The organism is Amycolatopsis sp. NPDC004625, from assembly GCF_040609695.1.
GTDB lineage: Bacteria > Actinomycetota > Actinomycetes > Mycobacteriales > Pseudonocardiaceae > Amycolatopsis.
In genome coordinates this window covers 24455-81248 of the sequence record NZ_JBEXKX010000044.1, presented here as the reverse complement: position 1 = coordinate 81248, position 56794 = coordinate 24455, and the positions used below count along the sequence as shown (strand labels likewise).

The following is a 56794-nucleotide window of genomic DNA, read 5'->3' as shown; positions in this document are numbered from 1 at the left end:
TGGTAAGGCGGGTTAGAACCCGCCTTACCACTCACGACCGGCGCACGAACGAATGGCCGTCACCCAGCGTGGGTGGCGGCCTTCTTCGCGCGTTGACATGTGACCTTTTGGTCACCTATTCTCGCTGACGTGCCCGACGACGACCTGGTGTTCAAGGCGCTGGCGGATCCGACCCGCCGGTTCCTGCTCGACCTGCTCTTCGAGCGTGACGGCCGCACGCTCACCGAGCTGGAGACCCAGGTGGAGATGACCCGCTTCGGCGTCATGAAGCACCTGAAGCTCCTGGAGGAGGCCGGCCTCGTCGTCGCGCGGAAGGAAGGCCGGGAGAAGCGGCACTTCCTCAACCCCGTCCCGATCCGCCAGATCCACGACCGGTGGATCGACAAGTACACCGAGCGCCACGTCACCGCGCTCCTCGATCTCAAGAACGAGCTGGAAGGCGAAGAACCATGAGCGACACCGTGCAGGTCTACCGCGTCTACATCAAGGCGTCCCCGGAGCGCATCTGGGACGCCATAACGAAGCCCGAGTGGACGGCGAAGTACGGCTACACCGGCCTCGTCGACTTCGACCTGCGGCCCGGCGGCAAGCACCGCACCCGGCCGACGCAGGCGTTCATCGACGCCGGGATGACCGGGGACCTCGTCGACGGCGAGGTGCTGGAGGTGGACCCGCCGCGCAAGCTCGTCATCACCTGGAAGCTGCTGATGGCGCCGGAGGACACCGCCGACGAGCCCTACACGACGCTCACCTACGAGATCGAGGAGTCCAAGACCGCCGGCACCCGGCTGACCGTCACCCACGACGTCACCGGCGCCCCCTCGATGGCCGGCATGGTCAGCGGGGCCTTCGAGCGGCTGGACGCGCCGCCGAACGAGAACGCCGGTGGCGGCTGGGCCTGGATCCTCTCCGACCTCAAGACGCTGCTGGAGACCGGCGACACCATCGTCCCGGCGCCGTAAGGGGGTCTGGCGGGGCCGGCCTCGCGCCGCTTCGAGACCGGTCCCGCCAGGGTCTTCAGACGCGCTGGGTCGCCGCCTTGAGCGCCGCCTTGGCGGCCTCCGGCGCGCCCAGCGTGTCGAGTCCGGACAGCGCCGCACCCACCACGGGGTTCACGTCGACGACGCGGACCACCGCGCGCGGCGCGACCTTGAGGCACCGGCGTTCGATCTCCGCGATCACCGGCGCGCCGATGCCGGTCAGGACGCCGCCGCCGAGCACGATCTCCGGGGCGTCCTCGGTCAGGTCCAGGTTGCGCAGGATCACCGCCGCGAACACGCTGACCTCTTCGGCGAACCGCGTCACGACGTCCTGCGCGACCTCGTCGCCGGCCGCCGCCACCTCGAACAGCAGCGGGCACAGGCCGTGGATCGACGCCGGGTCGATCTCCTCGAAGTGCAGGCCCTGCACGACGTCCAGCAGCGTCGGCTTCCCGAAGTACGCCGCCACCGCCGGCATCAGCGCGGTCCGCGGGCCGCGGCCGTCTTCGGCGCGCACGGCCCACCACAGGGCCTCCTCGCCGAGCCGGTAGCCGCCGCCCCAGTCGCCGGAGATCTTGCCCAGCGCGGGAAAGCGGTGCACACGGCCGTCCGGGCCGACGCCGGCGCCGTTGATCCCGGCGCCGCACACGACCGCGACGCCCACCCCCGCGCTGCCCGCCCGGAGCAGCGCGAGGGTGTCGTTGCCGACGGTCAGCGTGTCGCTCCACCCGCGGGCGGACAGGGCCGCGTGCAGCGTCTCTTCCTCGCGGGGGAAGTCGAGCCCGGCGAGGTACGCGGAGGTGTGCACCGCGGCCGGCCGGGTGCCGAACGCGGGATACGCCTCCAGCACCAGGTTTTCCAGCGCCGCGACGCAGGCCGCGACGCCGATGTTCTGCGGCGACGCGCCGGGGCCACGCGACTTCCCCAGCACGACACCGTCTTCCGAGATCACCAGGACCTCGGTCTTGCTGTTGCCGCCGTCGATCGCGATGATGGCAGGCTTCATCCGCGGGCCCAGGGCAGGTACTCGCGGTTGATCTGGACCAGCGAGTCGGCGAGGGTGTCGGCCTTCGTGTACTGGCCGACCAGCGGGTGCGCCAGCAGCGCGTCGGCCACGCGGTCGCGGCCGCCCTTCAGCGCCGCCTCCAGCGCCAGGAACTCGTACGCCGTCGTCGCCGCGATCAGGCCCGAGAAGTTCGGCTCCACCGGAGGCTGCGGGATCGGCGTCGCCCCCTTGGCGTCCACAATGGACCGCGCTTCGATGACGGCGTCGTCCGGCAGGAACGGGAACGTCCCGTCGTTGCGGACGTTCACCACGTGTTCCTCGGCCGGGCCGCCCGCGGTCAGCGCGTGCACCAGCTGCACCGCGGCCTCGGAGTAGTACGCCCCGCCGCGCTTTTCGAGCGACTCCGGCTTCGTGTTCTGCTCCGGGTCGAGGTAGATCTTCAGCAGTTCTTCCTCGACGTCGGAGACGACGTCCGCGCGCGGCCGTTCGGTGCGCTGCTTGGTGACCTGCTCGTCGTGCGCGTAGAAGTACTTCAGGTAGTACGACGGCACGACGTTCATCCGCCGCAGCCACTTTTCCGGCACGCTGACCTCGTTGGACAGGTAGTCCAGGTGCTCCTCCAGCAGCTCCGGCAGCCGGTCGACGCCGTCGACGAGCGCGCCGCGCTCCCAGCTCAGGTGGTTCAGTCCGGTGTGGACGAGCTTGACGTCGTCCGCGCCGACCCCCAGCAGCTTCCCGAACTGCCGCTGCAGGTTGATCGCCACGTTGCAGAGCCCGACCGCGCGGTGGCCCTCGTTGAGCAGCGCGCGCGTGACGATGCCGACCGGGTTGGTGAAGTTGACGATCCACGTGTCGTCGCCGGCGATCTTGCGGACGCGGTCGGCGATGTCCAGCACGACCGGGACCGTCCGCAGGGCCTTCGCCAGGCCGCCCGCACCGGTGGTTTCCTGGCCGACGCAGCCGCAGGCGTGCGGGAACGTCTCGTCCGAGCGCCGCGCCCGCTGTCCTCCGACGCGCAGCTGGATCAGCACCGCCGAAGCGCCGTCGACGCCCTCCTCCAGCGACTGCGTGGTCCTGACCCGCGCGGGGTGTCCGGCGTGGTCGAGGAGGCGCTGGCTGAACCCGCCGACGGCCTCGACGCGGTAGGCGTCCGGGTCGACCAGCACGATCTCGTCGACGTCCAAAGTGGACCGGCGACCGGCGATCCCGTCGATCAGCTCCGGCGTGTAGGTGGACCCGCCACCGACGACTGCCAGCTTCATCCCTTGACTCCCGTGAATGTGATGCCCTTGACGAACGACTTCTGGGCGAAGATGAACAGCACGATCACCGGCGCCATGATCAGCGCGGTCGCCGCCATCGTCATGTTCCACTCGACGTGGTGCATGCCGCGGAAGGACGCGATGGCCAGCGAAAGCGGCCAGTGGTCCTGGTCTTCGCCGGTGTAGAGCAGCGGCCCGAAGTAGTCGTTCCAGGTGAACAGGAAGCAGAACATGGCGGTGGCCGCGATCCCCGGCTTCGCCATCGGGATCAGCACGCGGTACATCGCCTGGAATTCGTTGCAGCCGTCGATCTTCGCCGCTTCGAGGTAGTCCTTCGGAATGGTGAGGAAGAACTGCCGGAGCAGGAAGATCGAGAACGCGTCGAAGAAGAAGTACGGCACGATCAGCGGCACCAGGGTGCCGGTGAGGCCCAGCCGGACCCACAGGTCGTACAGCGGCACGACGGTGACCTGCGGCGGCAGCAGCATCGCCGCCACGGTCAGCATGAAGAACAGGTTCTGCCCGCGCCACTTGAGCTTCGACAGCGCGTACGCCGCCGGGATCGCCGAAAGCAGCGCGCCCACCGTCGCCAGCGCCGAATACAGCAGGCTGTTGCCGAAGTATTCGAGCAGCGGCGCCTTCTGGAACACCTTGACGAAGTTCTCGAAGTGCCATTCGGCCGGCCACAGGCTCGCCGTCATCGCCTGGTCGCTCGCCATCACCGCGGTGAGGAAGACGAACAGGATCGGCAGCATGAAGATCACGCCCATGGCGATGCCGACCGAATGCAGCGCGACGAACGACAGCCGCCTGTCCCAGTTCCGCTTGAACTTCACCTTCGGCGGCACGCCGGCCGCTTTTTGGGGCGCTTCGGCCAGTGCGGTCATGCCCCCTCCTCCTGGTGCTGGGACTTCCTGAGCTGGCGCACGAGAATCCAGGTGAACCCGGAGCTCACGACGAACAGCAGGACGGCCATCGCGGCCGCGTAACCCATGTTGAAGTAGCGGAAACCCTGGACGTACAGCCAGATCGGGTACGTCAGCGTCGAGTTCTGCGGCGCCCCGATGAGTTTCGAGTTGCCGGCGACGTCCGCGGTCCCCGCCGAAGCCGACGACGCCACGATCGCCTGCGTGAAGAACTGCAGCGCGTAGATGATCGAGTTGACCACGCCGAACAGCAGCACCGGCGAGATCGACGGCAGCGTGACGTGCCAGAACCGGCGGATCGGGCCGGCGCCGTCGAGCTCGGCGGCCTCGTACTGCTCGGTCGGGACGTCCAGCAGCGCGGCCAGGATGATGATCATCAGCTCGCCGGAACCCCAGAGCGCCAGCAGCGTCAGCGCCGGCTTCGACATCGACGGGCTGTTGAACCAGAGGCCGCCGTCGATGCCGACGAGCCGCAGGAACCGGTTGACCGGGCCGAACTCCGGGTTGAACACGAAGACGAACGCCAGCGTGGCCGCCGCGGGCGGGGCGAGCGTCGGCAGGTAGCAGAGCGTCCGGACCAGCCCGACGCCCGACTTCAGCCGGGAAATCACCGACGCGACGCCGAGGGAGAACACCACGCGGCAGACCGTCAGGACGACCACCAGCCACAGCGTGTTGTACGCGGCCGTGCCGACCAGCGGCTCGCTGGTGAACATCCGGACGTAGTTGTCGAAACCGATGAACTGCGGCGCGTTGATCAGGTCGTAGCGGGTGAAGGAGTAGTAGACCGTGGCGATCAGCGGGTAGCCGAAGAAGACGAGGAACCCGATGAACGCCGGGGCCATGAAGAACAGGACGGTCCGGCGGCGCTTGGCCCGGCGGGCCCCCGCCCGCGCCTTGCTCGGCGCGGACGGGGAGCCGTCGGTTTTGAGCGGGACAGCGGTGGACGTCATCCGCCCGCGCCCTTCTGCTTGAGTTCGTCGTCGATCTGCGCGTCGACCTTCTTGAGGCCTTCGGTCAGGTCGGGGATCGAGCCGGCCTGCCACTTCTCGGCGAAGTCGTTGACCGCCTTGAGGTGCGCGTCGCCGATCGGGGTGGTCTGGTTGGCGACCAGCTTGCCGCTGTCGTAGATGTCGAGGAACGTCTTGAACTGCGGCTGCAGGTCCAGCCGCGGCGAGGTCAGCGACGCCTTGGTGCTGGGCACGTTCTTGAGGCCGTTGGCCATGTCCACCAGGGTGTCGGTGTCCAGGGTGACCTGCTTGATCAGCTCCCACGCGGCGCCGGGGTTCTTGGCGCCCTTGGGGATCGCGATGATCGTGCCGGTGGTGAAGCCGCCGCCGTAGTGGTCGGCCATGCTGTCGAGCACCGGGGCCGGCGCGGTGCCGTAGTTGACGTCCGGCGCCTGGTCCTTGAGGAACGCGGTGCGGAACTCGCCGTCGTAGATCATCGCCAGCTTCTTCTTGTGGAAGCCGTGGTCGGCGGAGTACTCGTCACCGAGGCCGGCCTTGAACTGCTCGACCTTGGCGTGGCCGCCGTAGAAGTCGATCAGCTGCTTCTGGAACTCGAACATCGCCTTCCAGCCGGGGTTGCTGGCGAGGTCCGACTTGCCGTCCGGGCCGAGGAAGGGCGCGCCGAAGTTCGGCGCCCAGTACTGGGCCTGGTTGGCGTAGAACGGCATCGAGGGCAGGAAGCCGGCGACCTTGATCGAGCCGTCCGGGTTGAACTCGGTCAGCTTCTTGGCCGCCTCGAACAGCTCCGACGTCGTCTTCGGCGGCGAGGTGATGCCCTTGGCCGCGAACATGTCCTTGTTGTAGTAGAGCCCGTAGACGTCGGCGAGCATCGGCATCGCGCACCGCTTGCCCTGGTACTCGGTGTAGTTGCGGACCGCCTCGGGGATCTGGTTGAGGTCGATCTTGTCGCGCTCGATGTAGGGCTTGAGGTCCTGGAAGCTGCCGGTGGAGCACCAGGCGCCCAGGTTGTCGGTGTAGAAGGAGATCGCGACGTCCGGTGGGTTGCCGCCGCGGATCGACTGCGTGAGCTTGTCGTCGTCCTGGTTGCCCTCGTGCTTGATCTCGATGTTCGGGAACTTCGCCTTGAGCTTGTTGAGGCCCGCGGTGACCACGCCGTACTCGCGGTCGGTGAACTTGGAGTACACGGTGATCGTGAGCTTGTCGTCCTTGCCGGGCGCGGCCGCCGCGTCACCGCCGCCGCTCGGGGCGGCGGCGCCGGAGCAGGCGCTGGTCAGCAGGACGGACGCCGCGGCGGCGGCCACAAGCAGGGCGCCGCGACGGGTCCGGGTGGTAGGGGGCATGGCCCTCCTCCTCATCGGTTGGAGCTACTCGGTCGGGGACGGGTGCTGCCGCCCTCGGGGCGACCCGAGGAGCGTGGGGGTGACGACGCCGAAGACGTCCTCACGGGTGGTGGCGAGCGCGGACTGCAGGGCGCCCGCGCGAACGGCGTTGCCCTGCACGGAAGCGCACCCGACGGGGGTGCGCGGCAGGACCAGTTCGTGCAGCTTTTCCTGGACGAGCGCGGCGAACTCCACGCCACCGGCGCGGCTGGTGTCGCCACAGAGGAGCACGAGCTGCGGGTCGGCGACGGCGACGAGGTTCGCGACGCCCCCGGCGACCCGCCGGGCGAGATCGTGCCGGAACGGGTGGTCCGGGCCGGTCTTCGCCACGGCGTCCCAGGCGGTTTCGGCCTGGACTCCGTGCGCGGCGGCGAGCCGGCAGACGGCGGGCGAGTCGACGAGGTTGCCGAACCGGGCGCCGGCTTCGGGCCAGACGTCCCCGGTGTCCTTGGTGGCGGGATCGGGCACCCGCATCCAGTCGATCTCGCCGCCGCCGCCGGTGGCACCGCGCAGCAGCCGCCGCCCGATGACGACCGCGCCGCCGACGCCTTCGGACAGCCACACCATGACGAAGTCGTCGACGTCCTGCGCCTGCCCGACGGTCATCTCCTCGACCGCGACCAGGTTGACGTCGTTCTCGATCAGGACGTCGACGCCGAGTTCGTCGGACAGCTTCTGCGGGACGTCGAAGCCGAGCCAGCCGGGGATGTGCGGTGCGGAGGACAGCAGCCCGGTCCGCGGATCGAACGCCCCCTGCGCGCCGATCACGACGTGGGCCAGGTCTTCTCTCCTGATCCCGGCTTCCCCGGCGACTTTCTGGAGGGCCTCACCGAAGGTCCCGACGACGTCGGCGCCCGCATGGACGGGCAGCGGCGTCCGGTGTTCGGCGAGCACGACCCCGGCGACGTCCGCGACGACGAAGTCGGCCAGGTGCGGCGTGAGATCGACGGCGGCGACGAAGGCGAGGCTGCCGTTGGCCGCCCAGAGCTGGGCCCGGGGTCCCCGGCCACCACCCCGGACGCCGGCCTTGGTGACGAGGTTGTCCTGCTCGAGCCGGGTGAGCAGCTGCGCGGTGGCGGGCTTGGACAGCCCGATGGCGAGTTCGAGCTCGGCCCGCGTGAGCGGCCCCTCCCGCAGGAGGACCTCGATGGCGGCGCGATCGTTGATCTCGCGCAGCATCCGCGGGCTACCGGCTCGCACTCGTTCCTCCGGACTTAATTAGGATACTTTACAGACGGTTTCCGGGGACTGTAGTGAGCCGGAGCACAGCCGTCAACGGGGCCGGTGAAACGGCCAGGTAACGCTTGGCGGTGTTGGGCCAGGTGGCGGGCGCACCGGTGAACGAGTTGCGCCGGTCCGGCGCGGCCGGTCAGGAGTTCCCGGTGGCCGGTGCGCCCGGCGCAACGAAAACGGCCCCGGCGGGGAGCCGGGGCCGTTGGTCATCGCAGTCCGTGTCGGGTGGTCACTCCTCCGCGTCCGCCCAGGCCTTGAGCATCACGCGGGCAATGGACGAGTTCCCCGGCAGGATGATCTCCGCCGCCCCATCCGCGATCGGGGTCGGCTTCGAACCTTCGGCGCGGGAGCTGTTCTCGAACGCCGCCCGCACCTCCGCGCGCGACACCCACAGGGCCTCTTCGATCTCGCCGTCCGCCGGCACCAGCGGCAACGACCGGTCCGCCCGGGCGGTGAACCCGAGCATGATCGACCGCGGGAACGGCCACGGCTGGCTCCCGAGGTACCGCACGTCCGAGACGGCCGCGCCCACCTCTTCGCGGATCTCCCGGACCACGCACGCTTCCAGGGACTCCCCCGCCTCGACGAACCCCGCCAGCACCGAATACCGCCCCGCCGGCCAGATCGGCTGACGGGCCAGCACCACGTGCGATCCGTTGACGCCTTCGAGGGAGTGGACCAGGCAGATCACCGCCGGGTCCGTGCGGGGGTACTCCTCGCGGCCGCAGCCCGTGCACTTGCTCGCCCAGCCGAACTGGACCAGCTCCGTCTCGCTCCCACACCGGGTGCAGAACTTCGCCTGACGCCGCCAGAACCTCAGCGCCTGCGCCGTCGTGAAGAGCCCCGCCGACGTGTCGTCCAGGAGGTCGCCGTAGCCGCGCAGCTCGACCCAGACCTCGCCGTCCGCGCGGGGGACCTCCTCCACGAAACCCCAGCTGCCGGCCATCTTCACCGTGTCGGCCGAGCCGGACGGGCCGCCGGGCAGCGACCAGTAGTCGACGTCCTGCCACTCGCCCAGGAACACCGCGTCGGGCGGGGGTGCCGAACCGAAGTCGACCGCCTTGCGGAACGCCAGCGTCGACGCCCCCTCGACCACCGGGGTGCGCCCGGTGTCGTCCAGGAGGACGACCCGGGCGTCCGGCCAGCGGGCCGCCAGCCGCGCCGGGTTGGTGCGCAAGCCTTCCTGACGGTCCACTGTGGACCGGGACAGGGTCGGCAGGTCCCCCAGGGTGAACGGGCCGGACATCAGGCCGGCTCGCCCACGACGACGTCGCCGAGCGCGCGCAGCTTGCGTTCCAGCACCGCCGCGTCCCCGACCACCACGCCCGTGAACCGCTTGGGCGCGAAGTACTTCAACGCCGCTTCGGCCACGTCTTCGGCCGTCACCGCCGCCACCCGCGCCGGGTGCTCGTTCAGCCACTCCAGGCCCAGCCCGGTCGAGGCCAGCGCGAGCACCTGCCCGGCCAGCCCGGCCTGCGACGACGTCGACGTCAGCAGCGAACCGATCGCGTACTGCCGCACCGATTCCAGCTCGTCGCCCGACGGCGGCACCTGGCCGAGGCGGCCCAGCTCGTAGCGCGTCTCCAGCAGCGCCGGGGCTGTCGCGTCGGTCGCGGTGTCCGCGTCGACGTTGACCACCGCCGTGCCGTCGGTGAACTCGAACCCGGAGTGCGCGGAGTACGTGTACCCCTTGTTCTCGCGGATGTTCTCCACCAGCCGCGACGAGAAGTACCCGCCGAAGGCCAGGTTCGCCAGCTGCAGCGCCGCGTAGCCCGGGTCCGTGCGCGGCACGGTCTGCGCCGAGAGCCGGATCTGCGACTGCACCGCACCCGCGCGCGGCACCAGCAGCACGTCCGGGCCGGTCAGGTCGGGCAGCGACGGCAGCCGGACGGCGGAGCGGTCCGACGCCCAGCCGCCAAGCACCTTCTCCAGCTCGCCGACGACACCGGCCGGGTCGAGGTCGCCCACGAGCACCATGACCGAACCGCGCGGCAGCACGGACGCCTGGTGCAGCGCCCGGACCTGCTCGGGCGTCACGACGGCGACGTCTTCGGCGCGCGGGACCTCGCGCGTGGCCGGGTGGTCGCCGTAGCGGTGCTTCTGCAGGGCCTCCCGCGCGATCGTGCGCGGCTGCGTCCGGGAGACGGCGATCCGCTCGACCAGCCGCTCCTTCTCGCGCGCGATTTCCTCGTCCGCGTACGTCGCCGCCGTGAGGACGTCGCCGAGGACGTCGAGGAACGTCGGCAGCTTGTCGGCCAGCGCGGAACCGGTCAGCACCAGGCGTTCCGGGTCGACGCCGGCGCCGATGTCGCCGCCGATCAGGGCCAGCTCGGCGTCGATCTCGATGCGGTTGCGCCGCGCCGTGCCGGTCAGGATCGTCTCGGCGAGCACCTCAGCCGTCGCCGGGTGCAGCGCGTCGTCGCCCGCGAACGGGATCCACAGCCGCGCCTCGACCATCGGCACGGTCGCCTTGCGCACGGCCAGCACGCGCAGGCCGTTGCTCAGCTCGGTGTCCACATGGGACAGATCCGCGGCGGCCCGCTGCGGACCGAGCGGCGGCAGCGGCCGCGGCCCCCGCGCGGTGCGGCCGATCTCGTCGGCGCTGCGGTGCGTTGCTGAAGTCACTGCTCGTTGTTCCCTTCCGAAGCGGGCTTGACCACCAGCACGGCGCGCGCGTCCGGGCGCAGCGCCTTCGCCGCCGCCGAGACGGCCTCCGCGGTGACGGCGGACATCCGGTCCGCGAGCCGGTACACCAGCGACGCGTCGCCGTAGAGCAGTTCGAACGAGCCGAGGGCCAGCGTCCGCGACACCAGCCTGTCGTGCTCGGAGTGCAGGCTCGCCGTCCAGCGGGCGGTGACCTTGCGCAGCTCCTCCTCGCTCGGCGGCGTCTCGGCGAGCTTCTCCAGCTCGTCGTCCAGCGCGGCCAGCACGCGCTCGCGGGACACCTCGTGCGGGTGGATCAGGGTGATGGTGAACGTGTCGGGGTCGCGGGCCTCGAACGGGCCGAACAGCCCGGCGCCCGCGCCGATGTCGACGACCAGGGGCTCGCGGTGCACCAGCCGCTGCTGCAGGCGGGAGCCGTCGCCGTCGGTGAGCACGCCGGCCAGCACGAGGTAGGCCAGGTAGCTGTCGACGTCGTTGATCGGGTCCGGCATGCGGTAGCCGATGCCGAGCGCGGGCAGCGGGGCGTGCGCGTCCTCGATCTCGCCGTGGAGCTCCGTGGTCGGCAGCGGCTCGGCGAAGGACGGCCGCTGCGGCGCCGGGCGGTGCGGAACGTCGCCGAAGTGCTCCTCGATCAGCTTCTTCGCGTTGTCCACTTCGAAGTCACCCGCCACCGTGAGCACGGCGTTCGCCGGCGCGTAGTAGGTGTCGAAGAACGCCGCGCAGTCGTCGACCGTGGCGCTTTCGAGGTCCTCGAAGCCGCCGTAACCGTTGTGCGCGTTGGGGAACGTCGAGTACAGCACCGGCGGCAGGGTGATCCACGGGAACCCGCCGTAGGGCCGGTTCAGCACGTTGAGCCGGATCTCCTCCTTGACGACGTCGATCTGGTTCGCCAGGTTCTCCGCCGTCAGCTTGGGCGCGCGCATCCGGTCGGCTTCGAGGAACAGCGCGCGCTCGAGCGCGGCGCTCGGCAGCACCTCGAAGTAGTCGGTGTAGTCCGGGTGGGTGGACCCGTTGAAGGTCCCGCCGCTGGACTGCACGTGCCGGAAGTGCGCGAGTTTCTCGAGGCTCTCCGAGCCCTGGAACATCAGGTGCTCGAAGAGGTGCGCGAAACCGGTGCGCCCCTCCGGCTCGGAACGGAAACCCACGTCGTAGTGCACGCTGACGCCGACCACCGGCGCGGTCGCGTCGGGGGCGAGAACCACGCGCAGACCGTTGTCGAGGGTGTATCGGACGAGCTCGGGATCGGCCATGGCCCCACCCTACGACGCCCCCGCCGTTCCCGGCGCCCCGGCTCGTGAGTGGTAAGGCGGGTTCTAACGCGCCTTACCACTCACGAGCTCGAGAAGGTGACCGCGGTGGGCGGCGGCGAAGGTGCCCGCGAGCGCGGTCGCGAAGGATCCGGCCTGGTCAGGGGTGACGTCGCCGGCGTGCCAGTAGACCGGCGGCGGGGTCTTGAGCCCGTCGAAGGCGGCCACCCAGGACGCCAGTTCGCCCAGAGCGAGCGCGTACGGCAGGCCGCGGGAGAAGACCTGCTCGCGTTGCGGCTTGCCGAAGTCCTTCGCCCTGACCGACACGAGCGTCTCGCCGAGGCCGCGCAGGCGCCGCGCCACGTCGGCGCCCGCCCGCCGCCGGACGGGCAGCGCGGCCCAGGCGGCGACGATGGCGGTCCCGGCGAGCACGACCATGACGCCGAGCTGGGCGTAGCCGACGGTGAGGGCGAGCAGGACGGTGAGGAAGACGCCGTAGAAAACGATCCGGACCCCGGCCCGGCGCAGCCGCCCCGTCACGAGCCAGCCGCGTCGGACGACGTCGGCGGTCAGCTCGGCGCGCGGGACTTCGACGCGCCGCTGCCGCAGCTCGGCGAGGGTCACCGGCTCGTCCGGCACGACGGCGTCGTACACCGCACGTTCGAAGGCGGTCAGGTGCTCGTCGGGCGGGTTGCGGCGGGCCAGCGTGGGACCGTCGCTGACCCAGAGGTAGTTGCGGACGGCGAGGTCGAGCACGGTCGCGGCCAGGTCGAGCGGGCCGGCCCGGCCGCGCAGGAGGAGACCGGCGTGGCCCGGCAGCACCCCGGCCGGGGACGCGAACTCGCCGCCCGCGGTGACCAGCTCGGCCTTCGGCGCCTCCCCCGGCTCGGCGTGCCGGCGGCGGGCGAGGAGCACCCAACCGGCTGCGGCCAGCAGAAGCGCGGCGAAGGCCGCCCAGGCCCAGCCGACCGGGGCGGTGAGCACGAACGCGCCGCCCAAGGTCTTCGCCGGGACGAGCACCTCGTTCGCCGGGACGGTCCCGGCCGGCAGCTCGACGGTCGCCGTCATCCGCCGGCCGGCGGCGAGGTTCTGCTGGCTGAACCGGGTCAGCCCGGCGTGGTCGATCTGCGCGGCCGCGCACGGGAGGTCGCCGGCGAGGCAGTCGACGGCGACCGGGATCTTCGGCGCGGCGAAGGAGGCGCGAAGGAACTTCAGCTCGGTGCTCCAGCCGCCGGCCAGGTCCCAGGTGACCCGGTCGCCGGCCACCGCACCGTCCACTGTGTACCGGACGGTCGACGTGCCGGGTGTCAGGTGGACGGTGAAGGTGTCCTTGTCCACGCTCGCCGTCCCGCCGCCTTCCAGGACGACGTCGCGGACGCCGTAGACGCGGTCGCGGTGGTGCGGCGCCGGGACGCGCAGCGCGACCCGGCGGTCCATCGTCGTGCCTTCGGGGACGGAGATCGCTTCGGCGACCGACAACGAGCCGTCGCGCTGGACCTTGAGCTGGATCTCGGCGCTCTGCGGCAGCGCCGGCGGGGGCGGCTGGTCCGCGGGGGCCGCGGTCAGGAAGAGCGCCAGGAGCGCCCCGGCGAGCACGGTCAGCGGGCCGCGGCGGCGGTGAGCACGCCGTCGAGCGCGGTCAGGAACGACGGGAAGTGCGCGCCGAACCGGCGCAGGTCGGACTCGGCCTCCATGCCGCCGTACCAGTACAGCCCGGCCGAGCCGTCCGCCGACGGGTTCAGCGCGGCGAAGGTGCCGAGCCAGCGTTCGGTGTCGCCCAGGACCACCGCGTACGGCAGGGAACGGGAGAAGACGAGCTCGCGGTCGGCCGGCGGGATGTCCTCGGCCCGCGCGGTGTGCAGGTAGTCGAGCAGCCCCCGGACCTGGCCGGCCAGCGCCCGGCCGCGGGCGGTGCGCGACGGCAGCAGCGCGGCCGCCGCGGCGACGGCGAGCCCGGCGAGCGCGACGGCCACCCCGAGCAGCGCGTACCCGACCGTGAAGGTGAGCACCGCCGTGGCGACCAGGCCGAGGGTGAAGAGGCCGGCGCCGAGCCAGGTCAGCCGGCCGCGGGCGGTGTCCGGGCGGCGGGAGAACCAGCGCTTGGTGACGACGTCGGCGTACATCGCGTCGCTGATCCGGCGCAGGTCGAGCCCGCCGCGGGCGCGCAGCTGCGACACCAGCACGGTGTCGGTGCCCGGCGGCAGCAGGGTTTCGCAGACGGCACGCTCGAAGTCGTGCAGGTGCTCGTCCGGCGGGTTGCGGCGGGTGAGCTGCCAGTCGGGCCCCGGGACCTCCGCGAGCCACAGGTAGTTGCGGACGGCGAGGTCGACGACGGTGGCGCTGATGTCGACGACGTCGACGGTCTCGTCGACGACCGTGCCGACCTGGCCGGGCAGGACGCCGTCGGGGCTGGCGAAGAAGACGCGGCCGCCGTCGCGCAGGAGGACCTCGACCGGCCCGGTGGCGGCGTGCAGCGCGCCGGCGTCCTGCTTGCGGCGGCGCCACACGAAGACGGCGGCCGCGACGAGGAAGGCGAGCAGGACGGCGAAGGCGATGCCGGTCAGCGGCGTCAGCGCGAAGGCGTTGGCGAGCAGGCCGATGGCGGCGAACTTCGCGGTGGCGGGGACGGTGCCCGCGGGCAGGCCGACGAGGAGGTCGACGCGGTCGCCGGGCCGGACGTCGTTCTGTTCGAGGCGCACGACCCCGGTGTGGTCGAGCTCGGCGAGGGTGCAGCGCCGGCTCGAGCCGACCGGGCCGGCGAAACAGTCCACAGGGGACAATTGCGGCGTCGGGGCGAGGAAGGACGCGGTGAGCTTGGTGAGCGGGGTGTCGAAGCCGCTCGCGACCTGCCAGCGGGCCTGCTGACGGCCGGCCAGGTCGGCGACGGCGCCGTCGACGGTGAACGTGGCGGTGCCGGTGCCGGCGGGGAAGGTGAGGACGAGCTGGTCGCCGGTGAGTTCGCTGGTGGCGCCTTCGGTCTTGACGTCGCGGACGGCGAAGACGCGGTCCTGGTCGTCGCCCGCCGGGACCTTCAGCGGCACGCGGGAGACGAGCTGCTGTCCGCCCGGGACGGTGACGCGTTCGGTGACGGAGAGGGTGCCGTCGCGCAGGACCTTGAGGGCGACGTCGGCGGTCGGCCCGGCGGGCGGCTGGACGTCCTGCCCGGTGAGCAGCTGGGGTTTCTTGACCTGGTCTTCGGGCAGGTTCGGCAGTACGGGCCCGGCGGAGGGCCCCTGCGCGGCGGCGGGTCCGGCGGCCAGCACGACGGCCGCGACGGCGATCGCGGCGGCGGCCCCCCATTTCATCGACACAGCACCACACCCTAGAGCACCCGATCTATGCTGACGCCCGGAACGGCGCGATCACCGCAGGTACGCCGCTTCCGACGGGGAAATCGCACGGGGGGTTCCACTCGATGACGCACGGCCCGCAGGGTCCTGGTCCACACGGTCCTGGTCCACACGGTCCTGGTCCGCATGACCCGAGGCGTCGGCCGCCTCCGGGCCGGCCACCGCTGCCGCCCCCGGCGGCGCGGCCGTTGCCGCCGCCGGGGATCAGGCCGTTGCCGGGACAAGGCGGCACGCCCGGCGCGCCCGGCCAGGGCGGCGCGCCGGGGCCGGGCATGCCGCCGAATCCCTTCGGCGCGCCCGGCCGACAGCAGCCGCCGGGTTCCGGTGCCGCGCCGCGTCCGGGTGGGCCGGTTCCGGGCCATCCGCCGCAGGGCCCGGCCGGGCAGCCGCCACGCGCCCCGTTCGGCTACCCCGCGCCGCCGCCCGCCCGGGCGCCCCTGCCGCCACCCAGCGCGGCACCTCCCCCGACCTTCGCCCCGCACCACGCCCCGCCGCCGTACTTCGGGCCGCGGTTCGCTCCCGGCTACCGGCCCTACGTCGCCAAGAAGTCGAACACCGGCGTGATCGTCGCCGTCGCCGTCTTCGCGATCGTGGCCGTGGCCGGGGGGCTCGTGGCCGCCGTCGCGCTCTCCGGGCACCGCACGCAGCACGTCGCAGATGCCGGGTACTCCAGCACCTACCCCACCACCTCCGACGAGACCACGACCACCACCGAGGCAACGACCTCGACCACGTCGTCGACCGAAGAAACGTCCCGCACCACCGAACGCCGGACCCCGACCTCGCAGCCCCCGGCCGGGCCGCGGCCGGTCGCCGCCACCGGGGACAACCCCCTCTTCGCCCGGGCCGACTACGGGCTGCAGAACATCCCGTGCTCGCTGAGCCGCTGGGCCACCGACCAGAACAGCGCCACGAAGTTCTTCCAGTCCGGCATCGCCTGCCTCGACGCGATGTGGTCACGCATGCTCGGCGGCGCGGACCTGCCGTTCCGGACACCGAACCTGGCCGTCCCGCGGTCGCTGTCGGAGTCGTCGACCCCGTGCGGCAGCGGCGGGACCACCACCGGCGTCACCCCGTTCTACTGTCCCGGCAACAACACGATCTACATGCCGATGGACCGGATCGAGATCGAGTCGTGGGGTAACCACCCCGGCCCGTACCTGTCGATCCTGGCCCACGAATACGGCCACCACGTGCAGAACCTGGCCGGCATCTCCGAGGCGTACGGCAACCAGCGCTACGACGCGGGCGCCGACTCGGCGACCGGCCTGGAACTGTCACGGCGCATGGAACTCGAAGCGCAGTGCTTCTCCGGCATGTTCCTCGGCTCGGCGTCGGTCTCGGGCGGCTCGGTCGACAAGAACATCTACAACGAAGCCTGGAACGCCCAGGACCGCGGCGACGACTACGCCCGCAACGGCAAACGCGACCACGGCAGCGCCAGGCACAACACCTCCTGGTGGCAGCACGGCGCCACCAAAAACCGCAACCAGCAGTGCAACACGTGGCTCTCGCCCTCGGGCGACGTGTCCTAACTCGGTGGTGTGAAGGGGTTTTCGACGGGCACCGCGGTCCCGGACGGCGGCGTCGGCGGTTCCGCCACCGGCCCGGCGAAGCCCGGCGCCACGGGATAACCGCGCGCCGCGGGATACCCCGGCACCGCGGGATACCCCGGCGCTGTGGGATACCCCGGCACCGGGGGATGCTCCGGCACCGCGTAGCCGCGGAACGCCCGGGCGTGGTCGCGGTTGCGCCGCTCGGCCAGCACCGCGGCCAGGAACGCCCACGGTGGCACGTCCGGCGGCACCGGCGTCCCGAGCGCGTTGCCGACCTGCTGCGCCAGCCCCCACCCGAGCGCGTGCGACGCCTCGGGCCGCAGCTCGCCGAACCGCGCGAGGAACTGGCGGCTCGCCAGGGCCAGGTCGTCCGGCAGGCGGGTCAGGTCGAGCTGCGCCGCCCAGCCCTCCAGGCCGGGCGGCATGACGATCGCCGCGTGGCCCGCACTGGCCGGGACGCGCTCGCGGACCACCAGCGTTCCCGCCAGGAAGTCGCCGACGCGGCGGCCGTTCGACGAACACAGCGACACGACCACCGCGACCGCGCCGAACAACCCCAGCGCCCAGAAGTCCACGACGAACCCGGCCAGGCCGCGCACCAGCGCGTGGCGGAAGCGGATCGGGCCGCCGTCGACGCGGACCACGCGCAGGCCCACCGCCATCTTGCCCAGCGACCGGCCGCGCGAGAGCGTCTCGAACACCACCGGGTAGCCGACCATGACCAGCACCATGCACACCAGCAGCAGGGCCACGAACAGCCCTTCGTCGGTTTCGGGCAGCGCGAACGCCAGCACCATGCCCAGCCCGATCAGCGCCGCGAACTGCAGGAGCACGTCCAGCCCCATCGCCAGCGCGCGGCTGGCGAGCTTGGCCACCCGCAGGCCGAGGACGACCGCTTCGCCGGTGACCAGCTCCGATTCCTCGTGCACGAACCCCAGCGTAACGACGGATAGGGTGGGGCCGTGGATGTGGACGTCTTCGTCGCGGCGCACGCGGCGGAGTGGAACCGGCTCGGCGAGCTGACGGGCCGCGGCGGCAAGCTGACCGGGCCCGAAGCCGACGAGCTGGTGACGCTCTACCAGCGGGCGGCGACGCACCTGTCGATCGTCCGGTCGGTCGCGCCGGACCCGGCGCTGGTCGGCCGGCTGTCCGGGCTGGTCGCCCGGGGCCGGTCGGCGGTCGCCGGCTCGCACACCCCGGCCTGGCGCGAGGTCGCCCGGTTCTTCACGCGCCGGTTCCCGGCCGCGGTCTACCTGTCCCGGCGGTGGTGGATCCCGGCCGCGCTGGTGTCGATCGCGGTGATGGCGGTGATCGCCGTCTGGGTCGCGCGCGACCCGGTGGTGCGGGCGTCGATCGCGTCGCCGGACGAGCTGAACGCGCTCACCAAGCCCGGCGGCGAGGCCGAGAGCTACTACTCGACCGGCCCGGCGGCGTCCTTCGCGGCGCACGTCTGGACGAACAACGCGTGGGTGGCGGCGACCTGCCTGTTCCTCGGCATCGCGCTGGGCCTGCCGGTGATCGGCGCGCTCTGGCTGAATTCGCTCAACGCCGGGGTGATCATCGGCGCGATGAGCGCGGCCGGCCGCGGCGACGTGATGATCGGCCTCCTGCTCCCCCACGGCCTCCTGGAGCTGACGGCGGTGTTCGTCGCGGCGGGCACCGGCCTGAAGCTGGGCTGGACGGTGGTCGACCCGGGCCGCCGCTCCCGCACGGCGGCGCTGGCCGAGCAGGGCCGCTCGGTGGTCGTGATGGCGCTCGGGCTGACGTGCGTGCTGTTCGTGTCGGGGATCATCGAGGCGTTCGTGACGCCGTCGGGCTGGCCGACGTGGCTGCGCGTGGGCATCGGCGCGCTGGTCGAGGTCCTGTTCCTGGTCTACGTGTTCACGCTGGGCCGCCGCGCGGCGAAGGACGGAGAGGTCGGCGACCTCGACGCGCGCGACGCCGGAGACGCGCTACCCGAGGCGGCCTAGAGCCGTCCCGCGGCCTTCAGGGCCAGGTAACGGTCCGCCAGCGCCGGCGGCAGCTCCTCCGGGACCGCGTCGACGACGCTCACGCCGTGCCGGGCCAGGCGTTCGGTCATCCGCAGCCGCTCGGCCGTCGTCCGGGACGCCGATGCCGCGTCGTACACCGCTTCCGCGTCGCCGCGGCCGGCGAGCATCTCGGCCACCCTCGGGTCCGCCACCGACGCCACCACCAGCTCGTGGCGGGCGGTCAGCGAGCTCAGCACCGGGAACAGCCCCTCCTCCAGCGGCGCCGCGTCCAGGCCGGTCAGCAGCACGACCAGCGCGCGGCGGCGGGTCCGCTTGAGCACCTCCGCGACCATCCCGCGCGCGTCCGTCTCGACCAGCGTCGGTTCGAGCGGGGCCATCGCGTTCACCAGGGCCGTCAGCAACGCCGCCCCCGACGAACCCTGCACCGCCGCCCGCAGCCGGCGGTCGTAGGCCAGCAGGTCGACGCGGTCGCCGGCCCGGGTGGCCAGTGCCGCCAGCAGCAGCGCCGCGTCCATCGCCGCGTCGAGGCGGGGCGCGTCGCCCACCCGGCCCGCCGAAACCCGGCCCGTGTCGAGCACCAGCACCACCTGCCGGTCGCGCTCGGGCCGCCACGTCCGGACCATCACGTCCGCCGCCCGCGCGGTCGCCCGCCAGTCGATGGACCGCACGTCGTCGCCGATCACGTACTCGCGCAGGGAGTCGAACTCCGTGCCCTGGCCGCGGATCAGCACCGCGTTGCGGCCGTCCAGCTGCTGCAGCCGCGCCAGCCGTGACGGCAGGTGCTTGCGGCTGTGGAACGGCGGCAGCACGCGGACCGTCCACGGCACCTCGTGCGATCCCTGCCGCGCGGCCAACCCCAGCGGGCCCACCGACCGGACCGTCACGCGCGCCGCCGTCCGGTCGCCGCGCCGCGTTGGCCGCAGCGGCGTCACCAGTGCCCGGCGTTCCCCCGCCGGAACCCGCAACGCATGCCGGTCGTCAGCGCCCGCCGAAGGCGGCCACGCGTCCCGCAGCACGCCCCGCACGGCCCGCCCGCCGGCGTTGGCGACGACCAGCGTCACCTCGCACGGCTCACCCAGCCGCACCGACGTGTCGCCCGCGCGCCGGAACGTCAGCGTCCGCACGTTCCCGGCCAGCGCCAGGTCGGCGCCGGCGAGCACCAGCAGCACCCCGCCGACCGCGAGGATCCCGGTCGTCGACGGCAGGAGCAGCCCGACCACCAGCGCACCGAACAGCGCCAGCAGCCCGAGCCTTCCGGTGACGGCCATGTCAGCGCGGCACGGGCACGGACGCCAGCACGCGGTCCAGCACGCCGTCCGCGGTGACGCCCTCGAGCTCGGCTTCCGGCCGCACGTCCAGCCGGTGCCGCAGCGCGGGCCGGGCGAGCGCCTTGACGTCGTCGGGGGTCGCGTAGTCGCGCCCGGCGAGCCACGCCCAGGCCCGGGTCACCGCGAGCAACGCCGTGGCCCCGCGGGGCGAGACGCCGATCCGCACCGACGGCAGCGACCGCGTCGCCCGGCACAGGTCGACGACGTACCCGATCACCTCGGGACCGATCGTCACCCGGGCCACGGCTTCGCGCGCGGCCGCCAGCTCCGTGGCCCCGGCGACCGCCTTGAGGCCCGCCGCGGCGAGGTTGCGCGGGTCGAAACCCTGCGCGTGCCGCCAGAGGATGCCGATCTCGTCCTCGCGCGAGGGCGCCGGCATGGTCAGCTTGAGCAGGAACCGGTCCAGCTGCGCCTCCGGCAGCGGGTAGGTGCCCTCGTACTCCACCGGGTTCTGGGTGGCGATCACGATGAACGGGTCGGGCAGCGGCCGGGTCTTGCCGTCGAGCGAAACCTGCCGCTCCTCCATGGCCTCCAGCAGCGACGACTGCGTCTTCGGCGGCGTCCGGTTGATCTCGTCGGCGAGCAGCAGGTTCGTGAACACCGGCCCCTCGCGGAAGGAGAACTCGCCGCTGTGGGCGTCGTAGACGATCGAGCCGGTGACGTCGCCGGGCATCAGGTCCGGCGTGAACTGCACGCGCGTGGTTTCCAGGTCCAGCGCGGCCGCCAGCGCCCGCACCAGCAGCGTCTTCGCCACGCCCGGGACGCCTTCGAGCAGCACGTGCCCCCGGCACAGCAGGGCCAGGATCAGCCCGGTGACTGCGGCGTCGTTGCCGACGACGGCCTTGCCGACCTCGGCGCGCAGCGCGATCAGCGCGTCCCGGGCCCCCGTCGCGTTCTCGCTGGTCAAGTTCGCCCCGCCTCTCGTTCCACCCTGTCCAGTTCGCCCGCCAGCCGGACCAGCGCCGGGTCGTCCGGCACCGGCGGGCCGTAGAGCACCGGCCCGATGTCGTTCGCCGGCCGGCCGGTCCGCGTGCTCACCGCCGTCACCAACGCCTGCGCGTCGGCGTCGCGCGGCAGGCCCAGCGTCGTCCGCAGCCGGGTCCGCGCCGCTTCCCGCAGCGTCTCACCCGCGTGGCCGGCGGCTTTCGCCCGCCGGTACAACCGCGCGCGGCCCTCCGCCGTTTCGGCCGCCCGGACGACGATCGGCAGCGGCTCGGTGACCACCGGGCCGAGCCGGCGGGCCCGCCACCACGCCAGCAGCGCCACGGCGACGCCCACCTGCGCCGCGCCGTAGTACCAGCCGTCCGGGATCAGGTCGAAGAACGACCTGCGGGAGTCGTCCAGCGCCGGGTCCGAAGCGGACGGCAGGTACCAGACGAGCTTCGGGTGCGCTCCCAGCAGATGCAGCGACAGCGCCGCGTTGCCCTCTTCGGCCAGCCGCGCGTTGGTCAGCGGCGCGGGCGAGCCGAGCAGCGTCGTCGTGCCGCCGGAGTCGGCGAGCTGCAGCAGCGTGCCGCCGCCGTCCTCGCCGGGGTAGCACGAGCGCGCGCCGGGCGCCGCGTAGCCGGTGCCGCCGAGCGTGACGTCCCCCGCCGCGACCGCCGCGGCGACCGTGCACTGCGGACGCAGCGTCCCGACGCCGCTCTGGCCGGCCGCGTGCACCAGCGGCAGCGAGTCATGCAGCGTCCGCGGGCCCGGCGTCACCAGGACGACGTCGGCGGCGCCCGTTCGCAGCGCGTCGAACCGCTTCGCCGGCACCAGTTCGGGCTGGGTGACGAGCAGCGTTGCGTCCTTGCCGATCGCAGCGCTCGCTTCGGCGAGCGTCCGGGCCGTCCGGACGTCGACGCCCTGGTCTTCGAGCAGCTTCGCGAGGGCGTGCGCGCCGCCGGGTTCGTACGAGCCGGGTTCGAGGGCGCCGTGGGTCTGCTCGCCGCGGGCCAGCAGGAGCAGGGCACCGGCGACGAAGATCAGCGCGAGCAGCGCGAGGGGGACGCGGGCGCCGCGCCAGATCCGGCGCAGGTCCGGTGAGACAGAGGTGGTCACGAGCCCGCCATGGCGACCGGTCGCTCACGGCGGCAGCGTTCGTCGAGCTCGGTCAAAGCCTGGTAAGCCGTTTCGGTACCTTCGCGGCCGCCGTAGTGGACGTCGTCGAAGGACCGCGCCCCCTGCCTCAGCTGATCCGCGAGGTTCGGCAGCAGCACGCCCGCCTCGGCGGCGGCCTCGTCCGCGGTCCGGCCGGACCGGGTGTCGAGCAGCCCGCGTTCCTCCAGGGCCCGCACGACGGCGCGGAAGCGATCGCGGACGGCGTCGTCGAACCGGCCCCCGGCCGCGGCTTCCGCCGCCGACCGCCGGTAGTCGGCGGAGCTCTTGCGCGTGCTCCCGAAGACGACGCGCTCGGCCCGGGCGGCGCGCGCGACCTTGCCGGTCCGCAGCCGGATCACCACGACGAGCACGATCAGCAGCGCCAGGATCAGCACCACCCCGAAGATCCCGCCGGGGACGCCCGAGGACAGGCTGTTCAGCAGCTTCTCCAGCTGCTCGCCCAGCCACTGCGCGGCCTGCTGCAGGAAGTTCGGCTTCGCGTCCCGGTACTTCGGGTCGCTCAGCTCCTCCGCGGCCGCGCGCCGGGCCGTGTCCCGGTCGATGCCGACCGGGACGTCGGTGAGCCGGAACGTCACCATGCCTGCGGCGGCTGGACCCCGGCCGCGCGGGCCAGCTCGATGTCCATGCCTTCGCGGCGCATCCGCTGGTCGAAGTAGACGATCACGGTGACCAGCGTGACGAACGGGATCGCGATGGTGCCGGCGATGATCTGCCCGGCCGAGGCCAGCAGCAGGTCGCCGGTGCTCGGCACGGTCACCTTCGCCGGGTTCAGGATCTGGGTGAACACGCCGCTGCCGAGGGTGAACGGCAGCTGGATGATGCTTTCGAAGAACGACTCGATGATCTGCGCCAGCAGCAGGACGCCGAACACCCGCCAGAACGCCCCGCCGACCAGCTTGACCGACCGCGAGAACGCCTGCCGGAACGTCCCGCGCTCGAGCACGAGCGCCGGGGCGGCCAGCGCCCAGAACGCCCAGGCCACCACGCCCGGGAGGATGCACAGCATCAGGCCGATGGTGGTCAGGAGCGCGTAGGCGAACGCGACGCCGACCAGGGGCAGCAGCCGGGGCTGCACATCGCGCCAGACGACGGCGAAGGTGACTTCGCGGCCCAGCGCGGCGCGGCCCATCACCGCGGCCATCAGGCCGGTGGTGACGGTGAGCAGCAGCGTCGAGACCAGCGTGGTCGAGACGAGCGCGAGCGCGGCGTCGCCGAACGTGCCGAACACGGCGTCGCGCAGCTCGGTGTCGGTCGCGGCGGGGCCGAGCTCGACCGTCGAGGCGAAGCTCTCCAGGTCGCCGAGCACGTACTTCTGGACGACGAACGTGATGGCCGCGCTGATCACCGCCATCACCGCGCCGATGCCGAGTACGAGCAGCGGGTGCCGGCGGATCGCGGTGATCGCGCCGTCGAGGATGTCGCCGATGTTCAGCGGCCGCAGCGCGATCACGCCGGGCTTGCCGAGCCCGTGCGGGTTCCACCGCGGCTGCTGCCCGTACTGCGGCCCGTACTGCGGAGTGCCGTAGGACGGGAGCGGCGGCGGCGCGGCGGGGGTGCCGGGTGCCTCCCAGCCGGGCGGCGGCGTGGCCGGCGCGTCCGGTGCCTGCCAGCCTCGCGGCGGCGTCGCCGGTGACGGCGCGTGATCTTCGGCCGGCTTGGGCTCACCCGATCCGGGGGCCGAAGCCTGGGGGAAACCCTGGCTGGGTGTCGGCGTGTCCGCGCCCTCGCCACCGGTGTCTGTCATCGAAGCCCCTCGCCTGCCAGTACCTGCTTGCGCACACTCTCTCAGAGCCCTCCGCACCCGGCCAGACCTGGGGTGACGTCCGGTCGCCGTGACACCGTGCGCACGGACGGGTGCGAGAGGGCCCGTTCCCCCGATATGCTGAATGGCGGGATCGGGTACCCCCGGTCCGTACCGAGACCCTTCGGGACTGCCTAGTGACGCAACCGCCCCACGGCCAGGAACCGCCTCGCGGAACCGTCCAGCCGCCGCCGGTGCCGGGTGCGCAACCGGATCTCCCGTGGCTCGGCCGCCCCCACACCGTGTCCGCTCCGAAGCGCCGGTCCCCGGCCGCCGTGATCGGCGTGTGCCTCGGCGCGGTGGCCGTGCTGGTGCTCGGGCTGGTCGCGATCGTGGCCCTCAACCGCACGGACCCCCCGCTGGCGAACGCGAACTTCCGCGACACGCCGTCGTCCCAGGACCTCCCGCCGCAGCAGCTCCCGCCCGGCGGCGCGGGTGCCCCGGCGTCGGCGTCGAGCCCGTCGAGCGAGCTGTCGACGCCCAGCCCGACCGGCCCGCAGAAGATCCTCAAGCTCGCCGACCACCCGATCCTGCAGGACCCGAACGCCGGCCTGCAGAACCGCGTCTGCACGCTGCCGGCCTGGCAGAGCACGCAGGAAGGCGCGGAAGCGTTCTTCACCGCAGCGAGCAAGTGCCTGGACGCCGCGTGGGGCCCGTTCCTGGAGGCCTACCACCTGCCGTTCACCCCGCCGTCGCTGCACTTCCCGACCGGCGCGAGCTTCGAGACCGAGTGCGGCACCATCCAGGTCGGCATCGCGACGGCCGCGTACTACTGCGAAAACAACCTGTACGTCCCGTTCCGCGGCCTGCAGACCGACCAGTACGGCAACAACCCCGGCGTCTACCTGGCCCTGTTCGCCCACGAGTACGGCCACCACGTGCAGGAGGTCGCCGGGCTGATGGACGCGGCCTGGCAGAAGATCTACGAGGCCGGCCAGAACAGCCCGGCCGGGCTCGAGATGTCGCGGCGCAAGGAACTGCAGGCCCAGTGCTTCTCCGGGATGTTCCTCGGCGCGCACGTCGACCAGGGCGGCACGATCAGCCGCGACATGTACAACAAGGCCTGGAACGACCAGGAGACCCGCGGCGACAACACCTCCCGCAGCCACGACCACGGGACGAACGCGCACTACGCGTCCTGGTGGCGGGCGGGCGCGACGAGCAACCGGATCGCCGACTGCAACACCTTCGCGGCGCCGTCGTCCGAGGTCAGCTGACCTTCGCGGCGGCTTTCGGCCGCAGCGGGATGCTGAGCCAGAGGTAGGCGAACATCCCGCCGGAGAAGCACGCGAACACCAGCAGCGCGAGCCCGAGCGGGCGCCGGGCGTCCGACGCTCCCGGCGAGGTGTCCGCGGCGGTGACGGTGGCCGGGCCGGTGTCCGGCAGCACCTCGGGCACGGCGACCTCGACGCGTTCGCCCTGGCCGTGCCCGCAGCCGTCGAGCGTGCCCTCGTGGACCTTCCCGGTGATGGTGAACCGCACGGTTTCCTTCGCGTCCGGCTTGTCGCAGGACGCCGGTTTCGTGACCTCCGCCGGCACCGGCGCGCCGGTGGCGTCGCTGCTGATGCCCAGCAGCCCGGGCCCGGCGAGCCAGGCGAGCAGCACGACGAGCACGCCCGCCGCGGCGGGGATCGCCACCGTGGGCCACTTCAGGGCGAGGGATCGCGGGGGCACCCGGCCATGGTTCCAGATCCCGCGGGTAAAACCCAGGTGCCCTGGTTACCGCTCGATCTTCTCCGCCTGGGTGACCTTTTTGACGTAAAGCAGCTTGTCGCCCGGTTCGATGGCGTCGGCCTGCGGCGCGTCGACGCGGTAGAGGACGCCGTCGCGGACCAGGCCGAGGACCAGGTCGGACAGGTGCCGCGGCGAACCGCCCTCTTCGGACGGTTCGACCGGCCGCTCGGCGATCGCCAGCCCCGACTCGGGCGTGAGCAGGTCCTCCATGATGTCCACGACGAGCGGCGTCGAGGTCGCCATGCCGAGCAGCCGCCCGGCCGTCTCGCTGGAGACGACGACCTGGTCGGCGCCCGACTGCTTGAGCAGGTGGACGTTCTCGGCCTCCCGCACCGACGCGACGATGTGCGCCTTGGGTGCCAGCTCCCGGGCGGTGAGCGTGACGAGCACCGCCGTGTCGTCGCGGTTCGGGGCGACGACGACCGCGCGGGCGTGCTGCACCGCGGCCACGCGCAGGACGTCGGACCGGGTGGCCGAGCCGTGCACGGCGACCAGGCCGAGCGCGCTCGCCGCGTCCAGGGCCTGCTGGTCGGTGTCGACGACGACGATCTGGCCGGGGGCGACGTTCTCGTCGCCGAGCAGCGCGTTGACGGCGGACCGGCCCTTGGTGCCGAACCCGACGACGACCGTGTGGTCGCGCACCTTCGTCCTCCACTTCTGGATCTTGAACGCCTGCCGGGAGCGCTCGGTGAGCACCTCCAGGGTGGTCCCGACCAGGACGATGAGGAAGAGCACCCGCAGCGGGGTGATCACCAGCACGTTCACCAGCCGGGCGGACGAGGTGGCCGGCGCGATGTCGCCGTAGCCGGTGGTCGAGAGCGAGACGGTGGCGTAGTAGAGGCTGTCCAGCAGGGACAGGCCGTCGCCGTTGGCGTCGCGGTAGCCGTCGCGGTCGACGTAGACGATGATCACCGTGGCCAGCAGCGCGAGCAGCGCGCCGATGATCCGCTTGACGATCGACCGCAGCGGGCTGACGGCCAGCTCCGGCATCCGCAGGACGCCGACGAGCTCGTGGTCGGGCCGATCGGTGAGACTGCCCAGCGGCAACCGTTTGAGGGCCCTCATGCTGGCTCGTGTCGAGCGTCACTCACGCCCGGAGGATAGCCGAACCGGACACCGGCCCGCCGCGTGAAACGATGAGTTCATGGCAACTTCGCAACGACCCGCGCACGTGCTGGCGGGCGCGCTGGGTTTCATGGGCGTCCTGCACTTCGCCGTGCCGAAGCCGTTCGACGGCCTGATCCCGCGGTCGCTGCCGGGGTCCCGGCGCGCCTGGACGTACGGCTCGGGCGTGGCCGAACTGGCGGTCGCGGCGGCGGTGGCGGCTCCCCGGACCCGCCGCCTGGGCGGCTTGGCGGCGGCCCTGCTGTTCCTGGGCGTGTTCCCGGGCAACGTGAAGATGGCCGTGGACGCGTCTTCGGCCCCGGCCCCGCAACGAGCGATCGCCTGGGCCCGCCTCCCCCTGCAGTGGCCCCTGATCGCCTGGGCCCTGAAAGTCCGCGACAACGCCTGACCACAAGAGGCATCACCCGTGTCCCCAGGGGCATCACGTGTGTCCCCAGGGGTATGACCCCGCCAATCACGCGTGATGCCCCTCCAGGCACGCGTGATGCCCGGTTGGTCAGTCCTCGGGGAGGTTGCGGAGCAGGCCGCGGAGGGCGTCCGGGGCCAGGAGGTCTGCCGGGCGGATCGTGCGGTTCGCGCGGACGTAGTGGAACGCTGCCCGGACCCGCTCCACCGGGACGTCCTTCAGCGCCGCCCACGCCATCCGGTACGCCGCCAGCTGGACCGACAGCGCCGGGATGCGGGACTCCGGCGGGACCGCGCCCGTCTTCCAGTCGACCACCGTCCAGCCGCCGTCGGGGTCGGCGAAGACCGCGTCCATGCGGCCGCGCAGGGTGATGCCTTCGACGTCGGCCGAGAACGTCACCTCCACCGCCACCGGGACCCGCGCCGCCCACTCGCTCTTCTCGAACTCCGCCTGCAGTTCCTCGAAGTCCGCGTCGGGCGCCTCGCCGAAGTCGGCCGCGCCCGGGAGGTCGTCGATCTCGATGAGCTGGTCGCCCGCGAAGCGGCGTTCCAGCCAGCCGTGGAACTCCGTGCCGCGGCGGGCGAAGCTGTTGGGCTCCACCGGAAGCGGCCGGCGCAGGTCGCCCGCCAGGCGGGCGGCGTCGTCGGCCAGGGCGACCAGCTGGCTCACCGAAAGCCGCGACGGCAACGGCACCCGCTTGACGTGGTCGTCCTTGCGCGCCCACTCCTCCAGCAGGACGTCGGTGTCGGTCACCCAGCCGTCGGGATCGTCGGCTTCTTCCTCGTCCGGCGAGGAAGCCATCGCCTCCGACACCAGCTCCACGCCGGTCTGCACGCCGGTGCGGCGGTCGGCCAGCGGGTCGACCGGCCAGCGCCCCGCCCGCGAGTCCGACACCAGCGGGTTGGCGTCGTCCTCCGTGGGTTCCGGCGCCCACTCGGCGAGCTGCCCGACGCCGGTTTCGCGCAGGACGCCGGCGATCTCGGTGAGGAATTCCGACGGTCCCTTGGCCCGGCTGCTGCTTTCGTTCCACCAGTGCCCCGACACGACCAGCGCGTGCTCGGACCGCGTCAGCGCGACGTAGCAGAGCCGTCGTTCCTCCGCCTGTTCCCGTTCGACGAACCCGGCTTCGTGCCGTTCGAGTCCTTCTTGGACTTCCTTGCGGTCGTGCCCCTCGGCGATGTCCAATGTGGGCAGATCCTCGGCGTCACCCCGCAACACCGCCGGCAGCGACGTCGCCGTCCGCAGCCACGACGACGACCGCCGCCGGCCGGGGAACACCTCGTGCACCAGGTGCGGCACCGCGACGACCTCCCATTCGAGGCCCTTCGCCGAGTGCACGGTCAGCACCTGCACCCGGTCCGGCACGACCTCGACCTCACCCGGGGTGAGCCCGTCCTCGGCGTGCGCGGCGGTGTTCAGGTAGTCCACAAAGGACAGCAGGGTCGCCGTCGGTGCCGTCTCGGCGTAGTCGGTGACGACTTCGGCGAACGCGTCCAGGTGCGCCCGCCCCGCGGATCCCGGACGCGCCAGGGATTCGACGTCCAGCAGCATCGTGCGTTCGACGTCGGCGACGAGCTCCGGCAGCGACTGGTCGAGCCGCCGCCGCAGCGCGGCCAGCTCCCAGCCGATCCGCCGGATGCGTTTGTACCCCTCATCGGAGTACCGCGCCGGGTCACCCGGCTCGTCGATGGCGTCGATCAGCCCGGCCTGCTCGACGCGCTCGGCGACGAGTTCCGGCGTGTCCGCCTTCTCCGGGCTGGACAGCTCGCCGGCCCGCCGCCAGAGCGCGGCGACGTCGGCGGCCGCGAGCCGCCAGCGCGAACCGGTCAGCAGCCGGGCCGCCGCACTGCCGGACAGCGGGTCGGCGATCACTTTCAGCGTCGAAACGAGGTCCGCGACCTCGGGCTCGTCGAGCAGCCCGCCGAGCCCGACGACCTCGACCGGCAGCCCCCGCGCCCGCAGCTCGGCGGCGATCGGGGCCATGTCCGCGCGGCGCCGCACGAGCACCGCGGCGGTCGGCGGCTTGCCGGTGCCCTCCTGCTGGGCGTGCCAGCGCCGCGCGACGGCCTCGGCGACCCACTCGCGTTCGGCGCGGATGTCCGGCAGCAGCGCGCACGCGATGTCCGCGGGCCCGGCGCCTTCGCGCGCCCGCAGCTGTTCGACGCCGAGGCCGCGGGCCCGCAGCGGCTCGGCGATGGCGTTCGCGAGGTCGAGGATTTCCGGCGGGTTGCGGAAGCTGGTCAGCAGCCCGAATTCGTGCGCGGGGACGAGCCGTTCGCCGTCGGAGCGCGGGAAGTCCGTGGTGAACCGGGGCAGGTTGGCGGCGCTGGCGCCGCGCCAGCCGTAGATGGCCTGCGCGGGGTCGCCGACCGCGGTGACCGGCATCGGCGGGTTTTCGACGCCGCCGAACAGCGCCCGGAGCAGCACGCGCTGGGCGTGTCCGGTGTCCTGGTATTCGTCCAGGAGGACGGCGCCGTAGCGCTCCCGTTCCCCGCGCACGACGGACGGGTACCCGCCGGCCAGCTGCGCGGCCAGCGACATCTGGTCGGCGAAGTCCAGGGCGCCTTCGTTGCGCTTGCGGCGGTGGTAGTCGTCGACCAGCGGGAGCAGCGCGAGCCGGAAGTGTTGCGCCGCCATGATTTCGGTGAGCTTCTGCGGCAGCGCGGCCCGCTGCCCCTTGGCGCGCGGCGCGTTCTCGATGACGCGGCACAGCCAGCTGGTGTACTCGGCGAGCTGTTCGGTCGAGACGAGGTGTTCACCCAGTTCCCCGGCCAGCGCGAGGAGATCGGCGGTCACCGTCGGCGGGACGCGGTCGGTGTCGAGCTCGTTGTCCCAAGTGGACACCACCCGGTGCGCGATCTGCCACGACGACGTCTCGGAGAGCAGCCGGACCCCGGGCTGGACCGGCAGCCGGAGGCCGTGTTCGGACAGCAGGCGCCCGGCGTAGGCGTGGTAGGTGAGGACGGTCGGTTCGCCGGCGACCACAGTGGACCGCAGCCCGCCGGTGGGATCGAGCCGGTCGAGCAGCCCGGATCCGGCGAGGCGGCGCAGCCGGGCGCGGACGCGTTCGCCGAGCTGGCGCGCGGCCTTGCGGGTGAAGGTGAGGCCCAGCACGCGATCGGGGCTGACGATCCCGTTGGCGACGAGCCAGACGACCCGCGCGGCCATGGTTTCGGTCTTCCCGGCCCCGGCCCCGGCGACGACGAGCGAGGGTTCGACGGGCGCGGCGATGACGGTGGCCTGCTCGGGCGTGGGCCGGTGCAGCCCGAGCGCATCCGCGAGCTCCGCAGGCTCGACAGGATTGGCGATGAGCAGCGGACTCACGGGCGGCCCCCGACCCGTCGTGAGTGGTAAGGAGGGTTAGAACCCGCCTTACCACTCACGAGGCCTTTGGTGCGCATCACGGGCCCGGCACCTGACGGCCCTCGGGGCGCAGGGGGCAGCAGCCCCGCGCCGGGCAGCGGTCGCAGTCCGGGTTCTGCTGCGCCTGGTAGTCCGGCCCGGCCGCCGAGGCCGCCGCCTTCTGCACCAGCTCCAGCCACTGCTTGCCGGCCACCTCGTCCATCGGCGGCTGCGACCGCTCGGTCGAGCCCGTCTTGTTGTTCGCCTTCGCCACGTACACCAGCCGCGCGCCGCCGGCCTCGGTACGGCCCTCGATCGCGCCCAGCAGCACCGCCAGCTGGTACGCCGCCAGCTGCGGGTGCGCCTCGGCGTCCGCACCCGACACCGGGACCTTGCCCGTCTTGATGTCCACGATCACCGGACGCCCCTCGGAATCGAGCTCCACCCGGTCGACCCGGCCGCGCAGCAGCACCCGGACGTCGTCCGCATCCCTCACCGGCAGCTCGACTTCGATGTCCTGCTCGACGCCCGCTTCCTTGAGCTCCGCCCGGCTCTGCTCCAGCCACGTCGTGAAGTTCCGCAGCATCTGCTCGACCCGCCGCCGCTCGCGCCGCGAGAACCACGGCGCCCCCGCGTCGACCCGCACCCAGGCCTCGTCCAGGGCCGCCTGCAGCTCGGCGTCCGTGCTGCCGGACGCCACGGCCTGCGCGAGCCCGTGCACCAGCGTCCCGGTCACCGCCGCCAGCTGCGCCGGGTCGCTGCCGCCGTGGCGCTCGATCATCCAGCGCAGCGGGCACTTCGTCAGGATTTCCACTGTGGACGGTGAGATCCGGATGAGGTCGCCCGGCGGGTGCACCGGCTCGTCGGTGGACGCCGGGAGCAGGCCGTACCAGGTCGACGGGTGCGCGCCCGGCACCTTCGCGTCGGCCAAGCGCGCCAGCTGCTTCGCCGCCCGCCGCCGCCGTGAAGGCTCCGCTTTGTCGTCGCAGACGACCTCGCGCAGCTCCCCCACCAGCTCGGCGAGCACCAGCGACCGGCCCGGCGGCTTCATCCGCGAGTCGAGCCCGCCGTCGTCGGCGCCGTTCTCCTCCAGGTCGTCGAGGAACCGGGACGGCTGCTCGTCTTCGCCCGAAACCGCCGTGACCAGCAGCGTCTGCTTCGCCCGGCTCATCGCGAGGTAGAACAGGCGCCGCTCCTCGGCCAGGATCGGCGCGGTCTGGGACACGGCGTCGTCGTCGACCCCGGCCATCAGGTCCTTCAGCCTTTCCACGCCCAGCACGGATCCGCGCAGCCGCAGGTCCGGCCACGCTCCTTCCTGGACACCGGCGACGGCGACGACCGTCCATTCGCGACCGGCGGCGGAGTGCGCGGTGAGCAGCGAGACGCCATCGGACGGCACGGCCGCCGGCGCCAGCGTGTCACCCGCGATCCGTTGCGCACCAAGGTAATCCGCGAACGACGCCACACTCGCCCGGGGCAGCCGGTCGACGTACCGGCCGGCGGCGTCGAACAGCGCGACGACGGCGTCGAGGTCGCGATCGGCCTGCGCGCCCAGCGATCCGCCGCGGTCGACCTGCTTCAGCAGCTTTTCCTGCAGCCCGCTTTCCCGCCACAGCTGCCACAGCACCTGCTCGACGCCGTCGCCGCGCGCGACGGCCTGGTGCGTGACGCGCAGCAGCCCGCCGACGCGCCGCACGGGCTCGGCTTCGGCGTCGGCCAGACCGACGAGGATGTCGCCGCCGCGCAACGCTTCCACGAGCAGTTCGTCACTCGACCGCTGCCCGCCGCCGGCCAGTTCGAGCCGGCGCAGCCCGCGCCGCAACCGCCGCAGCGCCAGCGGATCCGCGCCGCCGAGCGCCGACGACAGCAGCATTTCGGCGAGGTCGACGTCGAGCAGTTCCGGCGCCGGCGCGAGCTTCAGCACGGCCAGCAGTGGCCGCACCGCGGGCTGCTTCGCCAGCGGCAGCTCCTCGGTCGCCGACCCGATCGGGACACCGGCGGCCCGCAAAGCGCGTTGCAGGACAAGGAAAGTCCGCGCGGGCGACCGGACGAGCACGGCGATCTCCGACCACGGCACACCGTCGACGAGGTGCGCGCGGCGCAGCTGGTCGGCGATCCAGCTCGCCTCGGCGGCCGGGGTCGGCATCACGCGGACGCGGACGTTGCCGCCGGAAGCCCCTTGGGGCGGCACGATCTTGCGGTGCGGCGACGCGCCCGGGAGCGTCGCGCCGATCTTCGCCACCGCGAGCCGCACGGCGGGCGAGAGCCGGTGGGAGGTGGTGAGCGTGACGGTCCGGCTGCCGTCCGGGTCGGCGTCGGCGAACAGGCGCGCGTCGGCACCACGGAAGGAGAACACGTTCTGGTCGGGGTCGCCGGCCACGACGAACTCGGCCGCGGTGTGCCCGATCACCCGGACCAGGCTGGTCTGCAGCGGGTCGAGGTGGTGGGCGTCGTCGACGAACAGGTGCCGGACCCGGGTGCGCTCGCGTTCGCGCAGCTCGTCGTCGTCCTCCAGGGCGAGCAGCGCGGAGGTGACGAGCTCGGCGGCGTCCAGCGCGGGCGCGCTGGCCACGCCGAGCGCGTTGCCGCCGGCGCCCTGCAGCTGCGTGACCTCTTCGTACTGCGCCCAGAACTGCCCGGCGGCGACCCACTCCTCACGCCCCCGGCGGCGCCCCAGCTCGGCGAGGTCTTCGGGGCCGAGCCCGCGTTCGGCGGCGCGCATCAGCAGGTCGCGCAGCTCCTCGGCGAACCCGGGGACCATCAGGGCGGGCCGCAGCGGCTCGGGCCAGTACTCGGCCTCTTCGTCGAGGTCACCGGCCAGCAGTTCCCGGACGACGACGTCCTGTTCGGCCCCGGCGAGCAGCCGCGGCGGCGGCAGCTCCTCGGCCATCGCCTCCAGCCGCAGCAGCGAGTAGGCGTAGGAGTGCACGGTGCGGACGAGCGGTTCGCGGACGGTCCGGGGCAGCGGCCGCGCCAGCTCGGGATCGGCGGTCAGCCGCCGCGTGATGTCGGCGCGCAGCGCATCGGCGGACCGGCGGGAGGTGGTGAGGACGAGCACGCTCTCGGGGTCGGCCCCCTCGGCGATGCGGCGCGTGGCGGCCGAGGCGAGCAGCGCGGTCTTGCCGGTGCCGGGGCCGCCGAGCACGCGGCGGAACCCCCCGGGCGCGGAGAGCAGCCGCCGGGCGCCATCGTCCCAGGTGAACGAGGGTGTGGCGGTGACCGGCGTGCGCACCAGCCGCGCGTTCGCCTGCGCCGTTCGCCTCCCGTTCACCCCGCGATGGAACCACGCCGGGTCCCCCGGGTGGCGCACCGGCACGCTCGAAACGGCGAACCACACCCCCGGCGCGGCGGACGGCTGCGGAAAGTGTCGGTGGTGTCCGGCACAGTAGGGGCCATGGACGACGTTCTGCACGAGCGAGTGCGGGAGATCATCGAGTCGGTACCAGCCGGCACGGTGGCGACGTACGGCGACATCGCGGCCCTGGCGGGGGCACCGTCGCCACGGATGGTGGGCGCGATCCTGGCCGAGGACGGGCACGACCTGCCGTGGCACCGGATCCTGCGCGCGAACGGGACACCGGCCCCGCACCTGGTGCACGACCAGCTGGAGAGGTTGCGCGCGGAGGGGGTGCTGGCCGATGGGCAGCGAGTGGACCTGCGGAAGTACCGGTGGAAGCCGGAGGGAGAGGAGGAGGTCGAGGGGCTGTTGTTTTAGGGGCGGCCGAGGGTGAGGGCGGGCCGACGCGGCCAGGCCGAGCCCAAGCGCGCCCGGAACCAGGGCCGCGGCCGGGCCGGGCCGGGCCGGGCTCGATCGGGCCGAGCCGGGCCGTGAGCGCGGGGTGGCCCGAGCTCAGGCGTGCCAGGCCGGGCCGAGGCGCGCCCGGAACCAGGGCCAGGCCCGCGACCGGGCCGGAACTACCCCTTCCCCAGCTCCGCGACCAGCAGCTTCACCAGCGCACCCAGCCGCTGGCGGTCCGGCTGCACCGTCGCCACCCTCACCGCCTCCAGCGGCGCCGCCGTCACCGGACCCACGCACGCCACCACCAACCGCCCCCGCAGCGCCGCCACCAACGGGTCGTAGCGCCCATCCGCCCGGGCCAGCGTCAGAAAGTTCGCCGCCGCCGGGGCGCTCGTGAAGGCCAATGCGTCCAGCTCGCCCGCCAGCACCGCGTCGATCAGTTCGTGCACCGGCGTCACGTCCGGCGGCGAATGCCAGCGGTACGGCTGCACCTCCACCAGGGACGCCCCCGCCCGCACCAGCGGGTCCGTGTGCTCCGGCAGCGGCGTCCCGTGCAACTGGACAGCCACCCGCGCGCCGCCCACCCCGGCCGTCGCCAAGGCTCCGAACAGCTCCGCGTTCGACTCCGAGGCCGCCGAAAAGGACTCCCGCAGCCCCGCGCCGCGCACCGCTCCGACCGCCTTCGGGCCGCGGGCGTAGATGCGGGACCGCTCGAGTGCCGTCACCAGACCTTCGCGCAGGCCCCAGCCCTCGGCCGCCTCGAGCCAGCCGCGGAAGCCCGCTCCCGTGGTCACCACCGTGAACCCCACCGGTTCCGCCACCACCGCCTCGGTGCCCGCGCGCAGCGAAGGGTCCGAGGCCAGGGGGACGATGGTGATCGTCGGCGCGTGGCGGACGTCGGCGCCGTAGCGCTCGAGGGCCGCGATGAAGTCGTCGGCTCGCCGCTCGGCCGTGACCCCGATGGCGATCCCGCTCAGCTCACCCATAGAACGCGCCCATCTCCTCGATCGCCTCCGCCAGCTCCGCCCGCAGGTCCGCCGGTTCGAGGACCTCCAGGTGCGGCCCGAAGCGCAGCAGCTCACCGATGGCCGGTTCGCCCGGCTCCACCGGCAGCTCCACGGTGAGCCAGCCGTCCGCGTCGGGCTCGTTCCGGCACTCGCGCAGGGCGCGGGCGCCGACAGAACCTGCGTAGAACGGTACGAGAGCCTGCGCCCGCGGCGAAAGCCGCACCACGGCGACGCGCGGGTACATCCGGCGTTCGAACTGCTCGGACCACTCCTGCCAGTACCGCGCGAGGTCGAACCCGGCCGGCCGCTCGAACACCTCGCCCAGGTCGGTCAGCTCCAGCACCCGCGAAATCCGGTACGTCCGGTCCGTGCCGTCGCACCGGCCCGCGAGGTACCAGTTGCCCGCCTTGAGGATCAGCCCGAGCGGCTCGACGTCCCGCTCGACGACCCGCTGTCCCCACCGTTCGTAGCGGATCCGGATCCGGTGCGACGACCACACCGCGTCGGCGATCGCCGACAGCGTCGGCAGACTCTCGATGCCCCGGTGCCAGCCGGGAACGTCCAGGTAGAACCGCTCGGCGACGCGTCCGGCGCGGTCGCGCAGCTCCGCCGGCAGTGCGGCGTACAGCTTGAGCTGCGCCGCCGCCAGCACCGTGCCGAGCCCCAGCTCGGCCGCTGCCACCGGCAGCCCGGCCAGCGACAGCGACTGGGCCTCCTCCTCGGTCATCCCGGTGAGCCGCGTGCGGTAGCCGTCGACCAGCCGGTAGCCGCCGGTGCGGCCGCGGTCGGCGTACACCGGGACGCCGGACGCCGAGAGCGCGTCGATGTCCCGGTAGACCGTCCGCACCGAGACCTCGAGCTCTTCGGCGAGCTCCTCGGCCGTCATCCGGCCGCGGTTCTGCAGCAGCAGGAGGACGGACAACAGGCGGCTCGCGCGCATGACCCGATTTTGGCAGAAATACCTGACACGAGCTGACAGGTATGCCCGGCAGGGTGAGGCTCATGAACGGATTCACCACGAAGAACTGGGAAGAGAAGATCGTCAGCGGCACCGAGGGTGGCCCCCGGGTGGCGTACGCGCATGCCACCTTCGCCTACGTTGGCGTCCTCGAGGGCGAATCGGTCTGCGACCTTCTGCTGTACTACGCGGGCGAAGGCTACGAAAGCGGCGAGACGACGTCGCCGAGCTTCGAGCGTTTCGAGGGTAAGGTGGACGGTCGCGAAGGGACGTTCGTCGTGCGCCACGAGTACACGTTCGACGCCAAGGGCATCGCCTCGACGTTCACCGTCGTCCCGGGCTCGGGCACCGGCGAGCTGGCCGGGCTGACCGGCAGCGGTACCGCCGGCGGCGCGCTCGGCGAGGACAAGGTGGGCTACACCTTCGAGTACGCGTTCTAGGAGCCGCACGTGGACCGCCGTCAGGTACTCGCCTACCGCATCGCCGAGCACGGCCTGCACCGCTCGGCGAAGGACGTCGCCGACCTCGCCGTCGTCCGGGCCGGGCTGCAGGACAGCATGCGCGACACCGCGCTGCTCGCCCTGGCCGCCCGGCTCGACGGCGAGGTGTCCCTGGAGGACGAGCGCCTCGTCCTGGCCTGGACGCTGCGCGGCGCGCCGCACTACCACCTGCGCGCGGACCTGCCCGAGGCGATCCGCGCGCTGGTGCCCCTCGACGACGCCGACGCGCTGGCCCGGATGCTGTGGCAGCGCAAGGAAATGACGGCGACCGGGCTCGCCGCGACCGAGGTGGTCTTCACGGCGGCCGCCGCGCTGCGCGAGGTCGTCACGGAACCGATGACGAAGGGCGCAGTGTCGACGGCGGTCACCAAGCGCCTGCCACCGACGTTCTCGCGGTGGTGCCGGGGGTGCAACGCGACGCACATCCAGGAGCAGCTGATGCGCATCGCTTCCCCCCTCGGCGGCGTCCGCCTGGTGACGGGGGCCGCCCCGGCAACGCTGGCCCCGCTGGAGGGCCGCGGCCGAATGCGGAAAACCCCGGACCCGGCGGCGGCGACCGCTGTGATCGAGCGCTACCTGCGCCTGAACGGCCCGGCGTCCCCGGGCGAAGCGGCGGAGTTCGCGGGGACGGCCCGCGCGGTGGTCGACCGGACGTGGCCCGCGGACCTGGCATCGGTGAAGGTGGACGGCAAGACCCGTTACCTGCCGGCGGACCGCCTTCCGGCCTTGGAGAACCCGCCGGAGCCGGAGGTGGTGCGGCTGCTGCCGCCGCTGGACCCGTTCATCCAGGCCCGGGACAAGGCGTTGCTCGTCCCGGACCCGTTGCGGCGCAAGGAAGTCTGGAAGATGCTGGGCAACCCGGGAGTCCTGCTGGCGGACGGCGACATCGCGGGCACGTGGCGCACGAAGGGCAGCGGGGCGAAGCTGACGTTCACGGTGACGTCGTTCGACCCGCTGCGCCCGGAGGTGCGAGAGGAAGCGGAGGCCGAAGCGGCCAGGGTGGCGGCGGCGCGGGGGTTCGAGAAGCACGCGGTCACCTGGGCCGGCTGACGCCACCCGCGGGGGCGCCCCCGTTGCGTCTCGTCGCAGGCGTGGGTGCCGGCGCTCGATGCCTGATCGGTGACCACAACCGACGACTGAACGGCCGTGGTGACGGCACGCGGCTACACGACGGGCCGCTGCCCAACAGTGAACCGGAATTGAAGGCCCTGTTCGACAAGCTCGCTCAGCACGGGCCGCTGGTCGTGGTGGATCAGCCGGCCAGCATCGGGTGACCGATCTGCCCGGGCTGGCGATGCGCCGCATCGCCGACCTCTGTCCCGGTTGGGTGAAGACCGATGCGCGGGATGCGCTCTGGCGCGGACCATCGGCCCGAAGGCCGGCCGCCGCAAACGCACCGCGATCGCCGCAGTCCACGCACCCCGCATGGGCGAGAAGCTGGTCGAGACCGAGCATGACCGCTCTGGGCGAGAACCCCGCCCGCACCGGCAACCGCCAGCTCAAACGAGTGTCCTTCCTCGCCGCCTTCGCCGCCTTGTCGGATCCGACCAGCCGGGCCTACTGCGACCGCAAACGGGCTGAGGGCAAGAAGCAACACGCCGCCTCATCTGCCTCACCCGTGGGGGCGCTCCCCCGTTTTCCACTCTACCGGCCGCCACCGACAGTTTCGGCGCTCGCTGCTCCACCTCACAGGCTGTGCGCGTCGATGTCGCCGTACGACGTCGTCGCCTTAATGACCAGACCCGCCGCGCCCTCGTTCTTCAGCGAGTTGCGGATCCGTCCGTACGTCGTCCCCGCGTCCAGCGATGCCGACACGCCCGGCGCCGCGCCGACCGTGATGTCGCCTGCCTGGGTGCTCAGCACCAGGTTGCCGCTCGCCGCCTCGGCGATGCGGATGTCGCCCTTGCCCGTGGTGATCTCCGCCGGGCCCGTCAGCCGGGCGATCGACACGTCACCCGCGTGGGCCGTCAACCGCAGGCTCGCCGCTTCGTCGAACACGATCTCGCCGTGTGCTCCCGAAACCGTGACGTCGCCCAGGCGGCCGACGCCCCGCAACGAGACGCTCGCCGCCTCGGTCTCGACCGACGAACCGGCCGGCAGCGAAACGGTCACGTCGACCGACCCGGACGGGCCGAAGTACTGGTTCTTCGCCTCGAGCGAGATCCGCAGGACGCCGTCGGCGAACGTCACCGCGGTCTCCGAGGCCGCCTTCACGTCGCGGCTCTTCGAAGGGTCGGCGGGGAGGACCTGGACAACGGTGTCGGAGCCACCGGAAGCGTCGAGCCGCACCCGGCCGGCGGGGATGTGGAGCACGGCGGCGATCGGGGCGGTGGTGGTGAAGTTCTGCATCGGATTCTCCTTGGCTCGGTGTGTGAACCCACCTTCGCCGCCCCCGCTGACACCGGAAGGCCACCGCACTGACACGGCCGCTGACACGGCGGTCAGACGTCGACAGCCAGCCGGTACCCCCGCTTCACCACCGTCTGGACCACCTTCCCGCCGCCCAGCGACGTCCGCAGGCGGCCGATCGCCGTCTCCACCGCGTGCTCCTCGCCGCCGCCCGGCAACGCCGAAATCAGCTCGCGCCGCGACACCACCCGTCCCGGTGACGCCGCCAACGCACGCAGCAACGCCATCGGTGCCGGGGCCACCTCGCACCACTCGCCGTCCACGATGGCCGCCTGGCCGCGCAGCTCGATCGAACGCCCACCCGCCCGCAGCCGCGGGGACCGCGCCACCAACGTCTCCGCCACCGTCCGGGCCAGTGCGCCGATGCGCGCCCGGTGCGGCTGGACCGTCGGCACCCCCAAGGCCGCCAGCGGGCCGGCCGTGATGGGCCCGACGCACGCCGCCACCACCGGGCCGGACAGCGCCGTGATCAGCCCCGGCAGCCGGCCCGTGCGCCGGGCCAGGGCGATCAGCGAGGCCGCCGCCGGGGCGCTGGTGAACGGCAGCGCGTGGATCGAGCCGTCCAGGACGCCGTCCAGGAGGCGGTCGACCGGGCCCGGGTCGGCCGGGCCGACCCAGCGGTACACCGAAATCTCGATGACCTCCGCCCCCGCCGCGCGCAGCGTGTCCACGAAGTACGGCAGCGGCTCGCCGTGCAGCTGTACCGCGATCCGCAGCCCCTCGACCCCCGACGAGAGCAGGTGCTGCAGCAGCTCCGCGTTGCTCTCCGACGCGGGCGAGTACGACTCCGACAGCCCGGCCGCCCGGAGCGCGCCGGTCACCTTCGGCCCGCGGGCCAGCAGCGACGCCGACGACAGCCGTTCCAGCAGCGGATCCCCCAGCCCCCAGCCCTCGGCCGCCTCCAGCCAGCCGCGGAAGCCGATGCCGGTGGTCGCGACGACCGCGTCCACCGGCGCCGCCAGCAGCGCCAGCGTCGCCGCGTGCAGCTCCCGGTCGTCCGTCAGCGGCACGATCCGGATCGCCGGGCCGTACCGGACGCCCGCCCCCTTGCGCACCAGCAGCGCGCCGAGCTCGTCAGCCCGGCGCGCCGCGGTGATGCCGATCACGAAACCGGCCAGTGGGAGCACATCGCTCACGCGCTCTCCACTTCGACGACGCCTTCCCGCACGCGCACCTCGTACACCGGCACCGAAACGCCCGGCGCGTCCAGGCACTGTCCACTGTCGAGCGCGAACCGTTCCTTGTAGACCGGCGAGGCCACCACCGGCACGCCGTCCGCGTCGCCGACGATGCCGCGCGAAAGCACCGCCGCGCCGCTGCACGGGTCCCAATTGGACAGAGCGTGGAACCGGTCACCGGGCAGCCGGAAGATCGCCACCTGCACGCCGCCGTCGAGCAGCGCCGCCACCCCGGCGTGCTCGGGCACCGCGCCGGCCGGGCAGACCGCCGTCCAGGTCCGCTGGATCGAAGTAGTCATCGACGCACCTCCGGCACTCCGAGCATCACGGGCACTTTCTGCTCCCGCTCCGAGCGGAACGAGATCGCCGGGTCGGGCGTGCCCGGCGCGTTGACGAACGAGCTGAACCGGGCCAGTTTCTCCGGGTCCTCCAGGACGCCCTTCCACTCGTCGGCGTAGTTGTCGACGTGCTTGGCCATCGCCGCGTCGAGGTCCTCGCAGATGCCGAGGGAGTCCTCGACGATCACCGCGCGCAGGTGGTCCAGCCCGCCCTCGAGTTCCTCGATCCAGGGCGCGGTCCGCTGCAGCCGGTCGGCGGTGCGCACGTAGAACATCAGGAACCGGTCGATCGTGCGGATCAGCGTGGTCGTGTCCACATCGGACACCAGCAGGTCGGCGTGGCGCGGGGTGGTGCCGCCGTTGCCGCCGACGTAGAGGTTCCAGCCGTTCTCCGTGGCGATGATGCCGAAGTCCTTGCTGCGCGCCTCGGCGCACTCCCGCGCACAACCCGAGACGGCCGACTTGAGCTTGTGCGGCGACCGCAGCCCGCGGTAACGCAGCTCCAGCTCGATCGCGAGGCCGACGCTGTCCTGGACGCCGTAGCGGCACCACGTCGACCCGACGCACGACTTGACCGTCCGCAGCGCCTTGCCGTACGCGTGCCCGGACTCGAACCCGGCGTCGACGAGCCGCCGCCAGATCAGCGGCAGCTGGTCCACAGTGGCCCCGAACAGGTCGATCCGCTGACCGCCGGTGATCTTCGTGTACAGCCCGAAGTCGCGCGCCACCTCACCGATGACGATCAGCTTGTCCGGCGTGATCTCGCCGCCGGGGATCCGCGGGACCACCGAATAGGTCCCGTTGCGCTGCAGGTTCGCCAGGTACCGGTCGTTGGTGTCCTGCAACGTCATCTGCTCGCCGCCGAGCACGTGCCCGTTGCCCAGCGTGGCCAGGATGGACGCCACGGCCGGCTTGCAGATCGCGCAGCCGCTGCCCGAACCGTACCGGCCGATCAGCTCGCTGAACGTCGTGATCCGGGTGGCCTGGACGATCTCGAACAGCTCCGCGCGCGACTGCGGGAAGTGCTCGCAGACGGCCTTCGACTGCTCGACCCCGGCCGCGTTGAGCAGCTTCGACAGCAAGGGGACGCACGACCCGCACGCGGTGCCCGCCCGGGTGCACGCCTTCAGCTTGCCGACGGTGTCGCAGCCGTCCTCGTGGATGGCGTTCGTGATCGCGCCCTTGGACACCGCGTTGCACGAACAGATCTGCGCCGCGTCCGGCAGGGCGTCGACGCCGACCGCGGCACCGCCGCCCGCCGGGGCGAGGATCGCGCCCGGCTCGGCCGGCAGCGGACGGCCGACCAGGGCCCGCAGCGTGTTGTACTCGGTCGCGTCGCCGACGAGCACGCCACCCAGGAGCGTCTTGCCGTCGTCGGTGACCACGAGCTTCTTGTACGTCCCGGCGACTGCGTCGTTGACGGCGACTTCCAGCGCGCCCTCGGTCGTGGCGTGGGCGTCTCCGAAGGACGCGACGTCGACGCCCATCAGCTTGAGCTTCGTGGACGTGTCCGGCTCCGGGAACGTCCCGGCCCCGCCGGTGAGCTGCGCGGCGACGATCTCCGCCATCGCGTAGCCGGGCGCCACGATGCCGTACACGCGTCCCTCGACCGCGGCGCACTCGCCGATCGCGTAGATCGCCGGGTCGCTGGTGCGGCAGGACGCATCCGTCAGCACGCCGCCGCGCGGGCCGAGGTCCAAACCGGACTGCCGGGCCAGGTCGTCACGCGGCCGGACACCGGCCGAGAAGACGACCAGGTCGACGTCCAGTTCGGTGCCGTTGCCGAGCCGGGCCAGCAGCCGCGAGCCTTCGGCCTCGATCGCGTCGGTCGACGTTCCCGTGTGGACGGTGACGTCCAGGTTCGTGATGAGCCGCCGCAGCAGCGAGCCGCCGCCCTCGTCGACCTGCAGCGGCATCAGCCGCGGCGCCATCTCGACGACGTGCGGCGACAAACCCATGTCCCGCAAAGCCTTCGCGGCCTCCAGGCCGAGCAGGCCACCGCCGATGACGACCGCCGAGCGCCGGCCGCGGCCCGGCTTGTCGACCGCGGCGGCGCGGATGCGGTCGAGGTCTTCGATGGTCCGGTAGACGAAGCAGCCGTCCAGGTCGTGCCCGGGCACCGGCGGCACGAACGGCCGCGAGCCGGTGGCCAGCACCAGCGCGTCGTAGGAGACGACGTCACCGGAGGCCGTGGTGACCGTCTTCGCCGACCGGTCCACCGAAACCGCCAGCTCGCCGAGCCGGAGATCCACAAAGGAATCGTCCGCGTAGTCCGAGCCGGGCAGGGCCAGCGCGGCCGGGTCCCAGGTGTCCACGTAGGACGTCAGCGCCACCCGGTCGTACGCCGGGCGCGGCTCCTCGGACAGGACGACGACGTGCCAGTTGCCGGAGGGGTCTTCCGCGCGCACCGCCTCCACGAGCCGGTGGGCGACCATGCCGTGTCCGGCGACGACCAGGGTGGGCATCTCAGACCTCCGCTCCCGCGAGCGCCAGACCGCGCTCACTCGTGGGCTGTTCGGCGGGCTTGCGCAGGTAGACCGCCCAGGTGACGGCGAAGCACAGCCCGTAGAAGACGAGGAATCCGACGAAGGCGGGGACCCCGCTGTGCGCGTCGGCGAACGACTGCCGGAACGCCAGGTTGATGAACAGGCCGCCTTCGGCACCGATCGCGCCGGCCAGGCCGATCAGCGCGCCGGACAGCCGCCGCGCCTTCAGCAGCTCGGCGGTCTCCTCGGCGCCGTTCGCGATGGCGACCTTCGCCTTGGCCCGGAAGATGGCCGGGATCATCTTGTACGTCGAGCCGTTGCCGATGCCGGTGAGCACGAACAGCACGATGAAGGCGATCGTGAACAGCGTCAGGGACTTCGACGTCGAGGCCAGGATGAGCACCACCGTGGCCAGCGCCATCCCGGTGAAGGTGGCGAAGGTGACCTTGCCGCCGCCGACGCGGTCGGCGAGCCAGCCGCCGGTGGGCCGGGAGAACGAGCCGAGCAGCGGGCCGAGGAACGTCACCGCGGCCGCCTGCAGCGGGGTCCGGCCGAACTGGTTCTGCAGCACCAGGCCGAAGGCGAAGCTGTAGCCGATGAACGAGCCGAACGTGCCGACGTAGAGGAACGACATCACCCAGGTGTGCGGGTCCTTGACGACCTCGCGCATCGCCTTGGTGTCGCCCTTCATGGTGGCGAGGTTGTCCATGAAGAAGTACGCGCACAGGGCGGCGACCACGATCAGCGGCAGGTAGATGAACAGCACCAGCCGGGGCATGGTCGCCCCCGCGGTGCCGATCACCAGCAGCCCGACCAGCTGGATCGCCGCGACGCCGAGGTTGCCGCCGCCGGCGTTGAGGCCCAGCGCCCAGCCCTTGTGCTTCTCGGGGTAGAAGGCGTTGATGTTCGTCATCGACGACGCGAAGTTGCCGCCGCCGACCCCGCCCAGGGCCGCGACCAGCAGGAACGTGCCGAGCGACGTGCCGGGGTGCAGCACGATCGCGGCCAGCGTGGTCGGGATGAGCAGCAGCACGGCCGAGACGACCGTCCAGTTGCGACCGCCGAACTTCGCCACCGCGAAGGTGTAGGGCAGCCGCATCAGGCCGCCGACCAGCGTCGGCGTCGAGACGAGGAGGAACTTGTCGGCGGCGGAAAAGCCGTAGTCCTTGCCCATGAACAGGACGATGACCGACCACAGTGTCCAGATCGAGAAGCCGATGTGCTCGGCGAAGACCGAGAACCACAGGTTGCGGCGGGCGATCTTCTTGCCCGACGACTCCCAGAACTCGTCGTTCTCGGGTTCCCAGTGCTCGATCCAATGCTTTCCTTGGTGCGCCACGGCGTTCTCCTCAGTGCGGGTCGGATCGGTCATTGCGCCGCGAGCCAGTTGGCGATGCCGCCGACGGTGTCGGTGCACCCGCCGCATCCCGTGGTGGCTCGCGTGGCCCGCGCCAGTGCGGGAGTGTCGGTGGCCCCGGCCTTCCAGGCTTCGATCAGCCGACCCTTGGTGACGTTGTTGCAGCGGCAGATCACCGCCGCCGCGGGCAGGTCGCCGGGGCTGGCCGCGGGGGTGCTGCCGCTGGGCAGCGCGCGGCCGAGCAGGACGGCGAGCCGGTCGTCCGGCAACGGCGTCCCGCGGTCGTGGAACTGGGTGATGGTCGCGGCCGCGTCGGGCAGGCCGAGCAGGATCGCCCCGGTGACGCGGTTTTCGCGGACGACGAGCTTGCCGTACCGGCCGCCGGTGGGGTCGTTGAAGGTGAGCACCTCGGCGCCGTTGTCGGATGCTTCGAGCTGGGTCTCGCCGAGCGCGGCGAGGTCGATGCCGCGGGCCTTGAGCCGGGTGACGGCCGTGGTGCCGCGGTAGCGGGCCGCCGCGTTCGTCCCGGTCAGGACGTCGGCGAGGACTTCGGCCTGTTCCCAGGCGGGCTGGATCAGCCCGGCCGGCGCGCCCGGGTGGCGGGCGCAGTCGCCGAGGGCGTGGATGCGGCCGTCGCTGGTGCGCAGCACGTCGTCAACCAGCACAGCTCCCTCGACGTCTAGGCCGGCTTCGGCGGCGAGGCTCGTCTCGGCGCGGACGCCGGCGGCGACCACGACCAGGTCGGCCGGGACGAGGGTGCCGTCGTCGAGCTTGAGGCCGTCGCCGGGCAGGTAGCGGGCGGCGGTGGCGCCGAACTTGAAGGTGACGCCCATGTCGGTGAGCTGCCGGGCCAGCACGTGCCCGGCGGCCGGGTCGAGCTGGCGTTCCATGACGTGCCCCAGCGGGTGCACGACGGTCACCTGGTTGCCGCGCCCGGCCAGGCCGCGGGCGGCTTCGAGGCCGAGCAGGCCGCCGCCGAGCACCGCGACCGGCGCGCCGAAGCGGGCGGCGTCGAGGATCTTGGCGCAGTCGTCCAGACTGCGGAAGGCGACCACGCCCGGCCCGGCTTCCAGGCCCTCCACCGGCGGGATCCACGGGTTCGCGCCGGTGGCGAGGACCAGGGCGTCGTAGTCGACGGCGGATCCGTCGGCCAGCTCGACGCAGCGCTTCTCGCGGTCGATCCGGGCGACGTCGACGCCGAGCCGCAGGTCGATGTTGTGCCGCTGGGCCCACTCGTCGTCGTGCAGGCGGACACTCTCGGCGCTCATCCCGCCCGCGACGACCGCGGACAGCAGCACCCGGTTGTAGGCGGCGTGCTTCTCGGCGCCGAGGACGGTCAGCCGGACCCGTTCGGCGATCGGGTCGCGGCGGCGGATCTCGTCGGCCAGCCGGGCGCCGGCCATGCCGTAGCCGACGATGACGACTTCACGCGGGGTCATGCGGCACCATCCACAGTAGACAGGGAAACGGCACACACCTTGAACTCCGGCATCCGGGAGACCGGGTCGAGCGCCGGGTTGGTGAACAGGTTGGCGCGCTGCTCACCCGGGAAGTGGAACGGCAGGAAGACGAGATCGGGCTTGAGGTTCTGGACGAACCGCACCTTCGCCACGGTTTCGCCGCGGCGCGACCGGATCAGCGCCCGGTCGCCTTCTTCGAGCCCCGCGCGCTTGGCGGTGTCCGGGTGGACCTCGACGAACGCCTCCGGCACGACTTCGTTGAGCTCACTGATGAGCCGCGTCTGCGCGCCCGACTGGTAGTGCTGCAGCACGCGGCCAGTGGTGGCCTGCAACGGGAACTCGTCGTCCGGCACCTCGGCCGGGCCGGTGTGCTCGACCGGCACGAACCGCGCACGGCCGTCCGGGTGGGCGAAGGTGTCGAGGAACATCCGCGGGGTTCCGGGGTGGTCGTTCCCGGGGACCGGCCAGTGCAGGGCCTCGCCGGTGCGGAGCCGGTCGTAGCTGACGCCGGAGTAGTCGGCGATGCCGCCCTTCGACGCGATCCGCAGTTCCTCGAACACCGTCTCGGCGTCGGCCGGGAACCGGCCTTCGGGCTGCCCCAGCCGGTGCGCCAGTCCGTTGAGGACGTCCAAGTCGGACCGTACCCCCGGCGGCGGCGTCAACGCCCGGCGCCGCAACAGGACACGGCCTTCGAGGTTGGTGAGCGTGCCGTCCTCTTCGGCCCACTGGGTGACCGGCAGGACAACGTCGGCGAGCGCCGCGGTCTCCGACAGCACGAAGTCGGCGACGACCAGGAAGTCCAGTTCGGACAGTCGTTCCTGGACGCGCTGCGAGCGCGGCGCCGAGACGACGACGTTGCTGCCGAACACCATCAACGCCTTCGGGCCGTTCTCCTGGCCGAGCGCTTCGAGCAGTTCGGTGGCCGAGCGGCCGGGACCGGGCAGGCTTCCGGCGTCGACCCCCCAGACACCGGCGACGTACTCGCGCGCGACCGGGTCGTCGAGCTTGCGGTAGCCGGGCAGCTGGTCGGCCTTCTGGCCGTGCTCGCGGCCACCCTGGCCGTTGCCCTGGCCGGTGAGGCAGCCGTAACCGGAGCCCGGCCGGCCGGGCAGGCCGAGGCTCAGCGCCAGGTTGATCCAGGCGCCGACGGTCGCGGTGCCGGTGGCGTGCTGCTCGGTGCCGCGGGCGGTGAGGACGTAGGCGTTGCGGGCGTTCGCGAGCTTTTCGGCGGCGAGGCGCATGTCGGCGGCCGAGACACCGGTGACACGCTCGGCGCGTTCCGGCCACCAGCTCGCGGCGATCCGCCACATCTCGCCGAACCCACTGGTCCGGTCGTCCACATAGGACTGATCGAGGTGGCCGCCCTCGACGACGGCGTGCAGGATGCCCAGGGCCAGCGCGAGATCCGTGCCGGGCGCGGGCGCGAGGTGCAGGCTCGCCAGCTCGGCGGTCGGCGTGCGCCGCGGGTCGACGACGATCAGGTCGGTGCCGCGCAGGTGCTGGGTGAACGGCGGCATGGTCTCGGCCGGGTTCGCCCCGGTGAGCAGCACGACGTCGGCCTGCTTGAGATCGGTGACGGGGAACGGCATCCCGCGGTCGGCCCCGAACGCCCTGATCCCGGCGGCCGCGGCCGAGGACATGCACCACCGGCCGTTGTAGTCGATCTGCGAGGTGCCGAGCGCGACGCGGGCGAACTTGCCGAGCAGGTAGGCCTTTTCGTTGGTCAGCCCGCCGCCGCCGAAGATCGCGACACTGTCGGGACCGTGTTCTCCCTGGATTTCGGCCAGTTTCCGGGCGACGAAGTCGAGGGCGAACTCCCAGCTGACCGGCTCGAGCGCGCCGTTCACGCGCAGCATCGGCGTGGTCAGCCGCTTCGGGCTCGTGAGGAGGCTGCCGGCGGTCCAGCCCTTCTGGCACAGGCCACCGGCGTTGACGGGGAAGTCCCGCGGCGTGACGCGGGTGCCGTCGAGGCTCATCCCGCACTGCAGGGCGCAGTACGGGCAGTGGGTGTCGACCTGCGGCATCGGGCACCTCCTCGGCGTTTCGGGCGTGCCCTGACGCTAAGGAGGCCGTGTTAACCGGATTCGACCGAATGTTTCAGGCAGTTGACATTGCGGCGGTGTTTCCGCCGCCCGCCCGGTGAGATCGGCGTCCACCTGCCGGGAGTCCGGAGGTCAGCGGCGCTTTGCCCGCTGTATCCCGCGACCTTGCGACCTCGGTCACAAGACGCCGGACACCTCGCGCGCCGCGGCCCGCAGGCCGTCCAGGGACGCCTGCGTCGAGCGAGGGTTCAACGCGTTCGACGCCAGGCGGAACAACACCGCGCGCAGCAACAACTGCGGCCACTCCGGCAGGTGCGCCCACCGCTCGAGCAGGTCGCGCCCTGCCCCGCCCCACGCCAGCGCGTCCACCGCGACGATCGCCGCGCCGTACTCACCCGGGCGGTAGTACGGCACGAAGTCGACGAGGCCGGGGCTGGAGTCGCCGTCGAAGAGCAGGCCCGCCAGCAGCTCGCCGTGGGCCACCTGGGATGGCAGGCGGATCGGGCGGCGGGCACCCGCCAGGACCTCGAACCAGCGGCCGCCCTTCGTCTCCGCCAGGGGGACCTCGCGTTCCTCCCACGCCACGCGGTCCGCGACCGCGTCCACGTCGTCGCGCGCGTCGAGGAATTCCGGGCGGGGCAGGCCGGCCGTGGCCCGGTGCAGCTTCACCGCCGCCAGAACCGAGGCGTCACCGCGGTGCTCCGGTGTCCCCGGGACGAACCGGGACGCCGTCCAGCCGCCGACGATCCAGCGGCCGTCGGAAGACCGGACCGGCTTGGCGACCCGCAAGCCCGGCTCGCGGACGTAGTCGAGCGCGTGCGCGGTCCACAGCGTCCGGGCCTTGTCCGCGACGGGCTTGAGCACGAGGTCGCCGCAGCGCCACGCCGTCGAATCCGGCAGGCGCTCGCCGGCGTCGGCGGGGCCGCCGAAGGCCGCGCAGACGTGTGCCGGAGGACGTTCGAGGGTTGACCGCACGAGTCGTGACGTTACCCGGCCGGGTGTTCCACGAATGAGAAGACGCGCTGCTCACACACGGTTTCCCGGCCGGGCAAAACACCCACTGTCAGTAGGTCGGCAGGCTCGGGTCGATCTGCTTGGCCCAGGCGAGCACGCCGCCGCCGAGGTGCGTCGCGTCCTTGAAGCCGGCCGCGTGCAACGCCGCGAGGGCCTCGGCGGACCGGGCGCCCGACTTGCAGTGCAGCACGATCGGCTTGTCCTGCGGCAGCTCGGACAGCGCCTCGCCCGAAAGGATCCGGTCCTTCGGGATCAGCGTCGCGCCCTTGATGTTGACGATCTCGTACTCGTGCGGCTCGCGGACGTCGATCAGCGCGAAGTTCTCGCCGCTGTCGAACTTGGCCTTGAGCTCCGCCGGGGTGATCGTGCTGCCCGAAGCCGCCGAAGCCGCCTCGTCGGACACGACCCCGCAGAACGCCTCGTAGTCGATCAGCTCGGTGATCTTCGGCGTGTCCGGGTCCTTGCGGATCTTGACCTCGCGGTACTTCATGTCCAGCGCGTCGTAGCTGATCAGGCGGCCGAGCAGCGGCTCGCCGATACCGGTGATGAGCTTGATCGCCTCGGTCACCATGATCGAGCCGATGGACGCGCACAGCACGCCCAGCACGCCACCCTCGGCGCAGGAGGGGACCATGCCCGGGGGCGGCGGCTCCGGGTAGAGGTCGCGGTAGTTCAGCCCGAGACCGTTCGGCGCGTCCTCCCAGAACACGCTGACCTGGCCTTCGAACCGGAAGATCGAGCCCCAGACGTACGGCTTGCCCAGCAGCACCGCGGCGTCGTTGACCAGGTAGCGCGTGGCGAAGTTGTCGGTGCCGTCGACGATCAGGTCGTACTGCTCGAAGATCTCCAGCGCGTTCGACGAGTCCAGCCGGTCGGTGTGCAGGTGCACCTTCACGAACGGGTTGACGTCGGCGATCGACTCCTGCGCGGACGCGGCCTTGAGCTTGCCGACGTCGGACTGGCCGTGGATCACCTGGCGCTGCAGGTTCGACTCGTCCACGACGTCGAAGTCGACGATGCCGAGCGTGCCGACCCCGGCGGCGGCCAGGTACAGCAGCGCGGGGCTGCCGAGGCCGCCGGCCCCGATCACCAGGACCTTGGCGTTCTTCAGCCGCTTCTGCCCGGTCACCCCGACGTCCGGGATGATCAGGTGACGGCTGTACCGGGCCACCTCTTCCTTGGTGAGCTCGGCAGCCGGCTCGACGAGCGGCGGCAGTGCTGACATGGGTCCTCCATCTCGCGCGCGTATCGCGTCCATCCCACTATGCACAACGCGCGCAGGCAAATATGCCTTCCCGCGTCCAAGGAGTGGGACGGCTCAGCCCTGAGGCGTGGGATTCGGCCAGGAGTTGGTCTTGCAGATGCGGCCGTCCTTGGCCACCTTGCCCTTGTCGCCGCCCGGGATGTCGTTGAGCATCGACACGTAGTCGTCGGAGACGCCGAAGGACTGCTGCATCATCACCGGGGCCGGCTGGTCGGTGCCGCCGCAGCCGACGTGCTGGTTGCCCAGGGCGTGGCCGACCTCGTGGTTGATGGCGTACTGCCGGTACCCGGTCATGTCGGGGCCGTACGCCTTCGCGCCGCGCACCCAGCGGGCCAGGTTGATCAGCACGCGGCCGAGGCTCTTGCGGTAGCAGGACGCCTCGAACTTGATCTGGAACCCGCAGGCGTCCGGCCGGTGCGTGGTCTCCGGCGTGGTCAGGCTCACCTTGAACGACGGGTTCGGGAAGTTGCCGTCCACCCGCTGGAACGCGATCTTGCCGTCCCACGTCCAGCCCTGGGCCGGGTTCGACAGCGTGCCCTGGACGGCCGAGGCGAAGGCGTCGTCGCCGGCGTAGCTCGCCGGGTCGATGCCGTCCTCGACCTCGACGGTGTAGGTGTAGAGCTTCCCGGTGCCGATCTTCGGGCCGCTGCCCGGGACGACGTGCCACTTGCCCGCGCCGGCCTGGGTGAACGGGATGCCCTCGGGCAGGTCCGCGGTCGGCACCTTGAGGTCGACCGGGGTGGCCGGGTTCTCCGGGATGGGCTGCTCGCCGTTGCCGTCGATGGCGCCGCCGGAGCTGTCGCCGCCCGCCGACTCGACACCGGGCGCGGCGGCACCCTGCTCGGCGATCGGCTGGGCCGGGCTGTTGGCCGTGTTGACCACGACGAGCACGGTCAGCACGACCAGGATCGGCAGGGCGTAGACGCGCCAGCCGTAGGTCTTGGTGAGCTTCGCGACGCCGGTCTTCGGCGGCGGGTCCTCCTTCTCCCGGGCGACCGGCACGTCCGGTTTCCAGGAGGCGCTCAGCGGTTCGGCGCTGGTCCGGCGGCTGCCCGGGCGGTAGCGGTCGTCGCCGACGCGCTGCGCGGGCGCCTTCGACGGGCGGTACTGGCCCGTGCGCGGGGGGTCCGCGGGCTCCGGCGTCCGGCGGGCCGACGCGCGGTGGGGAGCCCGCCGATCGTCGCCTCGCGCGTCCTGCTTCACCCGGTCCACCGCACCAGGGTGCCACAGCGCCACCGAACCGTTATCGGCGACTGGCGGATCATCGAGTGAACCCGCTGTCCCCCGAACGGGTTACCACGTGCCCGCTTCGACGTGCTCCCACATGCCGAGGACGGCCTTCGCGACGACGACCGGGCGTTCCATCTGCGCCACGTGCCCGGTGCGCGGGAGCACCAGCAGCCGGGCCCGCGGGATCGCCCGCGCGGTCCGCGCGGCTCTCTTCACCGAGATGACGCGGTCCTGCCGCCCCCAGACGACCAGCGTCGGCGCTTTGACCAGCGGCGCGACCGCCCACAGCGACGCCTTCCCCAGCGTCGACCACGCCCGGAAGATCGCGAAGGTGCTGCGGGCCATCGCGGGCGCCGCCCAGGCGAACCCGGCGCGGGCCCCGTGTTCCTCGGTCAGCTCGTCGAGCCGGCTCTCGGGGAACCGCGAAGGGTCGGCGAAGCAGAGCTTGATGACCTGCGCGGCGCGTTCCCGCGGCCCGAGCGCGGCCAGCTGGGCCCGCACGCGCGCGCCGACCAGCGGCAGATAGGCCAGCGCCATCCGCGGGTCCGACAGCCGCCGCGGGTCGAGCCGCAGGTCCGGGACCGCCGGCGAGATGAGCGTCAGCGTCTTCACCAGCTCCGGCCTCTGCGCCGCGACCAGCAGGGCGATGGCGCCGCCCATCGAGTTGCCGAACAGGTGCACCGGCGCACCGACCGCCTCGACGTGCCGCACGACGACGTCGGCGTGCGCCTGCAGCGTGAAGTCGAAGCCTTCTTCGGGCTCGGAGTAGCCGAACCCGGGCAGGTCGATGGCCGTGCCGCCGGCGACCGGCGCGAGCAGCGCGGCCAGGTCGGTCCAGTTCGTCGACGAGCCGCCGAGGCCGTGCACGTAGACGGCGGGCACGCCGTCCGGGCCCGGCGTGCGGCGGACGTGGAGCCGGGCGGTGCCCACCTCTTCGAACGCCGCGGGCCACGGCGGCGGAACCGGGTCGAGCGAGGGCAACGCCCTGGTCGAAAGCGGCACGTGGGTCAGCGGCGGCCGCGCCGGCACGGGGGTGTTCACGGATCCAGAATGCCCGACCCTTGGCGCGGCACACGTACCGGCGAGTAATCTTCAGGGCGACTTCACGCGGTGGCGACCCCGCCCGTCGAAGAAAAAACTGACGGGAGGACGAAGCATGACGGAGATGACGCGGGTGCAGCAACGTGGGGTGCGGCTGCCCCGGACCGAGCGCCGGGCCCAGCTCCTCGCCGCGGCGCAGCGGGTCTTCGCCGAAAACGGTTACCACGCTGCCGCCATGGACGAGATCGCCGAGGTCGCGGGCGTCTCGAAGCCCGTGCTGTACCAGCACTTCCCCGGCAAGCTCGATCTGTACATCGCGCTGCTGGAAAGCCACGTCGACGAGCTGGTCAAGCGCGTCCAGAACGCGCTGGACTCGACGACGGAGAACAAGCAGCGCGTCCCGGCGACGGTCGGCGCGTTCTTCGACTTCGTCAGCAACGACGCGGGCGCGTTCCGGATGGTGTTCGAGTCCGACCTGCGCGGCGAGCCGGCGGTCCAGGAAGCGGTCGACCGGGCGACGTCGGCGAGCGTGGACGCGATCACCGAGACGATCACCGCGGACGCCGGCCTCGACGAGGACAAGGCGCGGCTGCTGGCCGTCGGGCTGGTCGGGATGAGCCAGGTCAGCGCCCGGTTCTGGCTGGCCCACCACCAGTCGATGAGCCGCGAGGAGGCGGTGGCCCTGACGGCCAACCTCGCCTGGCGCGGCATCGGTGGCGGCTTCCCGCTCAAGGACTCCTGAGCACGAGGTGGTGAACTATCCGGTCAGTCTGACCGGATAGTTCACTGCTCAGCGCGCGGCAGCGATCCGCACCAGGGCGGAAATCCGGCGCGCCACCTCGTGGGGACGTTCCTGCGGGAGCATGTGCCCGGCGCCCGGGAACCGGACGAACTCCGCGTGCGGCAGCTCGTCCGCGATCACCTTCGCGTGCGCCAGCGGGCACAGCCGGTCCCTCTCCCCCGCCAGCACCACCGACGGCACGTCGCACAGGGCGCCCAGTCCACCGACCCCGCGGTGGGCCGCGATGGCGTCGAGGAACATCCCCGCGCTCGCCGGGTGCGCGCACAGCAGCTGCTCGACGACGCTGTCCACCTGCTCGCGCCCCGGCCGGACGCCGAACACCAGCCGCCGGGCGCCCGAGCGGACCAGGCCCGGCCGCAGCCGCAGCGTGTCCGACCGCAATCCGGCCAGCAGCCGGGCCACCCGCGGCTCGAAGCGCGTCACGCCCCGGCCGACCAGGCCCGGGAACCCGAGCGTCAGCTGGTCCATGTCGCCCGACGACGTCGCGACGAACGCCGCCCCGGCCAGCCGCTCCCGGACCAGCGCCGGGTGCCGTTCGGCCAGCACCATCAGCGTCATGCCGCCCATCGAGTGCCCGGCCAGCACCAGCGGCCCGGCCGGGACGCGGTCGGCGATCAGCTCGGCGAGGTCGTCGGCCAGGCGCGTGATCGTGGCGCCGCCGGGCCGGGCGTGCGCCGAACCGCCGTGGCCGCGCAGGTCGTAGCGCAGCACGCGCAGGCCGGGGTCGAGGTGCGGCAGCACGAAGTCCCACGTCCGGTGGTCCTGCGTCCAGCCGTGCACCAGCACCAGCGTGACGGCGGAATCCGCGGGCCCGGTCTGCGAGACGTGCAGCGCGGCGCCGTCGCTTGCGACGAACCGGTGCCCGGCCGAGGGGTCCCGCAGCCGCGAAGCGGTCGTCATCGGCCCGCCGGGAGCAGGAACGACTTGCGCCAGAAGTACTTCCCGGGCAGCCCGACCAGGCCGGACTCCTGCAGGAACGGCATGATCTTCTCCCCGGCCCACGCGATCGTCCCCTGCCAGTTCGGGTTGTTCAGGGCCGCTTCCACGCCGTCGCGCGGCCGGATGCCGACCGCCTTGTAGACGTCCGGGTTGATGAACGCCCGCGTCACGAAGTACGAGATGAGCGCGATGATGAACTGCTGGTAGGCGATCTCGGCCTTGGACAGCTTCGCCATCCCGCGCGTGACCTCTTCGCGGGCGAAGGTGACGTGCCGGGCCTCTTCCAGGACGTGGATCCGGTTGACCATCCGGACCAGCGGCTGGACGCCTTCGTCGTTCATCTGCTCGCGCTGCAGCCGGTCCAGGACCTCCTCGGCGACCAGGATCGCGCCGTAGCGCGCCGGGCCGTAGGAGATGGTCGGCATGAGTTTCGCGAGGCGCCGCAGCCACGGCACCGGGCCGTAGGCGGGGCAGCCGATCCGCGCCGCCATCCGCGCGAACATCGTCGAGTGCCGGCATTCGTCGGCGATTTCGGTGAGTGCGAACTGGGCGTGCGCGGACGTCGGGTCCTCTTCGTAGACCTCCTTGAGCAGCATCTGCATCAGGAGGATTTCGAACCACAGCCCGGTGGTCGCGACGCTGGCGACCTCGTGCTTGCCCAGTTCGATGCGCTGTTCCGGCGTCAGCTTGGCCCAGAGTTCGGTGCCGTAGAGGGAAGAACGCTCGTCGAGGATGAACCGCTTGCCCTCGACCAGCGGCGCGGTCCAGTCGATGTCGACGTCGGGGTCGTAGAACTTGTTCGCCGACGACTTCAGCAGGCGGTCCGCGGTCTTCTCGCGGTCCGGTTCCTTCAGCGTCCGCGTCATTGCCGACACCCCTTCCGGATGTGTAACTTGAGGTAACAGTTACCTGTGCGTAGCATGACTCCCGTGATCGAACGTGTCAAGCGCTCAGGCAAGCAGCCCGGCAAGTCCTCCCGCGGCGAGGAGGCGACCGGCGACGCCCGGCGCGACCGCTGGCGCAAGCACCGGATCGCCCGGCGCAAGGAGTTCGTCGAGGCGGCGCTGCGGGCGCTCGACACGCACGGCCCGGACCTCGGCATGGAGGACGTCGCCGCGGAGGCCGGCGTCACGAAACCCGTGCTGTACCGGCACTTCGACGACAAGGCCGACCTCTACGTGGCCCTCGGCCAGCGTGGCACCGAGATCCTCTTCGAGCGGCTGATCCCGGCGATCAACGCCGAGCTGGCGCCGGTGCCGCGGATCCGGATGGCGCTCGACGCGTTCTTCACGGTGATCGAGGAGCACCCGAACCTGTACCGCCTGCTCGCGCACGGCCGGCCGGAGAAGCCGGTCTCGTCGGACGTCGTGGCGGAGGACAAGGAACTGATCGCGACGGCGCTGACCGCGCTGCTCGGCGACTACATGCGGATGTTCAACATGGACTCGGGCGCGGCCGAGCCGTGGGCGCACGGCATCGTCGGCATGGTCCAGAACACCGGCGAGTGGTGGCTGGCCCGCCGCTCGATGAGCCGCGACGCGGTCGTGGAGTACCTGACGCAGATCATCTGGGCGGCGATCGACGGGCTGACCCGCCAGAACGGCGTGGTCATCGACCCGAACCAGCCCCTGGAAGCCAACAAGGTGGTCCAGCTGGGCCGCACCTCGGAGTCGTTGGAGGAAACCTCATGAGCGAGCACGACGAAGACGGCTACAGCGGCGAAGCCACGCTGGTGGTCGACGGTGTCTCCCTGACGGCGACGGTCGAGCTGCGCGGCTACTTCCAGCCGATCGACGGCTACTACCGCTGGTACGGCCGGGTGGCGGTGAACGACGAGCTGACCCGCCTGGCGGGCGGCAAGAAGAAGGCCGTGTCCGTCCAGGCGGGTGCCTACTCGGCGACGGGAGAGCTGTCGGACCCGGACCCGTGGGGCCGGTACCGGATCACGGGCACGAGCACGCCGCCGTTCCACGTCCCGACGACGCTCGAAGAGCTGAACGCCTAGGGCAGGCGCGGGCCCGGCAGCTCCACGCCGGGCAGGAGGCCGTTCGCGATGTCCGTGGCGCGCCACTTCGGCACGGTCAGCCGGACGGCGGTGACCGGCGCGGCCAGGAACGGCGCGGCCTCGGGAACCTTGGCGACGAGCAGCTCGCGCACCCGCGCGTCCTCGTCGCGGCCGACGATCTCGGCGGTCGCCTGGGCCTGCAGGAACGGCTGCATCGGCGAGCCCGTCGAGACGACGACCGAGACCACCGGGTTCTCCCGGACGGCGGCCAGCGTCCGGCCGCGGTCCTCGAGCACGAGGTTCAGGGTGAATTCGCCGGTTTCGGCGAAGTAGACCCCGCCGACCCACGGCCCGGTGCTGCCCGAGGTGGCGAGGAACAACGACTTGTGCGCGGAGAGCGTGCTCCGCACGAGGTCCGCGACGGCGGACTGCTCGAGAGTGGTCACCGGCCGAAGCTAGGCGGCGGAAAAGCGACACTCCAAGGAAAACAGCACAATCCGGTGAAACCCGGAAGGCCACCCACGGCTGGTCGTGAGTGGTTATGGGGGGTGTTAAAAGCCGTAACACCCAACGCGGGGTCGACCCGGTCAGTAGCCGCAGCCCCAGGCCCCCGAGCGGGCC

49 protein-coding genes and 2 pseudogenes are annotated in these 56794 nt (G+C 72.3%); 14 read left to right on the top strand and 37 right to left on the bottom strand.

Annotated features, from left to right (window positions below; translation table 11 throughout):
- Positions 1-129 precede the first annotated feature (129 nt).
- Both ABZW17_RS36540 and ABZW17_RS36535 read left to right on the top strand, forming a co-directional pair.
- Positions 130-453: a metalloregulator ArsR/SmtB family transcription factor gene (locus tag ABZW17_RS36540; RefSeq protein WP_003092533.1), complete on the top strand. Its 324-nt coding sequence runs from the start codon at positions 130-132 to the stop codon at positions 451-453.
- Positions 450-962: an SRPBCC domain-containing protein gene (locus tag ABZW17_RS36535; protein WP_354824266.1), complete on the top strand. Its 513-nt coding sequence runs from the start codon at positions 450-452 to the stop codon at positions 960-962. Before ABZW17_RS36540 ends, ABZW17_RS36535 begins: the two co-directional genes overlap by 4 nt.
- 55 nt (positions 963-1017) lie before the next feature.
- Here ABZW17_RS36535 and ABZW17_RS36530 read toward each other — a convergent pair whose 3' ends face one another.
- The 11 genes from ABZW17_RS36530 to ABZW17_RS36480 form a co-directional block, all read right to left on the bottom strand.
- Positions 1018-1986: a BadF/BadG/BcrA/BcrD ATPase family protein gene (locus tag ABZW17_RS36530; RefSeq protein ID WP_354824263.1), complete on the bottom strand. Its 969-nt coding sequence runs from the start codon at positions 1984-1986 to the stop codon at positions 1018-1020.
- Positions 1983-3248: a 6-phospho-beta-glucosidase gene (locus tag ABZW17_RS36525; protein ID WP_354824260.1), complete on the bottom strand. Its 1266-nt coding sequence runs from the start codon at positions 3246-3248 to the stop codon at positions 1983-1985. The genes ABZW17_RS36530 and ABZW17_RS36525 overlap by 4 nt, the downstream gene beginning before the upstream one ends.
- On the bottom strand, positions 3245-4135 hold the full coding sequence (locus tag ABZW17_RS36520; RefSeq protein WP_354824257.1) for a carbohydrate ABC transporter permease: 891 nt from the start codon (positions 4133-4135) through the stop codon (positions 3245-3247). The genes ABZW17_RS36525 and ABZW17_RS36520 overlap by 4 nt, the downstream gene beginning before the upstream one ends.
- The gene (locus tag ABZW17_RS36515) at positions 4132-5127 is read right to left on the bottom strand and encodes a sugar ABC transporter permease (protein WP_354824254.1); all 996 of its coding nucleotides are present in this window, start codon (positions 5125-5127) and stop codon (positions 4132-4134) included. Before ABZW17_RS36515 ends, ABZW17_RS36520 begins: the two co-directional genes overlap by 4 nt.
- Complete coding sequence (locus ABZW17_RS36510; RefSeq protein ID WP_354824251.1) at positions 5124-6485, bottom strand: extracellular solute-binding protein; 1362 nt, start codon at positions 6483-6485, stop codon at positions 5124-5126. Before ABZW17_RS36510 ends, ABZW17_RS36515 begins: the two co-directional genes overlap by 4 nt.
- Positions 6486-6509: 24 nt before the next feature.
- Positions 6510-7703 carry an ROK family transcriptional regulator gene (locus tag ABZW17_RS36505; protein WP_354824284.1) on the bottom strand — a complete coding sequence of 398 codons (1194 nt, stop codon included), beginning with the start codon at positions 7701-7703 and terminating at the stop codon, positions 6510-6512.
- Positions 7704-7986: 283 nt separating this feature from the next.
- Entirely contained in the window at positions 7987-9003 is a 1017-nt protein-coding gene (gene nudC / locus ABZW17_RS36500) for an NAD(+) diphosphatase (protein WP_354824248.1), read from the bottom strand.
- On the bottom strand, positions 9003-10382 hold the full coding sequence (locus tag ABZW17_RS36495) for a pitrilysin family protein (RefSeq protein ID WP_354824245.1): 1380 nt from the start codon (positions 10380-10382) through the stop codon (positions 9003-9005). Before ABZW17_RS36495 ends, nudC begins: the two co-directional genes overlap by 1 nt.
- Complete coding sequence (locus ABZW17_RS36490; protein ID WP_354824242.1) at positions 10379-11671, bottom strand: pitrilysin family protein; 1293 nt, start codon at positions 11669-11671, stop codon at positions 10379-10381. The genes ABZW17_RS36495 and ABZW17_RS36490 overlap by 4 nt, the downstream gene beginning before the upstream one ends.
- A 63-nt stretch (positions 11672-11734) precedes the next feature.
- Positions 11735-13264 (bottom strand): DUF2207 domain-containing protein, encoded by a 1530-nt coding sequence (locus tag ABZW17_RS36485; RefSeq protein WP_354824239.1) that lies wholly within the window; start codon positions 13262-13264, stop codon positions 11735-11737.
- A gap of 2 nt (positions 13265-13266) precedes the next feature.
- On the bottom strand, positions 13267-14973 hold the full coding sequence (locus ABZW17_RS36480; RefSeq protein WP_354824281.1) for a DUF2207 domain-containing protein: 1707 nt from the start codon (positions 14971-14973) through the stop codon (positions 13267-13269).
- Positions 14974-15230: 257 nt separating this feature from the next.
- On the opposite strand from ABZW17_RS36480, the gene ABZW17_RS36475 reads away from it, so the two are divergent.
- Positions 15231-16553, top strand: coding sequence for a neutral zinc metallopeptidase (locus ABZW17_RS36475; protein WP_354824236.1), 1323 nt, complete (start codon positions 15231-15233; stop codon positions 16551-16553).
- Here ABZW17_RS36475 and ABZW17_RS36470 read toward each other — a convergent pair.
- A complete protein-coding gene (locus tag ABZW17_RS36470) occupies positions 16550-17503 on the bottom strand; it encodes an RDD family protein (protein WP_354824234.1) in 954 nt (317 codons plus the stop codon). The two genes, ABZW17_RS36475 and ABZW17_RS36470, sit on opposite strands and share 4 nt — an antisense overlap.
- A 33-nt stretch (positions 17504-17536) precedes the next feature.
- On the opposite strand from ABZW17_RS36470, the gene ABZW17_RS36465 reads away from it, so the two are divergent.
- Positions 17537-18544 carry a stage II sporulation protein M gene (locus ABZW17_RS36465; protein ID WP_354824232.1) on the top strand — a complete coding sequence of 336 codons (1008 nt, stop codon included), beginning with the start codon at positions 17537-17539 and terminating at the stop codon, positions 18542-18544.
- On the opposite strand, the gene ABZW17_RS36460 is transcribed toward ABZW17_RS36465, so the two are convergent.
- The 5 genes from ABZW17_RS36460 to ABZW17_RS36440 are packed head-to-tail and all read right to left on the bottom strand — an operon-like array spanning position 18541 to position 23740.
- Complete coding sequence (locus tag ABZW17_RS36460) at positions 18541-19833, bottom strand: DUF58 domain-containing protein (RefSeq protein WP_354824229.1); 1293 nt, start codon at positions 19831-19833, stop codon at positions 18541-18543. The two genes, ABZW17_RS36465 and ABZW17_RS36460, sit on opposite strands and share 4 nt — an antisense overlap.
- A 1-nt stretch (position 19834) precedes the next feature.
- Entirely contained in the window at positions 19835-20800 is a 966-nt protein-coding gene (locus ABZW17_RS36455; protein WP_354824226.1) for a MoxR family ATPase, read from the bottom strand.
- Entirely contained in the window at positions 20797-21936 is a 1140-nt protein-coding gene (locus ABZW17_RS36450) for a DUF4350 domain-containing protein (protein ID WP_354824223.1), read from the bottom strand. Before ABZW17_RS36450 ends, ABZW17_RS36455 begins: the two co-directional genes overlap by 4 nt.
- Entirely contained in the window at positions 21933-22574 is a 642-nt protein-coding gene (locus ABZW17_RS36445) for a DUF4129 domain-containing protein (RefSeq protein ID WP_354824220.1), read from the bottom strand. Before ABZW17_RS36445 ends, ABZW17_RS36450 begins: the two co-directional genes overlap by 4 nt.
- Positions 22568-23740 carry a hypothetical protein gene (locus ABZW17_RS36440; RefSeq protein WP_354824217.1) on the bottom strand — a complete coding sequence of 391 codons (1173 nt, stop codon included), beginning with the start codon at positions 23738-23740 and terminating at the stop codon, positions 22568-22570. The genes ABZW17_RS36445 and ABZW17_RS36440 overlap by 7 nt, the downstream gene beginning before the upstream one ends.
- A gap of 299 nt (positions 23741-24039) precedes the next feature.
- Here ABZW17_RS36440 and ABZW17_RS36435 point away from each other — a divergent pair, with 299 nt between their 5' ends.
- The gene (locus ABZW17_RS36435; RefSeq protein ID WP_354824215.1) at positions 24040-25014 is read left to right on the top strand and encodes a neutral zinc metallopeptidase; all 975 of its coding nucleotides are present in this window, start codon (positions 24040-24042) and stop codon (positions 25012-25014) included.
- On the opposite strand, the gene ABZW17_RS36430 is transcribed toward ABZW17_RS36435, so the two are convergent.
- Together ABZW17_RS36430 and ABZW17_RS36425 are read right to left on the bottom strand one after the other, a co-directional pair.
- Positions 25007-25435, bottom strand: coding sequence for a hypothetical protein (locus tag ABZW17_RS36430; RefSeq protein ID WP_354824278.1), 429 nt, complete (start codon positions 25433-25435; stop codon positions 25007-25009). The two genes, ABZW17_RS36435 and ABZW17_RS36430, sit on opposite strands and share 8 nt — an antisense overlap.
- An 81-nt stretch (positions 25436-25516) precedes the next feature.
- Positions 25517-26596, bottom strand: coding sequence for a potassium channel family protein (locus ABZW17_RS36425; protein ID WP_354824213.1), 1080 nt, complete (start codon positions 26594-26596; stop codon positions 25517-25519).
- 79 nt (positions 26597-26675) lie between these two features.
- On the opposite strand from ABZW17_RS36425, the gene ABZW17_RS36420 reads away from it, so the two are divergent.
- Entirely contained in the window at positions 26676-27044 is a 369-nt protein-coding gene (locus ABZW17_RS36420; RefSeq protein WP_354824211.1) for a hypothetical protein, read from the top strand.
- Positions 27045-27152: 108 nt separating this feature from the next.
- Here the strand turns inward: ABZW17_RS36420 and ABZW17_RS36415 are convergent, their stop codons facing one another.
- Both ABZW17_RS36415 and ABZW17_RS36410 read right to left on the bottom strand, forming a co-directional pair.
- Positions 27153-30386, bottom strand: a complete 3234-nt coding sequence (locus ABZW17_RS36415) for an ATP-dependent DNA helicase (RefSeq protein ID WP_354824209.1) — start codon at positions 30384-30386, stop codon at positions 27153-27155.
- A gap of 76 nt (positions 30387-30462) precedes the next feature.
- Positions 30463-33636 carry an ATP-dependent DNA helicase gene (locus ABZW17_RS36410; RefSeq protein ID WP_354824275.1) on the bottom strand — a complete coding sequence of 1058 codons (3174 nt, stop codon included), beginning with the start codon at positions 33634-33636 and terminating at the stop codon, positions 30463-30465.
- Between the two features lie 162 nt (positions 33637-33798).
- On the opposite strand from ABZW17_RS36410, the gene ABZW17_RS36405 reads away from it, so the two are divergent.
- The gene (locus ABZW17_RS36405; protein WP_354824207.1) at positions 33799-34119 is read left to right on the top strand and encodes an MGMT family protein; all 321 of its coding nucleotides are present in this window, start codon (positions 33799-33801) and stop codon (positions 34117-34119) included.
- Between the two features lie 200 nt (positions 34120-34319).
- Here the strand turns inward: ABZW17_RS36405 and ABZW17_RS36400 are convergent, their stop codons facing one another.
- Positions 34320-35129, bottom strand: coding sequence for a uroporphyrinogen-III synthase (locus tag ABZW17_RS36400; protein ID WP_354824205.1), 810 nt, complete (start codon positions 35127-35129; stop codon positions 34320-34322).
- Positions 35122-36090: a YafY family protein gene (locus ABZW17_RS36395; protein ID WP_354824203.1), complete on the bottom strand. Its 969-nt coding sequence runs from the start codon at positions 36088-36090 to the stop codon at positions 35122-35124. Before ABZW17_RS36395 ends, ABZW17_RS36400 begins: the two co-directional genes overlap by 8 nt.
- A 62-nt stretch (positions 36091-36152) precedes the next feature.
- On the opposite strand from ABZW17_RS36395, the gene ABZW17_RS36390 reads away from it, so the two are divergent.
- From ABZW17_RS36390 to ABZW17_RS36375, 4 genes and pseudogenes are all read left to right on the top strand, one after another.
- Positions 36153-36548, top strand: coding sequence for a DUF3224 domain-containing protein (locus tag ABZW17_RS36390; RefSeq protein ID WP_354824201.1), 396 nt, complete (start codon positions 36153-36155; stop codon positions 36546-36548).
- 9 nt (positions 36549-36557) lie between these two features.
- Positions 36558-37658: a crosslink repair DNA glycosylase YcaQ family protein gene (locus tag ABZW17_RS36385; protein WP_354824199.1), complete on the top strand. Its 1101-nt coding sequence runs from the start codon at positions 36558-36560 to the stop codon at positions 37656-37658.
- A gap of 104 nt (positions 37659-37762) precedes the next feature.
- A pseudogene (locus ABZW17_RS36380) lies at positions 37763-37959 on the top strand (IS110 family transposase); the annotation flags it as partial.
- A 114-nt stretch (positions 37960-38073) separates the two neighbouring features.
- A pseudogene (locus ABZW17_RS36375) lies at positions 38074-38211 on the top strand (IS110 family transposase); the annotation flags it as partial.
- 83 nt (positions 38212-38294) lie between these two features.
- Here ABZW17_RS36375 and ABZW17_RS36370 read toward each other — a convergent pair.
- The 11 genes from ABZW17_RS36370 to ABZW17_RS36320 form a co-directional block, all read right to left on the bottom strand.
- Positions 38295-38957 (bottom strand): DUF4097 family beta strand repeat-containing protein, encoded by a 663-nt coding sequence (locus ABZW17_RS36370; protein WP_354824197.1) that lies wholly within the window; start codon positions 38955-38957, stop codon positions 38295-38297.
- Positions 38958-39049: 92 nt separating this feature from the next.
- Positions 39050-40153, bottom strand: coding sequence for a uroporphyrinogen-III synthase (locus ABZW17_RS36365; protein ID WP_354824195.1), 1104 nt, complete (start codon positions 40151-40153; stop codon positions 39050-39052).
- Positions 40150-40494, bottom strand: coding sequence for a nitrite reductase small subunit NirD (nirD, locus tag ABZW17_RS36360; protein ID WP_354824193.1), 345 nt, complete (start codon positions 40492-40494; stop codon positions 40150-40152). Before nirD ends, ABZW17_RS36365 begins: the two co-directional genes overlap by 4 nt.
- On the bottom strand, positions 40491-42998 hold the full coding sequence (gene nirB / locus ABZW17_RS36355) for a nitrite reductase large subunit NirB (protein ID WP_354824191.1): 2508 nt from the start codon (positions 42996-42998) through the stop codon (positions 40491-40493). Before nirB ends, nirD begins: the two co-directional genes overlap by 4 nt.
- Position 42999: 1 nt before the next feature.
- A complete protein-coding gene (locus tag ABZW17_RS36350) occupies positions 43000-44391 on the bottom strand; it encodes a nitrate/nitrite transporter (RefSeq protein ID WP_354824189.1) in 1392 nt (463 codons plus the stop codon).
- Positions 44388-45815: an FAD-dependent oxidoreductase gene (locus ABZW17_RS36345; RefSeq protein WP_354824187.1), complete on the bottom strand. Its 1428-nt coding sequence runs from the start codon at positions 45813-45815 to the stop codon at positions 44388-44390. The genes ABZW17_RS36350 and ABZW17_RS36345 overlap by 4 nt, the downstream gene beginning before the upstream one ends.
- Positions 45812-47860, bottom strand: coding sequence for a molybdopterin oxidoreductase family protein (locus tag ABZW17_RS36340; protein ID WP_354824185.1), 2049 nt, complete (start codon positions 47858-47860; stop codon positions 45812-45814). The genes ABZW17_RS36345 and ABZW17_RS36340 overlap by 4 nt, the downstream gene beginning before the upstream one ends.
- A 195-nt stretch (positions 47861-48055) precedes the next feature.
- Entirely contained in the window at positions 48056-48853 is a 798-nt protein-coding gene (locus ABZW17_RS36335; protein ID WP_354824183.1) for a TIGR02569 family protein, read from the bottom strand.
- Between the two features lie 88 nt (positions 48854-48941).
- A complete protein-coding gene (moeZ, locus tag ABZW17_RS36330) occupies positions 48942-50117 on the bottom strand; it encodes an adenylyltransferase/sulfurtransferase MoeZ (RefSeq protein ID WP_354824181.1) in 1176 nt (391 codons plus the stop codon).
- Between the two features lie 93 nt (positions 50118-50210).
- Positions 50211-51368 carry a DUF3152 domain-containing protein gene (locus ABZW17_RS36325; protein ID WP_354824179.1) on the bottom strand — a complete coding sequence of 386 codons (1158 nt, stop codon included), beginning with the start codon at positions 51366-51368 and terminating at the stop codon, positions 50211-50213.
- 81 nt (positions 51369-51449) lie between these two features.
- Positions 51450-52427, bottom strand: a complete 978-nt coding sequence (locus tag ABZW17_RS36320; RefSeq protein WP_354824177.1) for an alpha/beta fold hydrolase — start codon at positions 52425-52427, stop codon at positions 51450-51452.
- Between the two features lie 115 nt (positions 52428-52542).
- Between ABZW17_RS36320 and ABZW17_RS36315 the strand changes: the two genes are divergently transcribed.
- Positions 52543-53169 (top strand): TetR/AcrR family transcriptional regulator, encoded by a 627-nt coding sequence (locus ABZW17_RS36315; protein ID WP_325148673.1) that lies wholly within the window; start codon positions 52543-52545, stop codon positions 53167-53169.
- A 48-nt stretch (positions 53170-53217) separates the two neighbouring features.
- Here the strand turns inward: ABZW17_RS36315 and ABZW17_RS36310 are convergent, their stop codons facing one another.
- Together ABZW17_RS36310 and ABZW17_RS36305 are read right to left on the bottom strand one after the other, a co-directional pair.
- On the bottom strand, positions 53218-54129 hold the full coding sequence (locus tag ABZW17_RS36310; RefSeq protein ID WP_354824174.1) for an alpha/beta hydrolase: 912 nt from the start codon (positions 54127-54129) through the stop codon (positions 53218-53220).
- Positions 54126-55034 carry a diiron oxygenase gene (locus tag ABZW17_RS36305; RefSeq protein ID WP_354824172.1) on the bottom strand — a complete coding sequence of 303 codons (909 nt, stop codon included), beginning with the start codon at positions 55032-55034 and terminating at the stop codon, positions 54126-54128. Before ABZW17_RS36305 ends, ABZW17_RS36310 begins: the two co-directional genes overlap by 4 nt.
- Positions 55035-55088: 54 nt before the next feature.
- Between ABZW17_RS36305 and ABZW17_RS36300 the strand changes: the two genes are divergently transcribed.
- Both ABZW17_RS36300 and ABZW17_RS36295 read left to right on the top strand, forming a co-directional pair.
- Positions 55089-55859: a TetR/AcrR family transcriptional regulator gene (locus ABZW17_RS36300; RefSeq protein ID WP_354824170.1), complete on the top strand. Its 771-nt coding sequence runs from the start codon at positions 55089-55091 to the stop codon at positions 55857-55859.
- Complete coding sequence (locus tag ABZW17_RS36295) at positions 55856-56173, top strand: DUF4873 domain-containing protein (RefSeq protein WP_354824168.1); 318 nt, start codon at positions 55856-55858, stop codon at positions 56171-56173. The genes ABZW17_RS36300 and ABZW17_RS36295 overlap by 4 nt, the downstream gene beginning before the upstream one ends.
- Here ABZW17_RS36295 and ABZW17_RS36290 read toward each other — a convergent pair.
- Complete coding sequence (locus tag ABZW17_RS36290) at positions 56170-56619, bottom strand: pyridoxamine 5'-phosphate oxidase family protein (RefSeq protein WP_354824166.1); 450 nt, start codon at positions 56617-56619, stop codon at positions 56170-56172. The genes ABZW17_RS36295 and ABZW17_RS36290 overlap by 4 nt on opposite strands.
- Between the last annotated feature and the right edge of the window lie 175 nt (positions 56620-56794).

What these genes read in the sequence shown, in the direction of transcription:
- ABZW17_RS36395 (WP_354824203.1), bottom strand. Translation starts at nt 36,090, where the DNA reads ATGCGCGCGAGCCGCCTGTTGTCCGTCCTCCTGCTGCTGCAGAACCGC.
- ABZW17_RS36390 (WP_354824201.1), top strand. Translation starts at nt 36,153, where the DNA reads ATGAACGGATTCACCACGAAGAACTGGGAAGAGAAGATCGTCAGCGGC.
- ABZW17_RS36340 (WP_354824185.1), bottom strand. Translation starts at nt 47,860, where the DNA reads ATGCCGCAGGTCGACACCCACTGCCCGTACTGCGCCCTGCAGTGCGGG.
- ABZW17_RS36440 (WP_354824217.1), bottom strand. Translation starts at nt 23,740, where the DNA reads ATGACAGACACCGGTGGCGAGGGCGCGGACACGCCGACACCCAGCCAG.
- ABZW17_RS36520 (WP_354824257.1), bottom strand. Translation starts at nt 4,135, where the DNA reads ATGACCGCACTGGCCGAAGCGCCCCAAAAAGCGGCCGGCGTGCCGCCG.
- ABZW17_RS36295 (WP_354824168.1), top strand. Translation starts at nt 55,856, where the DNA reads ATGAGCGAGCACGACGAAGACGGCTACAGCGGCGAAGCCACGCTGGTG.
- moeZ (WP_354824181.1), bottom strand. Translation starts at nt 50,117, where the DNA reads ATGTCAGCACTGCCGCCGCTCGTCGAGCCGGCTGCCGAGCTCACCAAG.
- ABZW17_RS36490 (WP_354824242.1), bottom strand. Translation starts at nt 11,671, where the DNA reads ATGGCCGATCCCGAGCTCGTCCGATACACCCTCGACAACGGTCTGCGC.
- ABZW17_RS36460 (WP_354824229.1), bottom strand. Translation starts at nt 19,833, where the DNA reads ATGGCCGTCACCGGAAGGCTCGGGCTGCTGGCGCTGTTCGGTGCGCTG.
- ABZW17_RS36505 (WP_354824284.1), bottom strand. Translation starts at nt 7,703, where the DNA reads ATGCTGCGCGAGATCAACGATCGCGCCGCCATCGAGGTCCTCCTGCGG.
- ABZW17_RS36420 (WP_354824211.1), top strand. Translation starts at nt 26,676, where the DNA reads ATGGCAACTTCGCAACGACCCGCGCACGTGCTGGCGGGCGCGCTGGGT.
- ABZW17_RS36405 (WP_354824207.1), top strand. Translation starts at nt 33,799, where the DNA reads ATGGACGACGTTCTGCACGAGCGAGTGCGGGAGATCATCGAGTCGGTA.
- ABZW17_RS36310 (WP_354824174.1), bottom strand. Translation starts at nt 54,129, where the DNA reads ATGACGACCGCTTCGCGGCTGCGGGACCCCTCGGCCGGGCACCGGTTC.
- ABZW17_RS36350 (WP_354824189.1), bottom strand. Translation starts at nt 44,391, where the DNA reads ATGACCGATCCGACCCGCACTGAGGAGAACGCCGTGGCGCACCAAGGA.
- ABZW17_RS36530 (WP_354824263.1), bottom strand. Translation starts at nt 1,986, where the DNA reads ATGAAGCCTGCCATCATCGCGATCGACGGCGGCAACAGCAAGACCGAG.
- ABZW17_RS36535 (WP_354824266.1), top strand. Translation starts at nt 450, where the DNA reads ATGAGCGACACCGTGCAGGTCTACCGCGTCTACATCAAGGCGTCCCCG.
- ABZW17_RS36345 (WP_354824187.1), bottom strand. Translation starts at nt 45,815, where the DNA reads ATGACCCCGCGTGAAGTCGTCATCGTCGGCTACGGCATGGCCGGCGCC.
- ABZW17_RS36515 (WP_354824254.1), bottom strand. Translation starts at nt 5,127, where the DNA reads ATGACGTCCACCGCTGTCCCGCTCAAAACCGACGGCTCCCCGTCCGCG.
- nudC (WP_354824248.1), bottom strand. Translation starts at nt 9,003, where the DNA reads ATGTCCGGCCCGTTCACCCTGGGGGACCTGCCGACCCTGTCCCGGTCC.
- ABZW17_RS36425 (WP_354824213.1), bottom strand. Translation starts at nt 26,596, where the DNA reads ATGAGGGCCCTCAAACGGTTGCCGCTGGGCAGTCTCACCGATCGGCCC.
- ABZW17_RS36370 (WP_354824197.1), bottom strand. Translation starts at nt 38,957, where the DNA reads ATGCAGAACTTCACCACCACCGCCCCGATCGCCGCCGTGCTCCACATC.
- ABZW17_RS36445 (WP_354824220.1), bottom strand. Translation starts at nt 22,574, where the DNA reads ATGGTGACGTTCCGGCTCACCGACGTCCCGGTCGGCATCGACCGGGAC.
- ABZW17_RS36315 (WP_325148673.1), top strand. Translation starts at nt 52,543, where the DNA reads ATGACGGAGATGACGCGGGTGCAGCAACGTGGGGTGCGGCTGCCCCGG.
- ABZW17_RS36305 (WP_354824172.1), bottom strand. Translation starts at nt 55,034, where the DNA reads ATGACGCGGACGCTGAAGGAACCGGACCGCGAGAAGACCGCGGACCGC.
- ABZW17_RS36300 (WP_354824170.1), top strand. Translation starts at nt 55,089, where the DNA reads ATGACTCCCGTGATCGAACGTGTCAAGCGCTCAGGCAAGCAGCCCGGC.
- ABZW17_RS36400 (WP_354824205.1), bottom strand. Translation starts at nt 35,129, where the DNA reads ATGGGTGAGCTGAGCGGGATCGCCATCGGGGTCACGGCCGAGCGGCGA.
- nirB (WP_354824191.1), bottom strand. Translation starts at nt 42,998, where the DNA reads ATGCCCACCCTGGTCGTCGCCGGACACGGCATGGTCGCCCACCGGCTC.
- ABZW17_RS36480 (WP_354824281.1), bottom strand. Translation starts at nt 14,973, where the DNA reads ATGAAATGGGGGGCCGCCGCCGCGATCGCCGTCGCGGCCGTCGTGCTG.
- ABZW17_RS36510 (WP_354824251.1), bottom strand. Translation starts at nt 6,485, where the DNA reads ATGCCCCCTACCACCCGGACCCGTCGCGGCGCCCTGCTTGTGGCCGCC.
- ABZW17_RS36525 (WP_354824260.1), bottom strand. Translation starts at nt 3,248, where the DNA reads ATGAAGCTGGCAGTCGTCGGTGGCGGGTCCACCTACACGCCGGAGCTG.
- nirD (WP_354824193.1), bottom strand. Translation starts at nt 40,494, where the DNA reads ATGACTACTTCGATCCAGCGGACCTGGACGGCGGTCTGCCCGGCCGGC.